Below are 57,277 nucleotides of genomic sequence, written 5' to 3'. Positions count from 1 at the left end.
CTCACCGACCCCAAGGGACGCCACTACACGTTCACGCTCGAAGCCGGAAAGCAGTTCCACACCCACAAGGGCGCTTTCCCGCACGACGAGCTGATCGGTGCCCCTGAGGGCAGTGTGGTGCGGACCACGGGAAACGTCGCCTATCTCGCGCTGCGCCCCCTGCTCCCCGACTACGTCCTGTCCATGCCCCGCGGCGCCGCCGTGGTCTACCCCAAGGACGCGGGGCAGATCCTGGCCATGGCCGACATCTTCCCCGGGGCGCGGGTGGTCGAGGCGGGCGTTGGCTCCGGCTCGCTGAGCAGCTTCCTGCTGCGCGCGATCGGCGACCACGGGATGCTGCACAGCTACGAGCGCCGCGCGGACTTCGCCGAGATCGCCACCCAGAACGTGGAGCGCTACTTCGGCGGCCCGCACCCGGCCTGGCAGCTCACCGTCGGTGACCTCCAGGACCACCTCTCCGACACCGACGTCGACCGGGTCATCCTGGACATGCTCGCTCCCTGGGAGTGCCTGGAGCCGGTCGCCAAGGCACTGGTGCCCGGCGGCATCCTGTGCGCCTACGTCGCCACCACCACCCAGCTCGCCCGCACCGTGGAGGCGATCCGCGAGCACGGCACCTTCAACGAGCCGGCCGCCTGGGAGACGATGGTGCGCACCTGGCACGTCGAGGGACTCGCGGTCCGGCCCGATCACCGGATGATCGGCCACACCGGCTTCCTGCTCACCGCGCGCCGCCTCGCCGACGGCGTGGAGCCGCCGCTGCGCCGCCGTCGCCCCGCCAAGGGCGCCTACGGCGAGGACTACACCGGGCCGGGCAGCGGAAGCGGCGGAGCCGAATCCGACGGGTAGCGTCAGGTAGCGACACGTAGCGACATACAGGGCCCTTTTCGGCCAACTTCACCGCGCCGCCGCTGGTTTGTCCGTCCGGACGCCGGCGGCGGCGCGCTGTGCGGCGGGGCCCCGCCGTTCCGCGCCGGTGTGACGTGTGGCACCATGCTGGCCACCCCCGCAGACCAGAACCCCCAGGAGTCAGGCGAGTGCAGCCCTCCGCAGGTCCGGCCCTCCCGCACGCACGCAGCGGCGCGATGCACTGGATCACCACCGCCGCGGCCGTGGGCGCCCTGGTCGGCGCCGTGGCGCTCGTGCAGCCCGCCGACGCCAGCCCGAAGGCCGGCGGCAGGCCCGCCACGCCGTCCGGGCCGCCGGTCGCCGCCCCGGACCCCCACGCGGTCACCTATCCGCTCACCTGCGCCCCCGGCGCCACCGTCGACGTGATCTCGCACGTCTCCGCCGACCTGGACGGCGACGGGCGGCCCGAGACGATCGCGGTGGTGCGCTGCCACTCCGACACCGGGACCCCGCCCAGCGGCGTCTACGTGCTGTCCGCGCCCGCTCACGCCGGCGGCCTGCCGAAGATCGCGGTGACCCTGGTGAACCCCAAGGACGACCGGCAGATCTCGGATTTCCGGCTCGCCGGCCGCAGCGTCAAGGCGACCGTGCTGGGATTCTCCAGCGACGACACCCCGCGCTGCTGCCCGGACCTGCGGCGGACCTACACCTGGGAGTGGCGCGACGGTCGCTACGTGGCCCTCCCCGGTCCGGCGAACACCATCTGAGCAGGCCCTGGGGCCCGCTCCGGGCCCCTCGGCGCCCTCAGGAGGCCCTCAGTCGGCGGCCGGGCCGTACACCTCGACCCGGTCCGCGGCCCGGCGTACGTGGATGCACTCGCCCGGGCACTCCTTCACCGAGTCCACGATGTCCGTGAGCAGCGGCAGCGGTACCGGTACGGTGGCGCCAGGGGACTGGCGCAGCTCGTCGTCCGAGCCCTTCACGTAGGCCAGGCCGTCGATGTCCAACTCGAACACCTCCGGCGCGTACTGGGCGCAGATGCCGTCGCCGGTACACAGGTCCTGGTCGATCCAGACCTCAAGCGCCTCGCCGGCACCCTGGCTCTCGCTCACGGAACCCATCCCTGCCGTTCGTCGTTCGGGAAGTACATCGGGAAGTCCCCGGGAAGCAACAGCCCTCGGCGGCTGTTGACCGAAACGACGATACAACCGGCGGCTTCCGGATGGAGATCGGCGGGTATCCCAGTGGCGAGGGGACGTGCGCAAGGGTGAAGATCAGACACACCGCGATCGTCTTTGTGATCTAGGGGTTTCAACCCCTACCGGCCCAGGTAGGGTCTGGGAACGTCCAGCTCCCTTTGGAGGAGGTGAGGACCGTGGCGGCCCACGACGACGAATTCAACCGTGGCGGCCGACCCGCTCGTGGTTCGGAAGACCCCATGAGCCAGGTCGCCTTTCTTGAGCAGGAGATCGCCGTCCTGCGACGCAAGCTCGCCGACTCTCCGCGGCACACGAGGATTCTCGAGGAGAGGATCGTCGAGTTGCAGACCAACCTGGCGGGTGTCTCCGCACAGAACGAACGGCTTGCGAACACGCTCCGCGAGGCCCGCGACCAGATCGTGGCCCTCAAGGAGGAGGTCGACCGGCTCGCGCAGCCGCCGGCCGGCTTCGGAGTGTTCCTCCAGGCCAACGAGGACGGCACCGCCGACATCTTCACCGGCGGCCGCAAACTGCGGGTCAACGTCAGCCCGTCCGTCGAACTCGACGACGTCAAGCGCGGCCAGGAGCTGATGCTCAACGAGGCGCTCAACGTGGTCGAGGCGATGGAGTTCGAGCTGGTCGGCGACATCGTCACCCTCAAGGAGATCCTGGAGGACGGCGAGCGCGCCCTGGTGATCGGGCACACCGACGAGGAGCGGGTGGTCCGGCTCGCCGAGCCGCTGCTCGACGGCACCCTGCGCACCGGCGACGCCCTGCTGCTCGAACCCCGCTCCGGATACGTCTACGAACGCGTGCCCAAGAGCGAGGTCGAGGAGCTGGTCCTCGAAGAGGTCCCCGACATCGACTACCGGCAGATCGGCGGCCTCGGCAACCAGATCGAGCAGATCCGCGACGCGGTCGAACTGCCCTACCTGCACGCCGACCTCTTCAAGGAGTACGAACTGCGCCCGCCCAAGGGCGTGCTGCTCTACGGCCCGCCCGGCTGCGGCAAGACGCTCATCGCCAAGGCCGTCGCCAACTCGCTGGCCAAGAAGGTCGCCGAGGTCACCGGCCAGCCCCAGGGCAAGAGCTACTTCCTGAACATCAAGGGCCCCGAACTGCTCAACAAGTACGTGGGCGAGACCGAGCGGCAGATCCGGCTGGTCTTCCAGCGGGCCCGGGAGAAGGCGTCCGAGGGCACCCCCGTCATCGTCTTCTTCGACGAGATGGAGTCCCTCTTCCGCACCCGCGGCTCCGGCGTCAGCTCCGACGTGGAGAACACCATCGTCCCCCAGCTCCTCGCCGAGATCGACGGCGTCGAGGGCCTGGAGAACGTCATCGTGATCGGTGCCTCCAACCGCGAGGACATGATCGACCCGGCCATCCTGCGGCCGGGCCGGCTGGACGTGAAGATCAAGATCGAGCGTCCGGACGCCGAGGCGGCCAAGGACATCTTCTCCAAGTACCTGGTGGACACGCTTCCGCTGCACTCCGACGACCTGGTCGAGCACGGCCAGTCCCCGGCGGGCACCGTGGACGCCATGATCCAGTCGGTCGTCGAGCGGATGTACTCCGAGAGCGAGGAGAACCGCTTCCTGGAGGTCACCTACGCCAACGGTGACAAGGAGGTCCTGTACTTCAAGGACTTCAACTCCGGAGCGATGATCCAGAACATCGTGGACCGGGCCAAGAAGATGGCGATCAAGGACTTCCTGGACCACGACCAGCGCGGGCTCCGCGTCTCCCATCTGCTCGCCGCCTGCGTCGACGAGTTCAAGGAGAACGAGGACCTGCCGAACACCACCAACCCCGACGACTGGGCGCGGATCTCCGGGAAGAAGGGCGAGCGGATCGTGTTCATCCGCACCCTGGTGACCGGAAAGCAGGGGGCGGACACCGGACGCTCCATCGACACCGTGGCGAACACCGGACAGTATCTGTAGGCACAACCCTCCGGCTGCGGGTCCCGACCAGCGGGTCCCGCAGCCGGTGTGTTTTCGGCTCGGACGAGCCGGAGCAGGGCAAGGAGGGCCGCATGACCGTACGGCGAGTAATGGGCATCGAGACGGAGTACGGCATCTCCGTCCCCGGGCACCCCAACGCCAATGCCATGCTCACCTCGTCCCAGATCGTCAACGCCTACGCGGCGGCGATGCACCGGGCGCGCCGCGCCCGCTGGGACTTCGAGGAGGAGAACCCGCTGCGGGACGCCCGCGGCTTCGACCTCGCCCGGGAGGCGGCTGACTCCACCCAGCTCACGGACGAGGACATCGGCCTCGCCAACGTGATCCTCACCAACGGGGCCCGGCTGTACGTCGACCACGCCCATCCGGAGTACTCCTCGCCGGAGATCACCAACCCGCGCGACGCGGTGCTGTGGGACAAGGCCGGCGAGCGGATCATGGCCGAGGCCGCGGTGCGCGCCGCCCAGCTGCCCGGTGCCCAGCCGATCCACCTGTACAAGAACAACACCGACAACAAGGGCGCCTCGTACGGCACCCACGAGAACTACCTGATGCGCCGGGAGACCGCGTTCTCGGACATCGTGCGGCACCTGACGCCCTTCTTCGTCTCGCGGCAGGTCGTCACCGGCGCGGGCCGGGTCGGCATCGGCCAGGACGGCCACGACGACGGCTTCCAGCTGAGCCAGCGGGCCGACTACTTCGAGGTCGAGGTCGGCCTGGAGACCACCCTCAAGCGCCCCATCATCAACACCCGCGACGAGCCGCACTCCGACGCGGAGAAGTACCGCCGGCTGCACGTCATCATCGGCGACGCCAACCTCTCGGAGATCTCCACCTACCTCAAGCTGGGCACCACCTCCCTGGTGCTGTCCATGATCGAGGAGGGCTTCATCAAGGTCGACCTCGCCGTCGACCAGCCGGTGCGGACCCTGCACGAGGTCTCCCACGACCCCGGTCTGAAGCAGCTCGTCACGCTCCGCAACGGCAGGAAGTTGACCGCTGTACAACTTCAGATGGAGTACTTCGACCTCGCCCGCAAATACGTCGAGGAGCGGTACGGCGGCGACGCCGACGAGCAGACCAGGGACGTGCTGGCTCGCTGGGAGGACGTCCTGGGCCGCCTGGAGAGCGACCCGATGAGCCTGGCCGGCGAGCTGGACTGGGTGGCGAAACTGGAGCTGCTGGAGGGCTACCGGCGCCGCGACAACCTGGACTGGGACGCCGCCCGCCTGCACCTGGTCGACCTGCAGTACGCCGACGTACGGCCCGACAAGGGCCTCTACAACCGTCTGGCGGCCCGGGGGCGGATCAAGCGCCTGCTGACCGAGGAGGACGTCCTGCGGGCCGTACAGCAGCCTCCGGAGGACACCAGGGCCTACTTCCGCGGCCGCTGCCTGGAGCAGTACGCCGACGACGTGGCCGCCGCCTCCTGGGACTCGGTGATCTTCGACCTGCCCGGCCGGGACTCCCTCCAGCGCGTGCCCACCCTGGAGCCGCTGCGCGGTACCCGCAACCACGTGAAAGAGCTGCTGGACCGGTGCCGTACGGCCGAGGAACTGGTCCGGATCCTGTCCGGCGGCTGATCCACGGCTGAAACGGGCCAGAACCGGGAATCAAGTCGGTAGCACTCGGACGTTGTCGTATTCGAGGGCCGGAGACGGACCCTCCTTGTAGGGTCTGATCTTGTAGGCACGCAACCGAGCGGGGTGAGGGACATGGCCACCAAGGACACCGACGGCGGACAGCAGCGGGCTACGCGTTCCACGGACGAGGTCGAGGAGGTCCAGGAGGACGCCAAGACCGCCGACGAGCTCAAGGAGCGCCACGAGAAGCTTTCGGACGACGTGGACTCGGTTCTGGACGAGATCGACGACGTCCTGGAGGAGAACGCCGAGGACTTCGTGCGCTCCTTCGTCCAGAAGGGCGGCGAGTGATCGCTCGCCCCTCCATCCGCCCCGCGCCCACCGGACCGCGGGGCGGATGGATGTCGGGCCCATGGGTAGGGTCCGTACCAAACACCATGATCGTGTGGAAGGAATCGCGTGGAAGCCAACACTCGTAAGCCCGGGCATCTGCCGGCTGCCTTCCTGACGCCCGGCTCGTCGTCCTTCCTGGACTTCCTCGGTGAGCACTCGCCCGAGCTGCTGCCGGGCAACCGGACCCTGCCCGCGGTCAAGGGTGCGATCGAGCTGCCGCACGGCACCACCATCGTCGCCGCCGTCTTCGACTCCGGTGTCGTACTGGCCGGCGACCGCCGCGCCACGATGGGCAACGTGATCGCCCAGCGCGACATCGAGAAGGTCTTCCCGGCCGACGAGTTCTCCGCGGTCGGCATCGCCGGCACCGCGGGCCTGGCGGTCGAGATGGTCAAGCTCTTCCAGCTGGAGCTGGAGCACTACGAGAAGATCGAGGGCGCCACCCTCTCGCTGGAGGGCAAGGCCAACCGGCTGTCCACGATGATCCGCGGCAACCTCGGGATGGCCCTGCAGGGCCTCGCCGTCGTCCCGCTGTTCGCGGGGTACGACACGGATCGCGCCAGGGGCCGGATCTTCTCCTACGACGTCACCGGCGGCCGCAGCGAGGAGCTCGGCTTCGCCTCCACCGGCTCCGGCTCGGTCTTCGCCCGCGGCGCGCTGAAGAAGCTCTACCGCAAGGACCTGACCGAGCAGCAGACCGTCACCGCCGTCGTCCAGGCGCTGTACGACGCGGCGGACGACGACTCCGCCACCGGCGGCCCCGACATGACCCGGCGGATCTTCCCGGTGGTGACCGTCATCACCGAGGACGGCTACCGCAGGTACGCCGACTCCGACGTCGCCTCCATCGCCCGCTCGGTGCTCGACGGCCGGCTCGAGTTCCCCGACGGACCGCGGGCCGAGGTGCTGTGACCGGCGTCCGACCGGTCGGCCGGGCCCCCTCGGCCCGGCCCGGCCACCCGCTGACCCCTGGTCACCCACCGCGTTCCTCGGGCCCTTTGACCCACCCAGCGCCGACGACAGCAGAAAGGCACGGTTGAGCCGGTGTCCACGCCGTTTTACGTTTCGCCCCAGCAGGCCATGGCGGACCGCGCGGAGTACGCCCGCAAGGGCATCGCACGCGGTCGCAGCGTCGTCGTCCTCCAGTACACCGACGGCATCGTCTTCGTCGCCGAGAACCCCTCCCGCGCGCTGCACAAGGTCAGCGAGATCTACGACCGGATCGCCTTCGCCGCCGTCGGCAAGTACAACGAGTTCGAGAACCTGCGGATCGGCGGCGTCCGTTACGCCGACCTGCGCGGGTACACGTACGACCGCGACGACGTCACCGCCCGCGGGCTGGCCAACGTGTACGCGCAGACCCTCGGCACCATCTTCTCCAGCGTCGGCGAGAAGCCGTACGAAGTGGAGCTGATCGTCGCCGAGGTCGGCGCCGCTCCCGAGGACGACCAGATCTACCGGCTTCCGCACGACGGCTCGATCGTGGACGAGCACGGGGCGGTCGCCGTCGGCGGCAACTCCGACCAGATCGGCAGCTACCTCGACCAGCGGCACCGGGACGGGATGACCCTCGCGGAGGCGCTGGCGCTGGCCGTCGAGTCGCTCGCGCGGGACAGCAACGGGAACAGCGAGCGGCAGCTCACCGCCGAGCAGCTCGAGGTCGCGGTGCTGGACCGCACCCGGCCGCAGCAGCGGAAGTTCAAGCGGATCCTGGGTCGCCAGCTGTCGCGGTTGCTGGAGACGGAGAGTGCGGCGACCACGAAGACGGATGAGCCTTCGGACGACGACGAGGAGTAGGGGCCCCTGACCCCCCGGGGTGGGTGGTGCTGTCGGTTGAGGGACCACCTGTCGGTGGGGGTTGCTCGCGCGGTTCTCCCCCAGAGCTTCGCCTGGGAGGTGCCGCCACGCGCCACTGAAGTGAACCCCTGCGGGTCAGTCCGTGGGTGGGGGGGAGGTGGAGGCGCGGGGGATGAGGTGGACGGGGAGTTCGGTCGGGGGGGTCGGGGCGCCGTCGAGGAGGGCGAGGAGGGCTGACATGCCCCGGGCACCCACGTCCTCGGCGGGGAGCCGGACCGTGGTCAGTTCGGGGTCGAGCGCGGTCGCCAGCGAGAGATCGTCGAAGCCGGAGACCGACACGTCGTCAGGCACCCTGAGACCGAGGCCGCGTGCGGCCTTGCAGGCACCCGCGGCCAGGACGTCGCCGTCGCACAGCAGGGCGGTGGGGCGGCGGCCGGGGGCGGTGAGGGCGCGCACGGCCGCCGCCCGGGCCGGCCCGACGTCCAGTTCGCACCGCTCGGTGGCGAGTTCCGCCCCCGCCACCCCGGCCAGTTCCTCGCGGACCGTCTGCGCGCGGACCCGGAAGGTCCAGGTGTCCACGTCCGCGGCGAGGTGGGTGATCCGGCGGTGGCCGAGTCCCACCAGGTGCCGGACGACCTGGCGGATGCCGTCCGCGACGGCGAGATCCACGGTCGGGGGGCCGCCGGCCGCGCCGGGGCCGCTGTCCAGCATCACCAACGGCAGCCCGCCGTCGGCGATCCCGCTGAGCGCGTCCGCCGCCATCGACGAGGCGATCACCCCGTCGATCGCCGCCCGCGCGGAGCCGAACGGGTCGCGGGCCGGACCGGTCCCCTCGGGCGAGGGGTAGAGCACCACCCCGAAGTCGTGCTCGTCGGCCACCCGGGCCGCCCCGGTGTACACCCGGGCGAAGTACTCGTGGGTGAGCGCGGGCACCACCAGCAGCGCGGTCCTGGTCCGGCCCAGCCGCAGGCTGCGCGCGGCCAGGTTCGGCCGGTACTCCAACTCGCCCGCCGCCCGGCGCACCGCGTCCGCGGTCCGCTCGGAGACCCGCCCGCGCCACTTCCCGCCGAGCACCAGCGACACCGTCGCCTGCGACACGCCGGCCGCCCGCGCCACATCCCGCGAGGTGGGTCGATCGCTCCCGGCCAACGCAGCCCGCCGCCTTCCGAAACCTGTCCCACGGCTGGACCCGTGAGTTGCCGACATGGTACGTATGACCCGGACGTTATACGTAACACGTGAGGGGGGAGCGGCCATGGCGAGCAGCTACGGCGACCTGCTGCGCACCCGGCACGCCGTGCGACTGCTCGGCGGCACCCTGCTGGGGCGGCTGCCCAACGGGATGTCCGCGCTGGCGATCGTGCTGTTCCTGCGGGCGCACGGGGCCGGGTACGGGCTGGCCGGCGGCCTGTCGGCGCTGTACGGGCTGGCGATGGCGCTCGGGCAGCCGCTGCTGGGCCGCGCGGTGGACCGGCGCGGGCAGCCGCGGGTGATGACGGCGGCGGCGCTGCTGGCCGCGGCGGGCTTCTGCCTGCTCGCCGCGACCGGCCCGCGGCCGCTGCCCGTGGCGATCGCCGCGGTGCTGCTCGCCGGGGTCGCCACGCCGCCGCTGGAGGGCGGCCTGCGGGCGCTGTGGCCGGTGGTGCTGGAGCGCGAGGAGCAGGTGCAGCGGGCGTACGCGCTGGACGCGGCGGCCCAGGAGGTGCTCTTCACGCTCGGGCCGCTGCTGGTCACCGCCGCGGTCGCGGTCGCCTCCGAGGCCGCGGCGCTGGTGCTGGCCGGGCTGCTCGGCGTGGCGGGCACCCTGGTGGTGGTCAGCTCCGGGCCGTCGCGGAACTGGCGCGCCCAGGCCCGCGAGCCGCACTGGCTGGGCGCCCTGCGCTCGCCCGGGCTGCTGGTGCTGCTGGGCGCCTGCTTCTTCGTCGGCAACGCGCTGGGCGCCTTCTCGCTGGCCGCCGTCGCCTACGCGGACGCGCACGGTGGCGGCTCGGCCGCGGCCTACGTGCTGGCCGCCAACGGCGCCGGCGCGCTGATCGGCGGGATCGTCTACGGCGGCCGCTCCTTCGCCGGCCCCCCGGAGCGACGGCTGCGGCTGCTCGCGGTGGGCCTGGCCGCCTGCTACCCGCTGCTGATGCTCGCCCCGGCGCTGGGCTGGATGCTGCTGCTCTCCGCCCTGGCCGGGCTCTTCCTGGCGCCGACCCTGGCGTGCGGCTTCCTGGTGGTGGACCGGCACGCCCCGCGGGGCACCGTGACGGAGGCGTTCTCCTGGGTGGTCACCGCGATGGGAGTCGGCGCGGCGCTGGGAACGGCGGTCGCCGGAGTGGCCGCGCAACATGGTGGAACCGCCGCAGGATTCGGTGTTTGCGCGGTGTCCGGTGCCGTGGCGCTGGGCGTACTGCTGTCCACCGGGCGAATCCTGACGGTGCGGGACGTCGAAACCGATCGGGTCGTCGCAGAAAAAGATCCAAACCGTGCCCCCGATCCCCGTTTCAGCACGTCGCATCAGGCGTAATGTTCAGACATGGACCGCCGCATTTTCGGGCTGGAGAACGAGTACGGCGTCACATGCACGTTCAGGGGACAGCGGCGTCTGTCCCCTGACGAGGTGGCGCGGTACCTCTTCCGCCGTGTCGTGTCATGGGGCCGCAGCAGCAATGTTTTCCTCCGCAATGGGGCCCGCCTCTATCTCGACGTCGGCTCGCACCCGGAGTACGCCACTCCCGAGTGCGACAACGTCACCGAACTCGTCACGCACGACAAAGCCGGTGAGCGCATCCTCGAGGGCCTTCTGGTGGACGCCGAACGGCGGCTGCACGAGGAGGGCATCGCGGGTGATGTCTACCTGTTCAAGAACAACACCGACTCGGCCGGCAACTCCTACGGTTGCCATGAGAATTACCTGGTCGCCAGGCACGGCGAATTCTCCCGGCTGGCGGACATCCTCATTCCGTTCCTCGTCACCCGGCAGTTGCTGTGCGGCGCGGGCAAGGTGCTGCAGACCCCGCGCGGTGCCGTCTTCTGCGTGAGCCAGCGCGCGGAGCACATCTGGGAGGGCGTCAGCTCGGCGACCACCCGGTCCCGGCCGATCATCAACACCCGCGACGAGCCGCATGCCGACGCCGAGCGCTACCGCAGGCTGCACGTCATCGTCGGCGACTCCAACATGTCGGAGACGACGATGCTGCTCAAGGTCGGCGCCACCGACCTGGTGCTGCGGATGATCGAGGCCGGCACCGTGATGCGCGACCTGACCCTGGAGAACCCGATCCGGGCCATCCGCGAGGTCAGCCACGACATCACCGGCCGCCGCAAGGTCCGGCTCGCCTCCGGCCGGGAGGCGTCCGCGCTCGACATCCAGCAGGAGTACTACTCCAAGGCCGTGGAGTTCTGCGAGCGCCGCGGCATCCGCAGCGGGGTCATCGACCAGGTGCTCGAACTGTGGGGCCGCGCTCTGGAGTCGATCGGCAGCGGTGACCTGTCGAAGATCGGCTCCGAGATCGACTGGGTGATGAAGTACCAGCTCATCGAGCGCTACCGGAACCGCGACAACCTCACCATGTCCCACCCGCGGGTCGCGCAGATAGACCTCGCGTACCACGACATCCACCGTCGCCGCGGGTTGTACTACCTGCTGGAGCGCAAGGGCCAGGCCAAGCGGATCTGCAGTGACCTGAAGATCTTCGAGGCCAAGTCGGTGCCCCCGCAGACCACCCGGGCCCGGCTGCGTGGCGACTTCATCCGCCGCGCCCAGGAGCAGCGGCGCGACTTCACCGTCGACTGGGTCCACCTGAAGCTGAACGACCAGGCGCAGCGCACCGTGCTGTGCAAGGACCCGTTCCGTTCGGTGGACGACCGGGTGGAGAAACTGATCGCCGGAATGTGACCGCGGGGCGTGACCCCGAGGAATTCCGGCGGAACACCCGCCCCAGTGTGAACACAGGCCCCGTGCGGATCTCGTACGGGGCCTGTCGCACGCCGTAGGGTGTGGGGCTGTACTTGTGTTCCCCCCACGTGACACACCGAACGCACCCCCCCACCCCGACGACACTAACGAGGAACTCCGTGCGCCGACGCTCCGTACTGCTCGCCGTCCCCGCGCTCATGCTCACCGCCGCCGGCTGCGGCGACGACAGCAAGAGCGGCTCGGCGACGCCCAGTTCGACGCCACCCTCGACGACTCCGTCGAGCGCTTCACCGTCCGCCTCGGCGACCCCGAAGACCGAGATCGTGTCCGGCCCGGTGCCGACGATCACCGCGGGCAAGGGCTTCAACCAGAAGCCGACCATCGCCAAGGGCAGCGGCACCCCCTCCTCCAAGCTCGCCGTCAAGACGGTGATCAAGGGCGACGGGCCGAAGATCGCCGGCGGCGACTACGTCCAGGTGAACTACCTGGGCCAGATCTGGGACACGGCCAAGGTCTTCGACACCTCCTTCGGCCGCGGCCCGTACACGAACGTGATCGGGCAGGGGAAGGTCATCCCCGGCTGGGACGAGGGACTGCTCGGCCAGCAGGTGAACAGCCGGGTCGAGATGGCGATCCCGCCGTCGCTCGGCTACGGCAGCAGCGGCGAGCCGCAGGCCGGGATCAAGGGCACGGACACGCTGGTGTTCGTCATCGACGTGCTGAACCGCTTCAACGGCAAGAGTTCGTCGACCGGGAAGGTGGTCCCGCAGACCAACGCCGACCTGCCGAAGTCCGGTACCAACACCGACGGCAAGATCCCGTCGCTGACCATCCCGAAGGGCGCCAAGGCGCCCACCAAGCTGGTCTCGGAGTACATCCTGGAAGGCGACGGGCCGGTGATCAAGTCCACCGACTCCGTGCTGGCGCAGTACCAGGGCAAGGTGTGGACCACCGGCAAGGAGTTCGACTCCAGCTACAGCCGGGGCGAGCTGGCCGGGTTCGAGCTGAGCCAGCTCATCAAGGGCTGGCAGGAGGGCCTGGTCGGCAAGAAGGCCGGCAGCCGGATCCTGCTGGTGACGCCCGGATCGCTCGCCTACGGGGCCAACCCGCCGTCGGGCAGCGGCATCCCGAAGAACGCGACGCTGGTCTTCACCCTGGACGTGCTGGCCATCCTGTGAGGTCTGCAAGACTGTCCGGGTTGCCCGCAACAGCACAAGGAGCATCGCAGTGAGCATCGACAAGCCCGAGATCGACTTCCCGGGCGGCGAGCCGCCGGCCGACCTGGAGATCAAGGACATCTGGGAGGGCGACGGCCCGGCCGCGAAGGCCGGCGACACCGTCTCCGTCCACTACGTCGGCGTCGCCTTCTCCACCGGCGAGGAGTTCGACGCGAGCTGGAACCGCGGCACGCCGCTCCAGTTCCAGCTCGGCGTCGGCCAGGTCATCGCCGGCTGGGACCAGGGCGTGCAGGGCATGAAGGTCGGCGGCCGCCGGCAGCTGACCATCCCCGCGCACCTCGCCTACGGCGACCGCGGCGCCGGCAGCGCGATCGCCCCCGGCGAGACGCTGATCTTCGTCTGCGACCTGATGGGCGTCTGACGAGGCAGGTCCGCGCGAGACACCCGACGGCCCCCCGCCCTCCGGCGGGGGGCCGCGGTTTCGGCTCCACGCGCAGGAGCGGTACGGTTCAGCGTGGCCGTGCTCGACGGTTCGCCAGGTGAGCGGCCCGGCAGGCGGGTCCGCGCGCCCGGAGCCCGAGAGCGCGAAAGAGGGGGCGTGGGATGGCGATTGCCAAGGCCGAGCGATTGATGAACCTCGCGCTGTGCCTGATGAACACCCGGCGCCCGGTCAGCAAGCGTGAGCTGCGCGCGTCGATCGAGGCGTACCACGAGGTCACCTCGGACGAGGCGTTCAACCGCATGTTCGAGCGGGACAAGGACGACCTGCGCGAGCTCGGGCTGGTCATCGACACCGTCGAGAGCATCGACGGCGAGTTCGGCTACCTCGCCCGCAGCGACCGCAACCGGCTGCCGGACATCGCGCTGGACCCCGAGGAGGCCGCCGCGCTGGCCCTGGCCGCGAAGGTCTGGCAGCAGGCGCGGCTCGCCGAGGCGGCCAGCGGCGCGCTGCAGAAGCTGCGCGCGGCCGGCGTGCCGTACGAGGACGCCACCAGCGCGCTGGAGCCGCGTATCCCCGCCCCCGAGCCCGCCTTCGAGGCGCTGATGCTCGCCACGCGGGAGCGCAAGGCGGTCGCCTTCGACTACCGCAAGGGGAACGCGGTGCGTCCCGAGCCGCGGCTGGTCGAGCCCTGGGCGCTGGAGTGCTGGCGCGGCCACTGGTACCTGGCCGGCCACGACCGCGACCGCGGCGAGGTGCGGGTGTTCCGGCTGTCGCGGATCTCCGGCCGGGTCAAGGTGCGCGGCGCCTTCACCGCGGAGGTACCCGACCACATCGACGTCCGCGAGACGGTGGCCCGCTGGGCCGGCGAGGGCGTCACCGCCGCGACCGCCCGGATCAGGCTGCGCCACCGCAGCGGCTACCCGCTGCGCGCGCGTGCGGTCACCACCACGCCGATCGACCCGGAGTGGGACGAGCTGGAGATCCCGTACGGGCACGGCCTGGACGCCTGGCTCGCCGAGTTCGGCCCGGACGTGGTCGTGATGGCGCCCGACGAACTGCGCGCGGAACTGCTGGACCGGCTGCGCGCCGTGGCGAAGGGCTGAACGACCTGTGAGCCGGTACAGCCAGTGCAGTGCGTGCGAGCCGTGGGGGCGCGACCGATGAGCAACGCGATCGACCAGACCCGCAGGATGCTGTCCCTGGTGACGTATCTGCGCGAGCGGCCCGGTGCGCGGGTCAGCGAGGTGGCGCGGGCGTTCGGGGTGAGCGAGGCCGAGCTGATCGGCGACCTGAACGTGCTGCCGCTGTGCGGCACCAGCTTCCGCGGCGGCGACCTGCTGGACATCGACACCGACGGCGAGCGGATCTGGTGGCACAACCCGGGCACCGCCGACGACGTGGCGCAGCCCCTGCGGCTGGCCGCCGACGAGGCGACGGCGCTGCTGGTGGCCGCCCGGGCGGTGGCGAACCTGCCCGGGCTGCGCGAGGGCGACCGGCAGGCGTTGCAGCGCGCCGCGGCGAAGCTGGAGACGGCGGCCGGTGAGGCGGCCGGGGCCAGCGGGCGGCTGTCGGTGACATTCGAGTCCGAGGGCAGCGTGTTCGCGACCGTGGACCGGGCGCTGACCGAGCGCCGCCGGCTGTGGATGCGCTACTACTCGCCCGCCCGCGACACCCTCACCGACCGCGAGGTCGACCCGATCCGGCTGTTCGCGGTCGGCCACACCTACGTGGAGGGGTGGTGCCGGCTGTCGGAGGACCGCCGCACCTTCCGGCTCGACCGGGTCGCCGAGATCCGGCTGCTGGACGAGCCGTCCGAACCGCCCCGGATCGAGCCGCGCGACCTGTCGCAGGGCCTGGTGCAGCCGGCCGGCGACGACCCCGAGGTCGTGGTCGAGGTCGGCCCCGGCGGCCGCTGGGTCGCGGAGTACTACCCGCACGACAGCGCCGACGAACTGCCGGACGGCGGGCTGCGGATCACCCTGCGCACGCCCGACCCGGGCTCGCTGCGGCGGCTCGCGCTGCGGTTGGGCCGCGATGGCCGGATCGTGTCCCCGCCCGACCTCGCCGACGGCGCCCGCGACGCCGCGGTGCGCGCCCTGGCCGCCTACGGTGAGTGACGGCACGGGCGGCGGCACCGCCCCGGCGGAGTGCCCGCCGCAGACCGGCCTGCGGGCGGCGCCGGAGCCGGAGTCGACGGAGGCGCCGGCATCGGAGGAGTCCCCGCAGTCCGCGGTGCTCTTCCGCGCCAACTGCCCGCACTGCCGCAGCAGTTTCGAGCTGGACGCCGCGGCGCTGCGGCTGGCCGTCGGCGGCTCGTCCCGCACCACCTTCTACTCCTTCACCTGCCCCTCCTGCGACGAGGCGGTACGCAAACCCGCGGGGGAGCGGATCGTCGAGCTGCTGACCGGCGGCGGGGTGCCCACGATGCGGCTCACCGGGCGCTGATCCGCCCGGCCGCGGCAGGACCGCCGCGCCTGACGGGCCGGGGTACCGGGCGCCGTCGCGGGGCCGGCCGAGGCGATAGGCTCGCGGGCCATGTGGTGGCTATTTCTCTACGTCGGCCTGTCGACCGCCGGACTGCTGGTGCTGGGCGCGCTCGCGGTACGCGTCTTCGCGGCCGTCCAGGCGCTGGCCCGTCAGGTCGCCGCGAGTACCGAGGCGCTGACGGCGGCGAGCGACCGGCTCCAGCGTGCCGCGCGGCCGCTGGCGGAGCGGGCCGGGGACATCTCCAGGCCCTGAGCCTGCCGTTATTCCGGAAGGTGCGGGTACGCTGGCCCGGGCGGCCCGCGAACGAAGCGCGGCTCGGGTCGCGAGTCAGGTGGACACCGGCGCACTCACCGTTGTTCACCGCCGCACGCTACGATCACAGCGCGGCACGGCTTCGGGCACCCGCCCGGCACCGCACCGCGGACGCACGTACCACGCCGCCAAGGTGAGAAGGTAGACCTCTTATGCTCGGCAACCTCAAGCCCCTGGAAATCCTCCTCATCGTCGCCGTCATCGTCGTCCTCTTCGGCGCGAAGAAGCTTCCGGACCTGGCGCGTTCTGTCGGTAAGTCCGCCCGCATCCTCAAGAGCGAGGCCAAGGCGATGAAGAACGACCACGGCACGACGGCCGAGGAGCCCGCCGCGCAGCAGACCGCCGCCCGCACCATCCAGTCGGCCCCCGGCGACACCGCCGGCGCGCGCCCGGTGAGCGAGCCGGAGCGCACCACCAGCCAGAGCTGATCCGAGACCGACTACCGCGCCCCGTCGCCTCCTGGGAGTTCCCTGGGACGACCGGCGACAGGTGAAGGACCAAGCCGTGGCCCGGCCCGCGCCGGTGGCGGCTGCCGCACGAGACGAGGACGTGGGTGCTCAAGACTGCTGCCCGCAAGCAGACCAAGGATCCCGAGGGGCGCATGCCGCTCGCGGATCACTTGCGTGAGCTGCGTAACAGGCTGTTCAAGTCGGTGCTGGCCATCCTCGTGGTCACCATCGTGGCGGCGTTCTTCTACAAGCACATCATCGAGCTGCTGCAGCACCGGATCCCGGACAACGTGCAGTGCCAGAACGGCCATGTGCACCCCGGCGAGAAGATCAGGACCGGCGCCTGCGCCCAGATGACCGTCAGCGGTCTGCTCGGCGGTTTCTCGATCGCGCTGAAGGTCTCCCTGATGGCCGGTGTGGTGGTCTCCTCGCCGGTCTGGCTCTACCAGCTGTGGGCGTTCCTGGCCCCCGGCCTGCACAAGAGCGAGAAGCGCTACACCCTCGGCTTCGTCGGTGCCGGTGTGCCGCTCTTCCTGGCCGGCGCCGTCCTGGCCTACGAGATCCTGCCGCAGACCGCGCGGATCATGATCGGCTTCGTGCCGAACGACACCACCAACCTGCTGCCCCTGGACGACTTCCTGGACCTGGTGGCCCGGATGATCGTCGTCTTCGGTCTGGCCTTCGAGCTACCGCTCGTGCTGGTGCTGCTGAACTTCACCGGGCTGGTGACCGGCCGCCGCATGCTGGGCTGGTGGCGCGGCATGGTGATAGGCATCACCGTCTTCGCCGCGGTCGCCACGCCCACCGGTGACCCGCTCACGATGTCGCTGCTCGCCGCCCCGATCGTGCTGCTGTACTTCCTCGCGATGGGCGTCTGCTTCTTCAACGACCGGCGCCGTGAGCGCCGCCGCGCGGCCGACCCCGACCACGCCCTGGACCCGGACGAAGCGTCCAGCCTGGACTACGTGCCCGAGCAGGTCGACGCCCAGTCCTTCGACGCCGAGGCCGAGCGCCGCCGCGCCGACGACGACTTCGACGACGCGACCTGAGCAGGGGCCCGGGCCGGCCTGATCCGGCCCGAGCCGGCCGGCGGGGCCGCCGATCTTCCCGTCCCGCCGGTACCGGGATAGCGTCACGCCGGTGACCAGCGAGATCACTCTCCTCGTGAACCCCTCCGCCGGCCGCGGCAGGGGTGCCCGCGCCGCCGAGCCGGCCGTCCGCGTGCTGCGGGCGGCCGGCCTCGACGTCCGGACGGTGGTCGGCGCCGACGCGGACGACGCGCTCGCCCGGGCCCGGGCGGCGGTGGCCACCGGCACCCGTGCCGTGGTGGCGCTGGGCGGTGACGGCATGGTCTCGCTGGCGCTCCAGGCGGTGGCCGGCACCGGCACCCCGCTCGGCGTCGTCGCGGTCGGCACCGGCAACGACTTCGCCCGGGTCAACGGCCTGCCCGTCCGGGACCCCGCCGCGGCGGCCTCGGTCGTGGCCCAGGCGCTCGGCGAGGACCGTACGCGGCTGCTCGACCTCGGCCGGGTGGGGCCGGGACCGGACGGGGACCGCTGGTTCGGCACCGTGCTGGCCTCCGGCTTCGACTCGCGGGTCAACGACCGCGGCAACCGGATGCGGTTCCCCGGCGGCCGGTTCCGCTACGACGTGGCGATGCTCGCCGAACTGGCCGCGCTGCGCCCCATCCCGTACCGGGTGTCCTTCGACGACGCCGCCGAGCGGGAGATGGAGGTGACCCTGATCGCCGTCGGCAACGGGTCCTCCTACGGCGGCGGGATGCGGATCTGCGCGGACGCGGTGATGGACGACGGACTGTTCGACGTGTGCGTGGTCGGCCCGTGCAGCCGCACCACGCTGCTGCGGGTCTTCCCGCTGGTCTACAGCGGCACGCACCCCAGCCACCCGGTGGTGACCGTGCACCGCGCCGCCCGGGTCCGGCTGACCGCCGCCGGGGTGACCGGCTACGCCGACGGCGAGCCGATCGGGCCGCTGCCGCTGACCGCGCGGACCGTGCCGGGCGCGCTGCGGCTGCTGGTCTGAGCCGGGTGTCGCGCGCGTGCCCCAAGGACCTGGCGGCCGGCCCGTGACAGGGGTCGGCGGGCCGCTGAGGGGCAGCCGACCGGTAGCCGACCGGTAAAGGTCACGCACGGTGTCGGCACCCCCGGGTAGGCTCGTGGACGAGATGACCGATGAGATGTCGCCAGCCGAGCGCTACGCCGCCAGCCGTCGCCGCGCCGAAGAGAACGCCACCGCACTCGCGCAGTTCCGCGAGCTGTACGAGTTCGGCCTCGACCCGTTCCAGATAGACGCCTGCCGGGCACTGGAGGCCGGCAGCGGCGTCCTCGTCGCCGCCCCCACCGGCTCGGGCAAGACCGTCGTCGGCGAGTTCGCCGTCCACCTGGCCCTGGCCGAGGGCCGCAAGTGCTTCTACACCACGCCCATCAAGGCCCTGTCCAACCAGAAGTACAACGACCTGGCGAAACGCTACGGCGCCGACCGGGTCGGCCTGCTGACCGGGGACAACAGCGTCAACGGCGACGCTCCCGTGATCGTCATGACCACCGAAGTCCTGCGCAACATGCTCTACGCGGGCTCCCCCGCCCTCGACGGCCTCGGCTACGTGGTGATGGACGAGGTGCACTACCTCTCCGACCGCTTCCGCGGGGCGGTCTGGGAAGAGGTGATCATCCACCTGCCGCAGTCCGTGACCCTGGTCTCGCTGTCCGCGACCGTCTCCAACGCCGAGGAGTTCGGTGACTGGCTGGACACGGTCCGCGGTGACACCCAGGTGATCGTCTCCGAGCACCGGCCGGTGCCGCTGTGGCAGCACGTCCTCGCCGGGCGGCGGATGTACGACCTGTTCGAGGAGAAGTCCGGGCCGGTCGACCCCGGCGGGCGGCGCGAGGTCAACACCGACCTCGAACGCCTGGCCCGGATGGAGAACCAGCGCACCTACCCCCGCGGCCGGCGCGGCCGCGAGGCCGACCGGGAGCGGGAGCGCCGCTCCCGCAGCCGGATCTGGACGCCCAGCCGCGCCGAGGTGATCGACCGGCTGGACACCGAGGGGCTGCTGCCCGCGATCACCTTCATCTTCAGCCGGGCCGGCTGCGAGGCCGCCGTGCAGCAGTGCCTGTACGCGGGCCTGCGGCTGAACGACGACGAGGCCCGGGCCCGGGTCCGGTCCATCGTCGAGGAGCGCACCCGCGCCATCCCCGACGAGGACCTGCACGTGCTGGGCTACTTCGAATGGCTCGAGGGCCTGGAGCGGGGCATCGCCGCCCACCACGCCGGCATGCTGCCCACCTTCAAGGAGGTGGTCGAGGAGCTGTTCGTCAAGGGTCTGGTCAAGGCGGTGTTCGCCACCGAGACGCTGGCGCTCGGCATCAACATGCCGGCCCGCTCGGTGGTGCTGGAGAAGCTGGTGAAGTGGAACGGCGAGACCCACGCCGACATCACCCCCGGCGAGTACACCCAGCTCACCGGCCGCGCCGGACGGCGCGGCATCGACGTCGAGGGCCACGCGGTGGTGCTGTGGCAGCGCGGCTTCGACCCGACGGCCGTCGCCGGCCTGGCCGGCACCCGTACCTACCCGCTGCGTTCGTCCTTCAAGCCGTCGTACAACATGGCGGTCAACCTGGTCGGCCAGTTCGGGCGGCACCGCTCCCGGGAACTGCTGGAGACGTCGTTCGCGCAGTTCCAGGCGGACCGCTCGGTGGTCGGCATCTCCCGCCAGGTGCAGCGCAACGAGGAGGGGCTCGACGGCTACCGGGAGTCGATGACCTGTCACCTCGGCGACTTCGACGCCTACATGCGGCTGCGCCGCGACCTGAAGGACCGCGAGGCCGACCTCTCCCGGCAGGGTGCCGCGCAGCGCCGGGCGGCCGCCTCGGACGCCCTGGAGAAGCTGAAGCCCGGCGACATCATCCACGTGCCGGCCGGCAAGTACGCCGGTCTCGCGCTGGTGCTGGAGCCGGGGGTGCCCGCTGGGCGGGCCGCGGTCCACCGCCGGGGCGAGGAGTACCACGACGGGCCGCGCCCGCTGGTGCTCACCGCCGAGCGGCAGGTCAAGCGGCTGGCGCAGATGGACTTCCCGGTGCCCGTCGAGGCGCTGGACCGGATGCGCATCCCCAAGTCGTTCAACCCGCGCAGCCCGCAGTCCCGGCGCGACCTCGCCTCCGCGATGCGCAGCAAGGCCGGCACCGCCGGCTGGGTCGCGCCCGCCCGGCACCGCAAGGAGCGTTCGGCCGCGGCCGACGACACCGAGATCGCCCGGCTGCGCGCCGAGATCCGCACGCACCCCTGCCACGGGTGCGCCGACCGCGAGGACCACGCCCGCTGGGCCGAGCGGTACCACCGGCTGCACCGCGACACCCAGCAGCTGGAGCGGCGGATCGAGGGCCGCACCAACACCATCGCGCGCACCTTCGACCGGGTGTGCGCGGTGCTCGACGAGTTGGACTACCTCAAGGGCGACACCGTCACCCCGGAGGGGCGCCGGCTGGCCCGGCTCTACGGCGAACTCGACCTGCTGGCCAGCGAATGCCTGCGCGACGGGGTGTGGGACGGGCTCGGCCCGGCCGAACTCGCCGCGTGCGCCTCGGCGCTGGTCTACGAGTCCCGGCAGTCCGACGACGCGACGATGCCGAAGCTGCCGACCGGCAACGCCAAGGCGGCACTCGGCGAGATGGTGCGGATCTGGGGCCGGTTGGACGCGCTGGAGGAGGACCACCGGATCAACCAGACCGAGGGCGTCGGCCAGCGCGAGCCCGATCTGGGCTTCGCCTGGCCCGCGTACCGCTGGGCGTCCGGCCACGGCCTCGACGCGGTGCTCTCCGACGCGGACATGCCGGCCGGGGACTTCGTGCGCTGGTGCAAGCAGCTCATCGACGTACTCGGCCAGATCGGCAACGCGGCGCCGGAGGGCAGCCCGGTGCGACGCAACTCACACAAGGCGGTGGACGGGTTGCTGCGGGGCGTGGTGGCCTACTCCTCCGTCGGGTGAACTCCGCCACGCGGAGTTGACGGTCGCGGCGGCCCGTCCGGCGCGGCCCGGCGGCCGTGACCGGCGGCCCGCCGCCCGCCCGCCGTTCGCCAACTCCCCTGGGCCCCGCCGCGCATGGCGCGCGGCGGGGCTTTTCGACACCTGCTCGTCACCTTCCACTTGGCCCGCACCGACCGCTCTGAGCTGTGCGAATCCTGTGCAGGTTGACCTCCGCTTTATGGTGCGTTTACCCGAGCGCTGCTTGGCTGCGGTGAATGCATTTGCCATCAAACAGCGAGAGCAGGGAAGCGGTACCTGCGTGAGCAGTCGACCCCCCACCAGCACGCGGCACGAAACCAGCGAACGAGAGGCGGTGCGGAAAGTGCCCGAAGTCGAGGGATTCCCCTCGGCGGTCCGGGTACCCGGCAAGCGGGTTGATGGCATCGACGGGCTGCGCACCGTCGCGGTGATGACGGTCATCTTCTACCACTTCCACGAGGACGCGCTGCCGGGCGGCTCCATCGGTGTGGACGTCTTCTACACCATCAGCGGGTTCGTGATCACCCGGCTGCTCGTCGCGGAGTTCGCCAGGACCGGCGACATCGGACTGTGGCAGTTCTACCGGCGCCGCTGGCTGCGGCTGGTGCCCGCCCTCCTCGTGGTCTGCGCGCTGACCGCGCTGCTGAGCCTCGCCCCGGTGCCGACCTTCAAGCACGGCGTGTCCGCGGCACTGCTGGCGGCCTTCTCCCTGGTCAACCTGGTGCGTGCCGCCCAGTCCGGCGGTTACACGGGTGTCACCGCCCCGCTCGGCCATACCTGGTCGCTCGGCGTGGAGGAGCAGTTCTACCTGGTGTGGCCCCCGGTGCTGCTCGCGCTGCTGCGCCGGCTCAAGGCGCGTACGGTGCTGAGCGCGGCCGTCGTGCTGACGCTGCTGCCCGTGCTGTGGCGGTACCACCTGTGGAATTCCACCGCCGCACACCGCATCTACAACGGGCCCGACACCCGGGCCGACCAGCTGCTCGCCGGCGCGGTGCTGGCGATCGTGCTGGCCCGGCTCGCCCCGGACGACCCGTGGCGGGAGACGATGCGCACCTGGGCCGCCCGGCTGTGGCTGCCCGCGCTGACCCTGCTGGCGCTGATGGTCTGGCAGGTCCAGATCACCGGCAGGAGTGCCTGGAACGGGCCGGAGTACACGGTCGGCTTCCTCGTCACCGCGCTGCTCGCGGTCGTCGTGCTGACCTCGCTCGAACTCCTCCCGCGCTCGCCGCTGACCCGGCTGCTCTCCCTCGCGCCGCTGGCGTGGATCGGCCGCAATCTCAGCTACGGGCTCTACCTCTGGCACTACCCGCTGATGCATCTGCTCGGCGACCTCGGGGTCAAGCGGATGCTCTTCCCCTCCACCCTGCTGGCCACCTTCATCATGGCGCTGGCCTCGTACTTCCTGGTGGAGGAGCCGTGCCGGCGGCTGAAGCAGCGGGGACGCGGCAAGCCGGAGGGCCCGGGCGGGCGCGGCTCGCACGCTCCGGCGACCGTGCTTCCCACGGCCGTGGGCGCTCCGGGCCGGGCCCGGTAGCGGGGTCCCGTCCGCCGGGCAGGGGCCCGAGCGGGAGCCCGGCCGGTGACGGTCCCGCGCCCGGCGGACGGGAGCCCGGCCGGCGGCGGCCCCCGCCCGACGGCTCCGGCCTCCCTCCGGTACAACCGATCGGCGAGCCGGAACCACGGCACGGGCTCCGTGGCCCAGGGACGTTGCCACCACCCCGGCACAGGAACACCCATAGGTTGTGTCCCTAGGGTGTCGCCATGGACCTCGACACCGTCCGGACCTTCGTCGCCGCCGCCGACGCGGGACAGTTCCAGGAAGCGGCCGCCGACCTCGCGGTGACCCAGCAGGCCGTCTCCAAGCGCGTCGCCGCGCTGGAACGCAGCCTCGGCGTGCGGCTGTTCGCCCGCACCCCGCGCGGTGTCGAACTCACCATCGACGGGCAGGCGTTCCTGCCGCACGCGCGCGAACTGCTGCGCGTCGCCGAGCGGGCGATCGGGTCCGTGCGGGCCGACCGCCGGCCGTTGCGCGTCGACGTGATCGCCTCGCGCGGAGCGGCGTCGGGTCTGCTGCGCGCGTTCCACCGCGCGCACCCCGACATCGAGTTGGCGGTGGTGATGCTGTTCGACATCGACACCGCCGTCGCCGCCATCCGGTCCGGCACGATCGACGCGTCCTTCCGCGCCGTCGCCGTGCCCGGCCGGCCGCTGCCCGAGGACATCGCGTCGGTCCGGGTGATCGACGAGCCGCTCCAGCTCCTCACCGGCCCGGCCCATGCGCTGGCGGGCGCCCGGTCGGTGACCGTCGACCGGCTGGCCGGGCACCGGATCTGGATGCCCGGCATCGTGGCCGGCACCGAGTGGGCCGCCTACTACGAGGACCTCGTCGCCGCGTTCGGCCTCACCATCGAGGCGACCGGCCCCAACTTCGGCTCCGACGCGCTCCTCGACACCATCGCCGACACCCCGGCCCTGGCCACCTTCATGGGCGGCCGGTCCCGCCTGGTCTGGCCCGACGGCCACGGCCTGCGCCGCATCCCGGTGACCGACCCGATGCCGGTCTACCCGCACTCACTGCTGTGGCACCGGGACAACCCCCACCCGGCGCTGGCCGCCCTGCGGGCCCACCTCGCCGCCACGGCGGAGGGCCACGACGCGGCCGGAACCTGGAGGCCGGCCTGGGTCAGGCCGCACTGAGAGGGGCGCGGGTCCGCCGGGCCCGCATGACCGCGCCGCGGTACGCCCTGCTCGCTCGAAATTCGCGATACATCGCGGTTGTCGCGTCACGTCAAACGCGATATGTTCGTGCACGGATATACGACGGCGAGCGAACGAGGAGGCGTGGACCGATGCCGAAGCGCCGGAAGCTGGGCAACCCGCTGGCCCTGGCGGTGATGGTGACCCTCGGCGAGCGCCCGATGCACCCGTACGAGATCGCGCGGCTGCTGCGGCAGCGCGGCAAGGAAAGCAGCATCAAGATCAACTTCGGCTCGCTCTACACCGTGGTGCAGAACCTCGAGAAGCACGGCTTCGTGGAGGTCGCGGGAGTCCAGCGGGACGGGAACCGCCCCGAGCGGACCGTCTACGGCCTCACCGACGCCGGCCGGACCGAGATGCACGACTGGCTCGCCGACCTGGTCGCCGTGCCCGCGCGGGAGTACCCGCTCTTCGAGACCGCGCTCTCGCTGATCGGCGCCCTGCACCCGGACGAGGCGGCCGAACTCCTCCGGGAACGGCTGCGCGCCCTGGAGGTCCACGCCGCGGGGCTGCGCGGGGTCCTCGACCAGCTCGACGGCGAACTCCCGCGGATGTTCGTCATCGAGAACGAGTACCAGCTGCACATGGTCCGGGCGCAGGCGGAGTGGGTGCGCGCGCTGCACCGGGAGCTGGCCGACGACACGCTCGACGGGATCGACGGCTGGCGCGGGTGGCACGAGACCGGTGACACCCCCGAGGAATGGGCGCATCTGGAGGAGAAGTTCCAGGACTTCGACCCGGCCGAGGCGACCGGGGAGCGGGGGGAGGACGGCTGAGCCCTGACCGGCGGCCCGCCCGCCGGTACCACCCGACCCGTACGACTCCGGCGCCCGCTGCGGCAACAGCGGACGCCGGAACACCAACCACGACCGTCCCCAGAGCCCTCTGGGGGCATACCGCGCATGAGCGGATGCCTGGTGATCGAGGTGCGGCACACCCACGATAGCCCGGCTCCTCCCGCAGGCCGCTCATGCCTCCGCCGGCCGGCGGCGCCTCCGCGCGCCCCGGCCACCCTTCCCACGGAGGAAGCCATCATGAGCACGCACCCGCCCGCAGTGGCGGCCCGTGACCTGGTCAAGACCTATCCCGGCGAGATCAAGGCCCTGGACGGCATGTCCGTCACGGTCGCCCCCGGCACCGTCTTCGGCCTGCTCGGTCCCAACGGCGCCGGCAAGTCCACCACCGTCAAGATCCTCACCACGCTGGCCCGTCCGGACTCCGGCAGCGCCCTGGTCGCCGGGCACGATGCCCTGCGCCACCCCGACCGGGTGCGCCGCGCCATCGGCGTTGTCGCCCAGCGGTCCGGTGCCGACCCGGTCGCCACCGGCCGGGAGAACCTGCTGCTGCAAGGGCACCTGTACGGGATGCGCGGAGCGGCGCTCACCCGCCGGGTCGACGAACTGCTGGACCGCTTCGCCCTGTCCGACGCCGGACGGCGCAAGGTCAGCACCTACTCCGGCGGCATGCAGCGCCGCCTCGACGTCGCGCTCGGCCTGGTGCACCGGCCCGACGTGCTCTTCCTCGACGAGCCCACCACCGGGCTCGATCCGGAGGCGCGCACCGCGATGTGGGCCGAGATCGCCCGGCTGGCCGGCGACGACGGCCTGACCATCCTGCTCACCACGCACTACCTCGACGAGGCGGACCGGCTCGCCGGGCGGATCGCCATCGTCGACCGCGGCCGGGTCGTCGCCGAGGGCACCCCGGAGGCGCTGAAGGGCGAACTGCACGGTGACGCGGTCCACGTGGAGCTGCGCGACGCGCCCGACCCGGTCGACGCCCAACTGCTGCGGGCCGCGGTCGAGACGTTCGCCGGGGTCCGCGAGGTGGAGGTCGACGGCCGCCGGATCAGCGCCCGGGCCGACGACGGGCCGGCCGCGGTCCCGCACGTGCTGGCCGCGCTGGAGCGGGAGGGCGCCGCGGTGGCGGCCGTGACCGTCGCGCGCCCCTCGCTGGACGACGTCTATCTGCGGTACGCCGGGCGCCGGTTCGCGGAGGCCGACGGTGGGGCCGAGGCGGGCCGGGGCGGGGGAGCGGACCCGGAACCACGCCAGGACGCGGACGCCCGCTCAGCCGCCGAGGCGGCCACCGGCTCCGCCGCATCCCGCACGTCCGCCGCCGCGACCCCTGGAGACGCCCGATGAACACCGCGACCCTGCACCCCGGTTCGTCCCCCGCGTCCGCGTCCGCGGCCGCGCCTGGCCGGCGCGGCGAACTGCTCTCCCAGACCTGGTACATGACGCAACGTCAACTCGTCGCGATCGTCCGCCAGCCGGTGGTGGTCGTCATCACCCTCGTCCAACCGGTCATCTGGCTCTTCCTGTTCGGCTCCCTGTTCCGCAAGGTCGTCGAACTGCCCGGCTTCGGGGCCGGCTCCTACCTCGACTACCTCGTGCCCGGCGTCGTGGTGATGAGCGCGGTGTCCAGCAACATGTGGGCGGGCATGGGCGTACTGGAGGAGATCGAGCGCGGCACCCTCAACCGCTTCCTGATCACCCCGGTCAGCCGGGCCGCGTTGATGAACGCGAGCGTGGTCCAGCAAGGCCTCAGCACCGCGCTCCAGTCGGTGGTCATCATCCTGCTCGGCAAGGCGGGCGGGGCGCACTACCCGGGCGGGCCCGGCGGGTTGGTCCTGCTCGTCGTCGGGTCCGTCCTGCTCGGCACGGTCTTCGGTGCCTTCTCCACCGCGCTGGGCATGCTGGTGCGGCAGCGGGAGAGCATCATCGGCATCAACACCTTCCTGCTGCTGCCGCTGACCTTCCTGTCCTCGGCGTTCATGGCCCGCGATCTGATGCCCTCGTGGATGCGGCACGTCGCCGACTTCAACCCCGTCAACTGGGCGCTGGTCGCCGGGCGTTCGGCGATGTCCGCGGACCCCGACGGCTCCCTGGTGCTCACCCGGGGCGGCGCGCTGCTGGCCCTGGCCCTCGCGGCGGTGTGGCTGTCCACCCGCACGCTGGGCTCCTACCAGAAAGCGGTCTGAGGAGTCGGGCGCGCGTCACGCTCCCCCGGGCGGCCCGCCCGGGGGAGCGGTGCGCGGTCGCGCACCCGAAGGGGTCAGGAGGTCGCGGGGGCGCCCTCCTGCTCGCGCTCCACCTCGGCGTTCCACTCGCGCTTGGAGGACTGCCAGCCGTCCTCGTCCTTGCCGCGGCGCCAGTAGCCCGAGATCGACAGGTCCTCGCGCGGGACGCCCCGCTCCAGGCGCAGGTGGCGGCGCAGTTCGCGGACGAACGTGGCCTCGCCGTGCACGAAGGCGTGCAGCCGGCCGGCTGGGAAGTCGAGCGCCTCGACGGCGCCGACCAGGGCCGTGCCGACCGGGCCGGCCCCGCGGTGCAGCCACACCACGTCGGTGCCGGGGGCGGCGGCGAGCTTCTGCTCCTCCTCGGGCCCGGAGACCTCGATCAGGACCGTGGCCCGTGCATCCGCCGGCAGGCGGTCCAGGGCCGCGCCGATCGCGGGCAGCGCGCTCTCGTCGCCGGCCAGCAGGTGCCAGTCCGCGTCGGGATCGGGGGCGTACCCGCCGCCCGGGCCCATGAAGTACAGCGCCTCGCCAGGACGCGCCCGCGCCGCCCACGGCCCGGCGAGCCCCTCGTCGCCGTGCACGACGAAGTCCACCGCCATCTCGCGGGTGCCCGCGTCGTAGGACCGCACCGTGTACGTGCGGGTCCGCGGCCACCGCTCCCGCGGCAGGTCGCGTCGCAGCGCCTCGACGTCCGGCGGCTCGGCGAACGTGCCGCCCTCGGCCGGGAAGAGGATCTTGACGTAGTGGTCGGTGTACTCCCCGACGTCCAGGGCGGCGGCCGGGTCCACGGCCAGCACCACCCGGACCATGTGCGGGGTCAGCCGCTCGGTGCGCACCACGGTGGCGCGCTTCGGGGTGGGGGTCCTGCGTTGGGGTCGGTCCGCCATACGATGCGCCCGCTTCCTCGCGCCGTCTCGCGCGCTGTGCCGTCGTCCTGCCCGATACCCGCGCTCGGCGCGCGGGTTGCCGATTACTTAGGCAAGCCTAACCCACGGTGCCGCCGGGGCTCCTGCCGTTTTTCCGGCGGTCGGTGGTCGGTGGTCGGCGGTCATCGGCGGCCGGTGGTCAGCGGCCGGCGGGGTCGCGGTGGGCGTCGTCGAGGGCGCGGAGGCGTTCGAGGGCGGGAACGGCCGCGGCCAGGGCGGCGGCCTCGTCCGGGGGCAGCAGCTCGATCAGCGCGGAGAAGACCTCGACGCTGGAGCGGCGGCGGGTGTGGATGTAGTCGGCGCCCGCGTCGGTGAGGGCGACCAGGACGACCCGCCGGTCGGCGGGGTCGCTGCGGCGCTCGACGAGCCCGGCCCGTTCGAGGTTGGTGACGAGCGTGGTGACCGAGGGCTGGGTGACCCCCTCCACCGCGGCGAGGTCGGTGATCCGGCGCGGTCCGGTGCGCGAGAGGGTCGACAGCGTCGCGAGCGAGGTGAGGCTGAGGTCGCGCGAGGAGTGTCGGAGGAGCGTCGCCAGCAGGCCGTACACCGCCCCGGCCGAGCGCAGCACCCCCTCCTTCGCGCCGGCCGGCTCCCCTGTGGAGGGCTGCTCGGCGTCGCGCCGGTCGGTACGGGGCTCCCCGGCGTCCGGCTGCTCGTCGGGCGGCACGGGAAGGCTGCTCATGCTCATGGACAGAAGCATAGCCGCGTCTATATGCATGACTCGATGAATGTGCATTGACGATCTATATAAAGCGTCAATATGCTGCTCGGGTGAGACGGCGGAACCGCCGGCCGGGAGGAGACCCGTGACACACCGCACCGTGCAGCCGGCAGGAACTGGACCGGCCGAGCCACCCAGCCCGTTCCGCCAGCCCAAGGCGGTCTGGGCGGTGGCCTTCGCCTGCGTGATCTCGTTCATGGGCATCGGCCTGGTCGACCCGATCCTGCCGTCGCTGGCGAGCAAGCTGAAGGCCAGCCCGAGCCAGGTGGAACTGCTGTTCACCAGCTACCTGGTCGTCACCGCCGTGGCCATGCTGGTGACCGGCTGGGTGTCCAGCCGGATCGGCGCGAAACGCACCCTGATCATCGGCCTCGTGCTGATCGTCGTCTTCTCCGCGACCGCCGGCACCAGCGACACGATCGGCCAGATCGTCGGCTTCCGCGCGGGTTGGGGCCTGGGCAACGCCCTGTTCATCGCCACCTCGCTCGCCGTCATCGTCGGCTCGGCCAGCGGTGGGTTCGGCGGCGCGATCGTGCTCTACGAGACGGCGCTGGGCGTCGGCATCGCCTGCGGGCCGCTGCTGGGCGGGTTGTTGGGCAACATCAGCTGGCGCGGGCCGTTCTTCGGCGTCTCGGTGCTGATGCTGATCGCGCTCGTCGCCACCATCACGCTGGTGCCGCCCACCCCGCGCCCGGCGCAGCCGTCGTCCCTCTCCGAGCCGATCAAGGCGCTGCGCCACCGCAGCCTCGCCACCACCAGCGTCACCGGACTGCTCTACAACTGGGGCTTCTTCACCATCCTCGGGTACGCGCCCTTCCTGATGGACCTCTCCCCGCTCCGGCTCGGCGCGGTGTTCTGCGGGTGGGGCGTCCTCGTCGCGATCTTCGCGGTGTTCGGGGCGCCCTGGCTCAAGGCGCGGTTCGGGACCGCCCCCACGCTCTACGGGAGCCTGGTGCTGATGGCGCTGGACACCCTGGCGATCGGGCTCTACCCCGACCACCGGGTGGTGGTCATCGTCGCCACCATCGTGTCCGGGGTCTTCATCGGCACCAACAACACGCTGGTCACCACGGCCGTCATGAGCATCGCCCCCGTGCCGCGGCCGGTCGCGTCGGCCACGTACGGCTTCGTACGGTTCATCGGCGGCGGGCTGGCCCCGTTCGTGGCCGGGAAGCTGGTCGAGCACTACAACACGCATGTGCCGTTCGTCCTGGGCGCGGTGACCGTCGCCGCGGCGGCGGTGGTGCTCGGCACGGTGCACCGGGCCCTGGAAGACGCCGACCGCCGGCCCGACGCCCATGCCGCCGAGCGGGACGAGGAGGCGGCGCGGGAGGCACCGGGGCTGCCCGAGGAGGCGGTGGCGGCCGAGGAGGCGCTGCGGAAGGGCGGGCCGGGCCGGCCGGGCGAGCTGACGGAGGGGCCCCGGCCGAGCGCCTGACGGCCCGTCCGCTCCGGAGCGGTGGTCCGCCGTCCGTTCCGGTCGGTGGTCCGCCCGGCCTCAGGTCGCCCCGGTCGCGCCGGGCACGCCCGTTGATCCGGCGGGCCCGGAACCGGCCGTGTCCGCCGCGACCCGCGCGCGGACGTGGGCGACGACCGGCGAGCGGGTGAAGGCGTCGGTGACCTGGAGCAGCCAGGCGGCCTCGGCGTCGACGGTGCCCGACACCACGTGCGGCGGCGGGGCGGGTTCGGCGCCCGCGTCGTGGCACCGGCCGCACCGCCGGTTCGCCAGGGCCGCCGCGATGGCCGCGGCCTCGACCACCGCGTCGTGCGGGTCCGGGTCCGCGGCCTCGGCCACCCAGGCCGGCACGGCGGGATGGAAGTACGCGCGCAGCGCGAGGTGGCCGTCGCGGATCTCGATGATCCGTCGGTAGAGGGCGAACTCCGCGTGCCGCAGGGCCGGTCGCTGGCGCGGGGGCGCGCCGGCGGTGAGCGCGATCTCCGGCAGTTCGCTGTGCAGGGCCGACCACAGCGGGTCGAGCGCGAGCCAGCGGCGGCGGGCACGTAACCAGCGCAGCCGCGCGGACAGCGGGCCGCCCCACAAGGTGACGGTCGCGCCGCCGGTGGCGAAGGCCGCCGTGACGGCACCGAGGGAGTTGGCCGTCAGGTCCTCCTCCATCGCCTGCCGGCCGTGCGCGAGGTTGTCCGCGACGTCGTCGAAGGTCCACAGCGTCCACAGCACGCCGACCACGGTGGCCAGCATCATCAGCCGCAGTCCGGTGCGCAGCAGGCCGGGGTCCGTGCGGGTCGCGTGGCGGGCCAGCTCGCGCCCCAGGACGAGCAGGCACCAGGCGCCGTAGACCGCGAACAGGGTGTTGTACCCGGCGAGTTGCCAGCCGTGGCCGTCCGCCGTCACCACGCTGCCGTCGCGCACCCCCACGCCGGCGGCAAGGAAGAGCGCCACCGAGCCGACCTGGACCGCGACCGCGAGCGCGATCTGCCGGCGCAGCGGGGCGCGGGGCACGGCGGGCACCCGTAACGCCAGCGCCACCAGGACGAGGAAGCTCAGCCCGCCCGTCTTGAGCGCGTGGGCCAGCAGGCCGGACTCGACGAGTTGCGGCGCGGGCCGCCCGACCAGGGCCTCCGTGCTGGGGGCGTTGAGCAGCATCCCCGGCGTCATGCACAGCGCGAACGCCGAGACGTAGCGCTGCGCGGGATCGGCCCCCGCGGTACGGGTCACGGCGAGCCGGTGCGCGCCGAAGACGAGGAAGACGGCGGCGGCGACGTAGGCGGTGAGGTCAGTCATGCCGTGGACCCCGGCCCCCGGGCGCGCCGAACACCGACTCCACGGGGGAACGGGGAGCGCCGGGCGGGGGCGGCGGCGCGGTGGTGCCCGCGGCCGTCCGGTACAGGATGAGCGAGGCCACGAGTTCGGCCTCCTGCTCCTGCGGCTCGGTGTAGACGGTCCGGCCCAGCACCCGCCGGATCAGCGACGGGGGCAGATGTAACAGCAGCACCCGGGCGGCGTCCGAGACGGCCGGGGCGGTCTGGTGGTGGCCGCAGATGAGGTGCGCCACCTCGTGCAGGAGGATGTGCTGCTGGTGCAGGGGGGTGGTGTCGGTGGAGTAGGCGATGTAGTCGGCCCGGTCGGTGGTCACCAGCAACCCGCAGGGCGTGTTGGGGCGGGCGGTGAGCGGGATCAGCTCGATCGGCCGGCCGCGCCCGCGGGCGAGCATCCCGATGAAGGTCACGACGTCGAACGGGTCGGGCAGGTCGAGCGTCGCCACGGTGCTCCGACATCGTTCCCACAGCCGGCCGGAGGACTCGGCCCCCTCGGTGCCATCCCTGTTCACGCTGCGAGGCCTCTCCCGTTCCGCCGGGGCCGGTGGTCGCGCCGCACGCGTCAGTCGCCGTCACGCACGTGGCCGGCGCCGCGCTCCCGGCGGGCGATCACGTCGATCATGTCGCTGATGGTGCCGACTCCCTCGGCGGACAGGTTGACCGCCCGCAGGGCCACGCTGCGCACCCCCGCGTCGCGCAGGGCGCCGAGCAGCTCCAGTTCCTGGGCGACGGCGGCACCCTGCTCGCCGTCGAAGAAGTAGGTGACCGGGACCTGGAAGAACCGGGCCAGGGCTTCGAGATGGCGCTTGGTCGGGTTGTCCCGCCGCCCGGTCCGCAACTGCCACAGGTAGGTGGCGGAGAAGCTCTCGCCGGTCGCGGCGCGGCATGCCCGGGCGACCTCGTCGTTGCTGTACTGCTCGCGGTCGGGACGGCGGACGACGCGGAACAGCGCGTCGATCCGGTCGGCCAGTGTCGCCCCCTCGGTCTCCGGCTCAGCCATGGTGCACCCGCCTCGCCCTCCCCGCTGCCGCCCATCTGAGCTGCGTACGTGCTCCGGCGGTTCATCATAGCTGCCGGGGCCGCCGGGGGAAGTGGCCCGCGCGGGGCTTCGAACCACCCGCTGCGGGAGGTGTGTTCAGGCGTAAGGGTCGACCGCGTCGTAGGGCACGTACGGCGACGCGAAGACGAAGTCCGGTTCGTGGCCCGGCTCGTGGCCGGCGTGGCGGGCGACCACGAACTGGAAGCCGAGCGGGGCGGCGCCGGTCCCGGTGGCGTCGCGCACCGTCCTGGCAACGGAGTTGCGCAGCATCCGGTAGGCGGGGGTGCCGGTCAGCTCCGCGCCGTGCAGCTTCATGACGGTGATCAGTTCGCTGCAGAGGTCGAACAGGCCCTTCTCCCGCCGCCGGCCGGGGAACCACAGCATCTGCCGCGGGGCGCGCGGGGTGATGGCCGACGCCTCGCGCCAGCCGGACGGGCCGTCGGCGGCGGTCTCGACGCGGTAGAGCACGTGGTAGTCGTGCTGGGCGGGTTCGGGGGCGAAGAACCGCCAGTTGGGTATGACGACGCCGGTCCTGTCGCGGTCCGCGATCCGGTCGAACTCCCGGCGGGGGTGCTGGCTCAGCAGGGTGACCGTGAACCAGGCGGCGAGGCCGCCCAGGGCCAGCACGGTCGCCGCGTCGCGGCCGGACTCCGCTGCCGGGAGCGGGAGTTCACCGCGGCTGAACGGCATGACGGGCCTCCTGTCCGGTCGCGCGCCGGTCCTCGCCCAGTGATCGGGTGAACTCCGCGAGCAGGTGCGCCACTTCGGTGGCCGTGGCGCGCCGGGTGAGTACGCGGTCGCGGTGCGCGTCGAGTTCGTGGGTCCGCGCGTGGGGCGCGATCTCTGCGTACTCCTGCTGCAACGCCCGCTGCTCGTCGGTCAGTCCGTCTCCGCAGACCACCAGGCACACCGGCGCCCCGAGCGGCGCCAGCGGTCCCTCGTCTGCGCCGAACCGCGCCAGCGTGCCGCGCCACTCGCGCAGCGCGGCCGTCCAGGTCGCCGGGTCCCGGTACTGGGCGAGGGCCAGTGCCCGGACGTGGCGGGGGAGTTCACCGAGCCAGTCCGGCGCCTTCAGCAGCGGCCCGAGGCACAGCCGCAGCGACACCGCGGTGTGGGCGAGGGAGTCGGTCACCCGCCGCCCGTCGGGGTCCTCGGCGGACGGGGTGCGGGCCTCCCCGGGGTGCCCGGGCGCGATCAGCGCGACGCCGGCGACCCGGCCGGGCAGCGCCCGGGCGGCCGTGGCGGCGAGATGGCCGCCGAGCGCGTGGCCGACCAGCACGACCGGGCGCTCGCCGGCCACGTGCCGGACGAGGTCGGCCAGGTCGTCGGCGGCGGTGTCGATGGAGGTGTCGATGGAGGCGGCCACGGGGTGGCCGGGAGCCGAACCGGCCCGGCCGCGGCGGCCGGACGGGCGGGTGGCGACGTACCGGCTGCGGCCGATGCCGGCCCGCTGGTAGGTGACCACGGGATGCTGCCGGGACAACTCGGCGACCAGCCACTCCGCCTGCTCCGGTGTGGAGTTGAGGGCGGTCGCCAGGACGACGAGGGGCACGGTGGCGTCGGGCGCCGAGCCGTCGGGCGCCGAGCCGTCCGCGCCGCCGGGCGGCTCGATCCGGCGGTAGGCCAGGGTGCTGCCCGAGGATGTCGTCATCGTCTGCTCGTCGCCGCGCCCGCGCAGCACCGCGGTCCGGTTGCGGACCCTGGCGGCGGCGCCCGCGGCGAGGGCGGTGGCCAGCACCCCGCCGACGACGGCGGGGAAGGCGTCGTGCCGTCGCTCCACCCGGCCGTCCGCCCAGGTCCTGACCTGCGGCCCGGCGATGTAGAGCACCGCCGGGTGCAGGGAGCCGAAGGAGGTCAGGAAGCGGCCCAGGCCCATCACGCCCGCGTTGGCGAGGTGGAAGCCGTCGACCGCGGCGACCATCGGGCGGGCGGCGCGCCCCTTGCCGACCAGGACCAGCGGGAAGGCGCACTCCAGGGCGAGCACGGCGGTGCTCAGGGCGTGCCCGGCGCGCGGGTGCGCGGCCACCAGCCGCCAGGTGTGCGCCTCGCCGTAGGACCGGGTCCGCATCACCCCGGGCAGGGCCCGGCCGCTGCGCCAGGTCGGGCTGGTGACCTTGGTCCAGCCGGACGTCGCGTAGGACAGGACCGACTGGAGCCCGGCGTACCACAGGCAGGCGTCCACCACGGGCGGCCGGTGCTCGGCCGCCCGCGCCACCGCCGCCGTGGTCTGCACGAGGAACCCGACCTGGTCGGAGCCGTCGGTGCCGTAGCGGTTGCGCGGGTAGAGGGCCATCGACGTGGCGGCCAGCACCGTGTCGGCGGCGAGCCGCCCACGGCGGGGCAGCGGCGCGAGCAGGGCCGCCGCGGCCGCCACCCGCACGCCGTGCAGCGCGCGGGTGCCGCGCCGGCCCGACACGAGGTCCAGCGCCCGGCGCGCGGGCGCCGGCCAGCCGGCGTAGTGCCGGCGGCTCACCTGCCAGTCGTTGAGGCCGCCGCGCTCGCGGTCCCGTCCCGAGACGAGGTACTCCAGGCTCGACACGAGATGGGTCGTCGCGCTGATCCGCTCCATGGCCGTCAGCGCGGACGCGCGGCTGATGACCGGTGGGGACACGGCGGTGCGCAGCAGGCTCGGCAGTCTCGCCATGACAGGTCGTCCCTTCCTCGGCTCCGCTGGTCGAACTGGAGTGGATCGCTCTGCGAGCGCAATTCATCTCAGCTGATCGGTGATCGTGGCCCGTCGCCGACCGGGTGTCAAGGCCGCACATCCTGGGCCTGGTTGGCCGGACAGAGACGACAACTGATGTGAATGGCAGGGAAATTATTCTTCACCTCAGTTGACGCCGGGGCCGGCGCGCTGGAGGATCCCGGCGTGCTCGACGCACCCCGTGAGCGGCCGTCCGGCGCTCCCGGGCCGCCCCACCACCACGGAGGACCCATGTCCGATCTGCTCGAACGGGCGAACGCCAACGGCGCTCTCGCCGCGATCCCCCTGCACGCCCCCGAGGTGCAGCTGATGTCCCATCCCGATCTCGCGCCGATCCTGTGCGTGCACCTGGTGACGAGCAGCGTCTGCATCAGCGTCTGCGTGAACACCGGCCAGTGATCCGGCGCCGGGTGGTTCGGGCCGCCGGTACCCCGCACAGGTGCCCGTTCGAGCTGCGGATATACCGGTCCGCAACCGCCCGGCAGCCCGGCATCCGCAGACTCGGGGCGATCCGCACGCTCGGGGCTCCTGGTCCGGGGAGCCGGACGCGCCGGTGAGCCGGAGGCCGTCGCCCCGGCGCCGGTGCCGGCCCCCTGACCGGGGGCGGCGGCGAGAACCGGCACCGGGCGCCGGCCGCAGAAGGGACCAGCCAGGATGCGCCTTGCCGAGATGATGACGCTGCGTCAGACCATCGGCGCCGGGCTCCTGGTGACCCTCACCGAGCGCTGTCCACTGCACTGCGCGCACTGCTCCTCTGCCTCGACCGCGCGCGGCCGGCGGCTCGACGCGGGCGCGCTGTTGCGCTTCCTGGGCACCTTCCGGCCCGAACTGCGGCCCGACGTGATGATGCTCACCGGCGGCGAGCCGCTGACCCGGCCCGGCCTGGTCGTGGCCGCGGCCGAGGCTGCGGGTGCGCGCGGCACCCGGACCGCAGTGCTCTCCGGGGCCTCCTTCGCCCGCGGCGGCGGCCGGTTGCCCGACTCCGTACGCCAAGTGGCCCGCGCGGTCGATCACTTCTCCCTCAGCCTGGACGCCCACCACGAGCGGGAAGTGGCCCGCGAGGACGTCTTCGCCGCGCTGCGGGCCCTGCTGCGGATCGGCGTGGCCACCAGCCTGCACCTGGTCGGCGAGGGCGAGGACGACCCGTATCTGGCGCAGGTGACCGCCCAGGTCCGCGAACGCTTCGGCACCGAGGTACCCATGCTGGTGAGCGCGGTACGCCCGGTGGGCCGGGCGGCGGCATGGGCGCGGCCGCTGCCGGCTCCCGACGCCTCGGTGGCGGCGGGCTGCGGCATGGCGGCCTGGCCGGTGGTCGCCGTGGACGGCGCGGTCACCGCGTGCTGCAACCAGGACGTGGTCGACGGCCGGGCCCGGCCCGCGCACCTGGTACTGGGAGACCTGTCGTCGACGGCGTGGCCCGAGGTGGTGGAAAGGGCGCGGCGCGGTCCGGTGCTGCGCATGGTCCGCACCGTCGGGCCGGTGCACATCGCGGCCCGCGGCGGGGAGCAGCCGTCCTGCGGCGGGGGCGGCTACTGCGACACGTGCCATCGCCTGGACGACCTGACGGGGGCGCGGCGCTGGGCCGAGCGGGCGGGCGCCGGGGCCGCCGGCGAACTGCTGCAGGAGGCGGCGCTGCGGGCGGGCCGCGGGGGCGGCCCCGCCACGCTGCTGCGCCGGCACGGGGCCGGGCGGTACGGCGAGCTGGTCGGCGCGGTCCGCCCGGAGGGCGGGTCAACTCATGGGGCAGGAAAGCCCGTGCGTACGGGGGGCGAGACAACTCCGCCGGAGGATCGATCTGTTCACCCCGGTGGCGAGTCGACCGGAGCGGGAGCCGGACCGGTTCGTCCGGACGGCCCGCACCGTGGCGGCACGGGGGAGGCCGGGGCGTGAGCGCGGCTCCCGGCCGGGCGACCGGCTCCGTGGACGCGGGTACGGCGGCGCCTGATGCGGACGTGGGTACGGCGGCGCGTGCTGCCGAGGCGGATACGGCCTCGCACCCGGGCATCGCGGCACCGGGACACGGCGGCGCGGGACGCGAACTCCGCGCGACGCTCGACCTGGTGGAACCCGCGCTGCGGCGCGGCGCGGCGCGGTTGTGGCGGCCGGCCGGCCTGCGCGGGCGCTACCTGCGCTACCTCGTCGCCATGCACGCCGTCATCCGTGCCTCGGTCCCGCTGATGGTGCTGGCCGCCGCGCAGTGCGAGCGGGCCGGCCCCGGCGACGCGGCGGCGCGCCGCCTGGCCGACGGACTCGCCCGGCACATCGTGCGGGAGCAGCACCACGACGACTGGCTGCTGGCGGACATGGCGGCGGCCGGACTGCCGTACGACCAGGCCCTGTCGGGGGCGGGTTCGCCGGCGGTGGCCCGTCTGGTGGGGCCGCAGTACTACTGGATCCAGCACAGCCATCCGGCCTGCCTGCTCGGTTACATCGCGGTGCTCGAAGGCAACGCGCCCGATCCCCGGCTGGCCGCCCTGCTGGCATCGCGCACCGGCCTGCCGGGCGCGGCGTTCCGCACCCTGCGGCACCACGCCGACGCGGACCCCGGGCACAGCGCCGAGGTCCACGCGCTGCTGGACGGGCTCGGCCTGGACCCGGCGCGGCGGCGCGCGGTGCGGGTGAGCGCGCTGCACACCGTCCGTGCGCTGCTGGACCTGTACGACGGCCTGGCGGACGATCCGGGTCGACCCGGCGCCGATGACACGGACCTCACGGAGGACACCGCGGGACCGGCGCGCGCCGCCGGCCCCCCGCGGGCCCCGCACGCCACCGAACTCACGGGAGGGGAACCGGCATGACCGCCGAACGCACCACGCACCACGAGGACAACCTGCGCGCCCTGCGCGACGCCGGCTTCCCGGTGGACACCTTCACCGCCGACCAGTGCGCGGTCTTCGCCGCCCTGTCCGCGCACGAACTGGAGCTGGTGCTGGACATCAAGGCCCGCCTGGACGCGGTCGAGCCGGAGGTCCAGGCGCACGCGGCCGTCGCGGGAGCGGCGCTGTTCTGAGCGGGGCCGGCGGTATCCGGGCATCGGCGGGCGAACGGGGTGGGCACGGGATGTACGAGCAACGCAAGGTCGTCACCGCGCTGTTCTGCGACCTGGTCGGCTCCACCGAACTGTCCGGGGTGCTGGAGCCGGAGGCCCTGCGGATGGTGGTGCTGCGCTACTTCGACGCGATGCGGGAGCAGGTCGAGGCGTGCGGCGGCACCGTGGAGAAGTTCGTCGGCGACGCCGTGATGGCGGTGTTCGGGGTGCCGGCGGTCCATGAGGACGACGCCCACCGGGCGGCGAGCGCCGCGCTCGGCATGATGGCCGCGCTGGACCGGCTCAACGCCGAGCTGGCGGACGGCCTCGGCTGCCGGCTGGCGGTGCGGATCGGCCTGAACACCGGGGAGGTGGTGGCCGAAGCGGGGGACACCCGGCGGGACACGATGGTCTCGGGCGAGGTGGTCAACGTCGCCGCGCGGCTGGAGCAGCACGCGGCGCCGGGCGGGATCCTGCTCGGCCCGACCACCCGCGCGCTGCTCGGGGCGGCGGCCCGGGTGGAGCCGGTCGGCCCGCTGGAGCTGAAGGGCAAGCGCGAGCCGGTCACCGCCTACCGGCTGCTCGCGCTGCCCGGCCGGCAGCCGCAGCAGGCCCGGCGGTTCGACTCGCCCTTCGTCGGCCGGGAACGGGAGTCGGCCGCGCTGGCCGGGCTGTGGGCGCACGTGTGCCGGGGGGACGGCAGCCGGTCGATCCTGGTCAGCGGGGAGGCGGGGGTCGGCAAGACCCGGCTGCTGCGGCGCCACCTCGCCGCGCTCCCCGCGGGCGCCCTGATCGGGACCGGCAGCTGCCACCCGTACCGGGACGAGGCCAGCCTCGCGCCGCTCGGCGCGGCCGTCCGCGGGCTGCGCGCGCGGGCGGAGCGGGACGGCCTGGCGCCCGATGACGGCCCGGCCGCCCCCGCGTGGCAGGTGCTGCGGGCCGGGCTGCTGTCCGGCGGCACCCCGTACCCGTCGGTGGAGGGCACCCGGTCGGCCCTGGCCACCGCGCTGGCCGACCTCGCCCGCGCGCGTCCCGTGGTGCTGGTGCTGGACGACCTCCAGTGGGCCCGGCCGCTGCTGCACGAGACCCTGGCCGGGCTCACCGCCGCGCTCGCGAGGGAGCGGATGCTGCTGGTGGGCGCGGCACGCGCGGAGACCGGCGGCGCGGTGCCCGCGGGCGCGCCCGTACCCGTACCCGTGCCTCCGGGCCGCACCGCCGGTCCCTCCCGGTCGGAGGTCAAACACCCGCCCGCCGCACGGGAGACGGAGCCGTCCGAGCCGCCGGGGCCGGGGTGGCGCCCGGCCCCGGCCACCGACGGGGAGCGGGCCGCCGCCTCGCCGTACCACCTCGCCCTGCCGCTGGCGCCGCTCTCCCCGGCGGACGCCGGCCGGCTGGCCGCCGCCCTCACGGCCGACCGGCCCGTGGACCCGGCGCGGCGGGCGGCGGTGGTCGAGCGCGCCGAGGGGAACCCGCTCTACCTGGAGCAGTTGCTCGCCATGATCCGTGAGGGGACCGCCACCGGCGCGGGGCCCGGTACCGCGGCCGACCCCGGGGAACTGCCGGCGACGGTCACCGCGGTGCTGACCGCGCGGATCGACGCGCTCGGTGCCGACGAGCGCACCGTGCTGGACGCCTGCGCCGTGCTGGGCCGGCAGTTCGCGGTGGAGGGCATCCGGTCGCTGCTGGACGGCGGGCCGGACGCCGCGGGCACGGCCGGGCCGGGCGCGGTCGCCGCACTGCTGCGTGACGGGCTGCTGGAACGCGTCGCGGGGCCACCGGCGGGCTACCGGTTCCGCAGCGGGCTGGTGCGCGAGGTGGCGTACCAGGCCATCAGCAAGCGGCGCCGCTCCACGTGGCACGAGCGGGTGGCGCGGGACCCGGGCACCCCGGTGGCGGGCGCCGCCCATCACTTCGAGCAGGCCTACCGGCACCGCGGCGGGCTCGGCTTCCGCGACGAGCACACCGAACGCCTGCGCCGGGACGCGGCCCGCGCGCTGACCGATGCCGGGCGGGCCGCGCTGTCCCGGGCGGACCTGCACTGGTCGCAGGAACTGCACACCCGCGCGCTCGACTGCTCCACGGCGGACGACCCGTGGTGGACCACCACCGCGCAGGGGCTGGGCGAGACGCTGCTCGGCCTCGGCCGGCCCGCTGAGGGCGGCGACCTGCTCCAAGAGGTGCTGGCCGCGGCGGAGTCGGCGGGCGACGTGCGGGCCCGCGCGCACGCGCGGCTCCAACTGGCCCTGCTGGGGGCCGACAGCGGGCTGGGCGCGGTCGCGGTGGCGGCCCGCGAGGGGCTGCCCGTCTTCGAGGCGGCGGGCGACCGCCTGGGGCTGGCCCGCGCCCATGTCCGCCTGGGCCAGTGGCAGCAGGTACGCGGCCGGTACCGCGCGGCCGACGCCCTGCTGGACGCCGCTCTCCGGCACGCGGTGGCCGCCGGGGCGGCACCCGAACTGGCCCAGGCGCTGGGGGCCCTCGCGGTCTCGCTGTGGCAGGGACCGGCGCCGGCCGCGGAGGCGGTGGCACGCTGCCGCACCCTGCTGGAGGCGTACGGCGCGGAGCACGCGGCGGCGATGGTCACCGTGACGTACCCGCTGGCCAACCTGCACGCGCTGCGAGGCGACTTCGAGCGGGCCAGGAGCTGCCTGGCGACCGCCGACCGGTTCGCGGCGGGTCTCGGCTACGCGGAGGCCGACGGCTTCGCGCCGCTGTTCCGCGCGGGCGTGGAGGTACTCGCGGGGCGGCGGCAGGAGGCGCACGCGCTGCTGGAGGAGGCTGTCCTGCGCTGCCGCGAGGTCGGGCATCCGGGGCTGCTGGCCGCCGCGTCCCGCGAACTGGCCCGGGTACGGCTCGACCTGGGCCTGCCGCAGGAGCCGGATCCGGCCGGGATCGACGAGGCGTCCTCGCCCGGGGACGTGGCCGATCTGATGGGGGTGCGCGCCCTGGCGGAGGCGGCGGCGGGACGGCACCTAGCCGCCCTGCGGCTGGCCCACCGGGCGGTCACGGCCGCCGCCGGGACCGACTCGCCGCTCACCCGCGCGACCGCGGAACTGGACCTGGCCCGGGTCTGCCGGTCGGCCGGCCGGCCGGACCTGGCCGCAGCGGCGGCCGGCCGCGCGGGGGAGTGGTTCCGGCGCAAGGGGCACGTGGTCGGGGTGCGGACGGCGCGGGCGCTGGCCGGCGCCGCTCCGGCTCCGGTGCGTCCGCCGCTGGAAGGGAAGTTGGAGCTGCGGGAGGCCGAGCGGGAGCGGGAGCGCGGGCCTCAGGAGCGGGGGGAGCCATGGACAGCACGCTGAGCTGGGGGCTGCGCGATCGGCGGCCGGAGGACATCCAGGTCGCCGCGGCGGGGCTGGACCGGGTCACCCCCCAGTGGGCATGGGGCGGATCGACCGGGGCCGGTGCGCGGGTCTGCGTGGTGGACAGCGGGGTCCAGCCCGACCACCCGATGGTGGCGCCGCTGGCGGCCTCGCACGCGGTGGTGCGCGGACCGGACGGCCCGCGGGTGGAGCCGATCGAGGGCGCGGACCTCTTCGGCCACGGCACGGCGTGCGCGGGGATCATCCGCGAGGTGGCACCCGACTGCGAGCTGCACAGCGTGCGGGTGCTGGGCGACGGCGCCAGCGGCACCGCGGACTTCCTGCTCACGGGGCTGGAATGGGCTGTCGAGCAGGGCTTCGACGTGATCAACATGAGCCTGTCGACCACGAAGGCGCAGTGTGCCCAGCGGCTGCACGAGCTGGCCGACGAGGCGTACTTCCGGCGCACGGCCATCGTCGCCTCGGCGCACAACTCGCCCGTGGTCAGCTTCCCTTGGCGGTTCAGTTCGGTGGTGTCGGTGGGCAGCCACCAGGAGGACGACCCGGACCTGCACCTGTACAACCCGCGCCCGCCGGTGGAGTTCTTCGCGAAGGGCCAGGACGTGCGGGTGGCCTGGCGCGACCACAGCGTCACCCGCACCACCGGGAACAGCTTCGCCACCCCGCGGATCGCCGGGCTGTGCGCGCTGATCCTGGCCAAGCATCCGCGGCTGACGGTCTTCGAGTTGAAGACCGTGCTGTATCTGACCGCCGCCAACGTCCGTTCAGGGGAGTGAGGTTCGCCGTGCCGCTCGATACCCCCTCCGGTGAGGAACCGGCACCCGACGGAGCCGTCCGTCTCCTGCTCCAGTCCGTGGTCGATGTCGCGCGGGCCATCTTCGGTGCCGCCGCCGGCTCGGTCTTCCTGCTCGACGACTCCGACGGCGCGCTGGTGTTCCAGGCGGTGTCGGGGGCGGGCGAGGACTTCCTCGTCGGCACCCGGCTGCCGGCCGACCGCGGCATCGCTGGCTGGGTGGCGGCCTCGGGCGAGGCGATGGTCGTCGACGACCTGGCCACCACCCCCGTCTTCGACCGGGAGTTCGCCGCGGCCACCAGCTACGTGCCGCGGACCCTGATGGCGGCGCCGCTGGTCTCGCGGGGCCGGGTGCTCGGCGTGCTGGAGGTGCTGGACCCCTCGCCGCGGGCGCGGGCGGACCTCGCCGACCTCGACCTGCTCACGCTCTTCGCCCACCAGGCGGCGATCGCCCTGCGGGTGGCCGCGGACCACGCCGAGCAGGCGGCCCGCGTGGCCCGCGAGACCCCGGTGGCGGACGAGGAGACGCTGGTCGAGGAGTTCCGCCGCTTCTTGCGGCAGCGGGCGAAGTGAGCCAGGCCCGGCGGGCGGCGTGGCCACCCGGGCGGCGTGGACGGCCCGGGCGGTCCCGGGGCCGCCCGCGGGCGATCCGTCACGGGGGCGGGCCGGCCGCCGCGGTGGTGCGTTCGCGGCCGAAGCGGTACGCGAACGACGACATCCGGTAGGCGGTGCAGTGCGCGCTGACCTCGCCGTCGGGAACGTCCAGCAGGTTGCACTCGACCAGCGACTCCAGGGCGAGCTGCGCGGTGTGCGGGGAGTCGGCGAGGGCGGCGATCACCTGGCCGTGCTCGAAGGGAGGCGAGAGGGTCACCAGTCGGCGGTATGCCTCGCGCTGACGCGGCGTCAGCCCGCGGTGGAAGGTCTCGTAGCGGTCGCGGAGGGCCAGGTCCCCGACGGCCATCTCGTCCAGCAGGCGCGGCGCCCGGCACATCCGGTCGGCGTAGTCGTGCAGCCGTACGTGCCGCAGCACGTTGAGCTTGGCCCCGGCGATCCGCACCGCCAGCGGCGCGCCCTCGCAGCAGCCGACCAGCCGCCGGGCCGACTCCGGGTCGGCCATCACCCGGCCGACACCGATGATGCGGCCCAGCAGTTCGACGCCCTCGGCCTCGTCGAGCGGGGGCAGGTCCACCCGCAGGACGCCCTCGACGCCCGACAGCCTGCTGCGACTGGTCACGATGACCCCGCTGGCCCCGGTGCCCGGCAGCAGGGCGCGGATGACGTCCTCGCCGGCCGCGTCGTCGAGGATGACCAGCAGCCGGCGGGCCGAGACCCAGGCCCGCCACTGCGCGAGCGCCCGCGCGGTGGAGTACGCGCCGCGGGCGGCGGAGGCGGTCAGCCCCACCACGCCCAGCAGGTCGGCCAGCACCTCGTCGAGCGGGCGGGCGCCCAGCTCGACCACCAGGCCGCCGTCGGGGAAACGGTCGGCGAGCACGTGGGCGGAGTGCACCGCCAGCGCGGACTTGCCGGACCCGACCGGACCGGAGACCACCACCACGCCGTGGTCGGCGCCGCCGACCTGCGCGACCAGCCGGTGCACCTCTGCGGCGCGCCCGACGAAGTCGGGGATGTCCCGGGGCAGTTGGTTGCCCACCGGGCGGAAGGCGGGACCGGGCGGCGGGCCGACCGGTTCGCCGCGCAGCAGGCGGGTGTGCAGCCGGGACAGCGTCGAGCCGGGCGGCACCCCCAACTCCCGTGCGAGCGCCTGCCGGACGAAACCGAAGTGGGCCAGTGCCTCGCTGGGCCGGCCGGCCAGTGCCAGGGCCCGCATCCACGCCGCCGCCAGCCGCTCCCGGAGGACGTAGGCGTGGACGTGGTCCTCCAGCCGGGCCAGCACCGGCGCCGGCCGGCCCGCCTCGATCGCCAGCTCCGCCCAGTCCTCCAGCGCGGACAGGTACAACTCCTGCAGCCGGTCGGCGGTGTCCGAGACGGCCGGCGTCCCGGCGAACTCCGCCAGCGGCGGGCCCTGCCACACCCCCAGCGCCCGGTCGAGCAACTCGACAGCGGTGCCGGTGCCGGTGCCGCTGCCAGTGCTGCCTTCGCGTGCCGACTGCCGCCCCGCGCGGGCGAGTTGCTCGAAGCGCAGCAGGTCCGAGGTGGCGGCGTCCAGCCGCAGCCGGTAGCCGCCGGGACTGTGCTCCAGCCGCTCCCCGAACACCTTCCGCAACCGAGAGACGTACGCCTGGAGGTTCTTGCGGGCGGTGCGCGGCGGGCGGCCGCTCCACAGCGCCTCGATCAACTCGTCCGTACGCACCGGGGAGTTGGCGTGGCACATCAGCACCGCCAGCAGTAACCGCTGCTTGGGGCCGCCGAGCACGACGGGTGCACGGCCGGCCAGCACGGTGAGTTCACCGAAGGCGCGACATTCGAGCAGGGGTGCCGGCGGGGTGGGAGTCATCGACCAACCGCTTCCGATGGGGGAGGACGGGCACGATCGGGCAGGCACCATTAATTCATATCAGCTGATGGAGGGCAAGATTCCTCTCACATGAGTTCACCTCAGTTGGTCACCCCGGCGGCTGACGCCGTGCTCAACGAAACTTCTGCGTGCGGGGGTTCGTCCTGCGATCCGCCCGGCCGCGGGTGGCCCGGCACCCGGCCCGACCGTGTCTGCGGCGGCACGTCCCGCTGCGGTGACGCGCCGGCCAGCAGGCGCAGGGTGCGGCCGCGGTCGGCGCCGGTGAGCTCGTAGGGGACCAGCATGACCTCGTCCGCGCCCAGGTCGGCGGCCAGGGCCGCCAGCCGGGCCGACACCGCGGCGGGCGCTCCGTGCACCACCTGCTCCTCCGCGACGAGCTCGCGGGCGAGCGCGTCCTCGCGGGCCGGGTCGAGCGGCGCGTCCGCGGCGGCAGCCGCCCGGCGGCGGACCGCGTACGCGGCGGCGCGCACCGCCCGCAGCTCGGCCTCCTCATCGGTCGGCGCGCACACCGTGTTGACCGCGACGATCACCCGGGGGGCGGCGCCTGTCGCCCCCGGCGTCCAGGCCGCGCGGTAGTGGTCCACCGCGTCCGGGCGGCACTTGGAGCGCCCGAGGTGGTGACCATGGACGAACGGGAGCGAGCGCTCGGCGGCGAGCCGGGCGCCGTTCCCGCTCGCGCCGAGGATGTGCACCTCGGGCGGGCCGGCCGGGTGCGGTGCCAGGTCGAGGGCATGGAAGCGGTGCGCGGGCGGCCCGGCGTGGTGCAGGAAGCCCAGCAACTCGTCGACCAGCGCGGGGAACTCCGCCGCGGCGTCCGGGCCGCGCCGCAGCGCCGCCATCAGCAGGTCGTGGGTGGCCGCGGTGCCCCCGGAGAAGCGGCCCAGGCCCAGGTCGATCCGGCCCGGATGGAGGGCCTGGAGCGTGGCGAACTGCTCGGCCACGGTCAGGGGCGCGTGGTTGGGCAGCATCACCCCGCCCGAGCCGACCCGGATGTGGCGGGTGCGCGCGGCGATGGTGGCGATCAGCACCGCGGGGGAACTGCTCGCGGTGACGGGCGAGGCGTGGTGCTCGGCGACCCAGAAGCGGTGGTAGCCGCACGCGTCGGCGGTCCGCGCGGTCTCCACGATGTCCAGGACCGCCTGCTCGGCCGGGGCGCCCGGGAGGTGGGCGCCGAGGTCCAGGACGGACAGCGGCACCGGTGGCGGCGCGGGGCGGTCGGCGGGCCCGGACGCGAAAGCGGGCGCGGGCGCGGAGCCGGTCGGGGAGGGGGCGGGGGCGGGGGCCGGTCCCGGCCGTTCGGCGGGCGAGGCTCCTGGGGAAGGCGTCATGGGTCACTCCGGGTCGGTGGCGGGCCCGGGCCGGGTGGCGGCCGGGCCGGTGGTGGCGGCGTCGGCCGGTCGCGGGGCCGCCCGCTGCGCCGGTGCCGGCAGGGTGAGCGCGGCGACGGCCAGCAGCCCGAACGCCGCCGCGAGGACGGCGTCCGCGGTGGTGCCCGAGCAGCGCGCGAGCAGCAGCCCGCACGCCAACGGACCGAGTGGTTGCAGCAGTTGGGCGGTGAAGTTGTTGGCGGTGATCACCCTCCCGTAGACCTCCTCGGGAACCGAGGTCGCCATCACGGTGCCGATGACCGCGCCCACGACGGGGGTGAGCAGGCACAGCGCGGAGAACCCGGCCGCGAGCGCGACGGGACTGCCGGTGAGCGCGGCGCAGAGCAGCAGGGCGGCGGCGAGCGCGGGGCCCGCGGTGAGGATCACCGGCAGCGGCACGCGGCGCCGCACCTGGGGGACGGCCAGCGACCCGAGCAGCCCCGCGACCGCCGCGGTGCTCATCGCCCAGCCCGCGGCGGCGGCCCCGCCCGGCTGCCGGCCCAGCCCGATCAGCAGGAGGTAACCGAGCGTGGCGTAGGCGAGGTTGACACAGCCGAAGTAGACGGACGACCGGCGCAGGAAGCGGTCGCGGGCGAGATACCGCCAGCCCAGGGTGAGTTGGCGCCACAACCGGTCCTCTGGGTCGCGGGGCGCCCCTTTCCGCGCGGCGCCGGCCGGGCCGGACCGGCCCGCAGCGGACGGCGCGCGGCCGACCGCCGCGGCCACGCACAGCGCGGACACCGCGAAGGTGAGCGTGTCCACGGCGAAGGGCAGCGCCCGTCCCACACCCAGCAGCAGCCCGGCCACGGCGGGCGCGACGATCCCGGCGGCGTAGGCCCTGGCCTGGTTCAGCGACAGCGCCGTGGCGATCTGCTCGCGGCCGACGATCCGCCGGACCACCTTCTGCTGGGCGGGCTGGAACACCTCGGAGGCGGCGGCCGACACCGCCACCGCGCCGACGGCCAGCGGCAGCGGCACGGCGCGCGCCAGCACGCACAGCGTCACCGCCCCGATCGCCAGCAGGCGCACCAGGTCGCAGCCGAGCATGAGGCGGCGCTGCCCGTAGCGGTCGCCCGCGTACCCGGCGGGCACCCGGGCCACCATCCCCGCCACCAGCGAGGCGCTGCCGACCACCGACACGGTCGTGGCGGAACGCCCCAGGGACAGCAGCACCAGCGGCAGCGCCACGAAGGACATCTCGGAGCCGAAGCCGGACAGCGCCTGGCCGATCCACAGCAGCCGGAACCCGCGGTTGTGGCCCAGCCGCGGCTGTCCGGCCACGGTGGGCCGCGTCGCGGTGGTCACGTGCCGCCGCCCGGGCGGTCCGCGGGCCCGGCCGCCAAGACGGCCCCCGCAGCGGCCCCCGTGGTGGCCCCCGCATCGGCGTCCGCCGGCCCGCCGCCGGTCCCGCCGGATGACCCGCGGTCGGAGCTGCGGCCGGCCCGCCCGCCGAGCAGGCGGTCGGGGAGGTCCCGGAGCAGGTCGTCCAGCAGGAAGTTGGCGTTGGTGCGTGCGCCCGGCGCGGTCCGCTCCAGCCGCAGCAGGAACAGGGCGATGCCCGCCGACCCGGTGGCCAGGTCGGCACTCTCCCGCAGTGTCTGCTCACCGGGGAAGACCACGCCCTCAGGGCGGCGCACGGCGCTGCACAGCACCGCCTCCGCGGCCCGCTCGGCGTCGCCCAGCAGCTCGGGATCGCCGAGGAACTCGTAGGCGTCCAGCAGGGCGTTGGCGATGCCGCTGATCCCGTGGAAGAGCTGCGGGAACGCGGTGTACTTGCGGCGCACGTCCGGCAGCAGGCGGTCGACCTGCTTGCGCAGCTGCTCGTCACCGGTCACCGCGGCGTAGCGCAGCAGGGTGGTGAGGACCCCCGCGGTGCCCTCGTCCCAGTAGTGGCGCAGGACGGAGGCCGGCCCCTCCTTCCCGGCGGAGGCGGGGAAGCAGAGCAGCCCGTGCGGGGAGTACTCGGCGCACGACAGGTCGAACTCCAGGGCGGCCCGGCCGAGTTCGAGGGGTTCGGGCGCACCGGTGGCCGCGTGCAGGGCGAGCAGGAACATCGCCACCCCCGAGGCCCCGTCGCCGTACCCCACCGGTATCCGCCCGTCCGCGGCACGCCAGTGCGCGTGCACGCCGTCGCGCTCGGCGGTCTCGGCCAGCCGGGCGCCGATGGCGCGGGCCCGGTCCAGGAACTCGGGCAGCCCGCTGTCCCGCCACAGCCGCAGGCAGGCCATGCCGTGCCCGGCCATCCCGCCGGTCACACCCGGTTCGGCCTCCAGCAGCGGGTGGCCGGCCGCGTCCCGCAGCAGCGCCACCGCCTGCTCGCGGTGGCCCAGCGCGGACAGCGCCCACGCCGCGCCCGCCGAGCCGTAGTACAGCCCGGGCGGCAGCGTCTCGTGGCCGGTGTCGCGGCGCAGCGCCCAGCCCAGCAACTCGTCGGGGACCCGGCCCCGCACCAGGTGCAGCGCGTACAGGCAGCCGTAGGCGCCGTAGGCGAGCGAGAGCGGGTTGGTCTCGAAGACCAGCAGGTCGGCCGGGAAGAGGCGGTCCTCGCGGGTGGGGTCGGCGGCGCCGACGAGGAAGTCGGCCACGCCGTCGAGGACGTCACGGACCCGGCGGCGCAGGTCGGCGCCGCGCTCCGGGTCGGACGGCGCGGGGCGGGCCAGCGGCGGCGGCTGCCGCCAGGCGCGGCCGAACGGCAACGCGGCGATCCGGGCGCGCAGTTCGGCCGGGTCGGGGAGCGCCGCCTCCTCGTCGTAGAGGTCGGTGATCAGCTCCACCAGTTCGGCGGGCAGGGCGAGGTCGGCGGCCACCTCCGCGAGCAGCCGCAAGGGGATGGCGTGGTCGACCACGTCGCTCTGCTGGCAGGCCAGCACGCAGCTCAGCAGCAGGCCGCCCAGCGCGTAGTAGTCGGTGCGCCGGTCGCCGCAGCCGGCCGCGCGGGCCCGCAGGGTGACCAGGCCCGGGGTGCTGAGGCCGGCGCCGCGGTCGACGCCCTCGTGGAAGGCCGACTCCAGGTCGATGATGCGGATCCGGTCGTCCTCGGTCACCATGATGTTGGTCGCCGACAGGTCGCCGAGCACGATGCCCCGCTCGTGGCACGCCGCGATGGCGTCCGCGATCTGCAGCCACAGGCCCTGCAGCCGCTGGTAGTACGCCGCCAGCCGCTCCGGGGTCATGTCGAGCCCGTACAGCGGGTTCTGACTGGTGCTCAGCCTGCCGATGTGGTCGCCGTCGACGAACTCCTCGACCAGGAAGGCGTGTTCCCACTGGGTGAAGTACGCCACCGGCCGGACGAAGAACCCGGTGCCGGCCAGCTCGGTGAGCAGGTTGTACTCGTGCCGGAGCAACGGCACCGCGTCGATCCGCTGCGGACCGACCTCCACGCCCGGGCGCGCCTCGCGCAGCACCACCTCGGCGCCGGTCCGGATGTCGGTGCCGCGGTAGATCCCGCCCCGGTTGCTGAACAGCAGCGCCTTGTCCGCGCGGAACCGGCCGTCGAGCAGGGGCGCCGGGTCGGGCTCCCCGGCCGGTGCGGCCTGCTCCGGCTCCGTGGCCGGGTCCGCAGCAGGATCGGCCACCGTACTCGTCGCCGGGGGCACCGCGGGGGACCGTACGGCGTGCGCGAAGGGATCGCCCGCCCAGTGCGGGGCGCTCCAGTACGGGGTGCGCTCGTCCGCGACCAGGCTTCCGTCCGGCGCCTCGATCAGCAGGTCCCGCAGTCCGGTCGGCAGCAGCTCGAAGCGGCTGGTGAACCCGCCGTACCGGTAGTGGACGACCCGTGAGCCCGGGTAGCGGCGGTCGGAGAGGACGTACGGCCCGTCGAGGCCGTCCGTCGCCTCGGTCAACGCCTTCGCGACCGCGTGGAACCGGGGCAGATCCTCGGGGTAGACGGCGATGAACTTGCCGCTGGACGCCCGCGCGTAGGTCTTGCCGTTGGCCTCGTTCACCGCGGCCGGGTCCATCAGGAACTTGAACCGCACCCCGGCCTCGCGCAGCACCGGAAGGCAGCGGCGCAGCGTCTCGGCGCTGGTCCGCGAGGTGGCCGACACGTGCAGCTTCCAGCCCTGGCCGATCTCCGGCATGCCCGGCGGATCCGCGATCAGCCAGTAGCCGTGCCGACGCAGCCGCCAGTCGCCGGGCATCGCGGCGCGGTACTCCCGCAGATGCGCACTGCCCGGCTGGCGCCGGGTGACGTTCTCGAACCAGCGCGGATGGTGCGCCAGGTACGGCAGCACCACTTCCCACGGCATCTGCATGCCGGCTCTCCCCTCTCGTGGTCATGGCCCGGCGGCCGGATCCACGCGTCGGCCGGGCCGGTCGGTGCACGGCCGGCCCGGCCGACGCGGTTCCCCGCGGAAATCAGCAGATGGAGCCGACGCAGGAACTGCAGCTCATGGCGACGAGCCCGGCCCGCGCCTCCTCGTCGATGCTGATCTTCTGCAGGCCCAGCACCTCTTCGGCGGCGTGCGCCTCGACCTCGGGGTTCTCGGGCTCGGGCGCGGTGTTCTGCTCGGTCACAGTGCTCTCCTCTCGTTCCTGGTGTCCGCCGGGGCAACCGCTGCACCCGACACCAGGAACGCTAGGAACCGCCGCCGCACGCCCGGTATGCACGCGGTGAAAGCGCAGGTGGCAGCGGTCTACGCGCGCCAACTCCCGGGCCCCCGCGGCATCCGTCGAGCCCGGAGCAGCCTCCGGGCCTGGGCGTATACCGCACGGCAGCCGTCCGTCGGCGACACGGCCGCGCGGCGGCGGCAGGACAGCAGGGCCGTCTCCGGGGGCGGTTGGCGGGGTCCGGCGTCAACTCCCGTCGGCGTCCGACGGGTTGTCCGGGATCAGGACGGCGGCACCGTTGACCCGGTCCGCGGCCAGGTCGGCCAGCGCCCGGTCGGCCTGGTCGAGGGGGTAGCGGGTGACGGTGGCGCGGATGCCGGCGCGCTGCGCGGTCGCGAGGAAGTCCCGCCCGTCCGCGCGGGTGTTGGAGGTGACGCTGCGCAGGTCGCGCTCCTGGAACAGGGACCGCTCGTAGTTCAGCGCGGGGATGTCGGACAGGTGGATGCCGGCGATGGCGAGGGTGCCGCCGCGGTCCAGGGCGGCCAGGCCCACCGGCACCAGGTCGCCGACCGGCGCGAACAGGATCGCCGAGTCCAGCGGCTGGGGCGGTGCGTCGTAGGCGTCGCGGGCGGACGACGCGCCCAGTTCCAGGGCCAGTTCGCGAGCCCGCGCGGACCGGGTCAGCACGTGCACGGTCGCGCCCTCCGCGAGGGCGACCTGCGCGGCGAGGTGCGCGGAGGCGCCGAAACCGTACAGTCCCAGCCGGCCGCCGGGCGGGAGCGCGCTGCGCCGCAGCGCGCGGAAGCCGATGATGCCCGCGCACAGCAGCGGCGCCAGCTGCGCCGGGTCGGCGTCGCCGGGCAGCGGGTACGCGAACGCCTCGGGCAGCACCGTGGCCTCGGCGAAGCCGCCGTCGGCGTCCCAGCCGGTGTAGACCGACGACGGGCAGAGGTTCTCGTGTCCGGCGCGGCAGTAGCGGCAGACCCCGCAGGTGCCGCGCAGCCAGGCCCCGCCCACCCGGTCGCCGGGGGCGAAACGGCTCGCCCCCGGCCCGGTGGCGGTGACCCGGCCGACGATCTCGTGGCCGGGGACGGTCAGCGGCCGGTGCGGCGGCAGGTCGCCCTCGGCCAGGTGCAGGTCCGTACGGCAGACGCCGCACGCCTCGATCCGCACCCCCACCTCGCCGGGCCCGGGCGCCGGTACCTCCCGGCGGATCCGGCGCAGCGGTTCCGTGGCGATCGGGCCCGGCTCGCTCACCGCCCAACCGCTCGGGTCCCCCGCGCGGGCGGCCTCGAACGCCATGCCTCCAGGATGCGCCCGCCCGAGGGCCCCGGCAATCGGGGATGCGGCCCCCGGAAAACGGGCCGCGCACCCTCCGGCGATCGGGGGCGCGCACCCCGGTGATCGGGCCGTGCGCACCCCCGCACGCGTCCGCTGTGGCCGGCTCAGGCGTTCGGATCGAAGGGGATTCCCGACGGCATGGAGTGGGCGAGCGCGTAGTCGAAGTTGGCGTCGTTGATCTTGATGGTGGCCTCGCCGAAGTCCGCGTTCATCAGCTTGTCGCGGAATCCGGGCGGGTAGCCCTCCCAGCCGACCAGCCGCGGGTAGAACCAGCCGCCGGTGGCGTTCTCCGGGGGCTCGTCGTTGGTGTTGGCGAAGCGGAAGTCGTGCGTCGAGACGCCGTCCTTGTTGTAGACGACCTTCGGGTGGGTCCCGTCGAAGCGCACCGAGGAACTGGCGGCCACCTGGTAACCGCTGTGCTGCGAGACCGACACGTACTGGACCTGGTTGTCGGCGATCCACACCACGACGTGCTCCCAGTCGTGGGTGTGGCCGATGGCGGCCGGGCCGAGCGTGGCCTGGTCCTTCTCGAAGTAGCTGGCGTACACCACCGCGCACCAGCCGTTGTTGCACTTCTCGCGCGAGTAGGTGTTGGCGTTCGTCAGCTGGGCCATGTCGTGGCAGTGGCCGTTGACGTCCCCGCCCAGCGGCAGGCCCGGGTTGAGGGTGCCGTCGGCGCCGATCGCGGCGGTGGCGTAGCAGCCGTCCGTGTCGTAGTCGTAGGCCGGGGAGAAGCTCTGTTCGAGGCCGTCGGCGTTCTGCGGCAGCAGGGTCAGCACGTCGGCGTTCGCGCTGGTGGGCAGGGCCATCACCAGGGCCACCGCGCCGAGGGCGGCGGCGAGCGCGGGCAGCCGCATCCGCCGTGCCCGCCGCGCGGGCCGCCCGTTCGCTGCGTGCTCCACGTGCTCCATGTGCTCCGCGTTCCGCTCGGTGTCCGTCTTCGACGACATCAGGCTGCGCACACCAGTACCTTGACCTTCGCTGTGGGGGAAGCAGGGGACCTGGCCCGGATCTCCCCGCGGCGACCGCGGCGTGCGGAGTCCGGGGGCTGAACATTGCCGCACCGTTGCCCGAACAGCGGACGACGGCCCCACCGGGCGGTTCCGGGCCCGCGAGGCAGCGTGCCCGGCCTCCGCCGGACCCGTGCCTGACCTGTGCCGAAGCCGCGCCGAACGGAGTCCGCCGTTCCGCGAGAGCAGTCAACTCGACTGTCAGTGGGGCGTGTTCCAATCTTCACGCGCTCACCTCAGAGCGCTCATCACTCCTTTTCACGACAGGAGTCCCATGAGTTACAAGCGCATCTCCCAGGCCGCGGCGACGGTGCTGGCAGCCGGGCTCGCCTCGGCCGTACTCCCGGCCGCCACGGCAGGAGCCGCGTCCGGCGCGGTGCCGCTGCCGATGGCGCACTACGCGCACATGCTCGTCGACCCGGCCCACCAGCACGTCTTCTTCAGCGGCGGCGCCGGATCCACCGGAATCCTCGTGACGGACTACTCCGGCAGCACCGTCGCCACCGTCCCGGGCGAGACCGGCGCCGACGGCCTCGCGCTGTCGCCCGACGGCAGCACGGTGTACGCCGCGCTCGGCAGCACCGACGCCGTGTCCGCGATCAGCACCAGCACGCTCACCGAGACCGACCGGTACGCCACCGGTACCGGCACCGACCCGCAGTCGGTGGCATGGAGCGCCGGCAAGGTGTGGTTCGGCTACACCGGTACCGCCCCCTTCGGCGGGATCGGCTCCATCGACCCGGCCGCGACCCCGGCCGCGGTCACCCTCAAGGCGACCGGCGACAACTGGTACGGCGCCCCGATCCTCGCAGCCACCCCCGGCGGCGAGCTGGTGGCGGGCGAACCCGGCCAGAGCCCGGCCGAGTTGGCCAGCTACGACGTGTCCGGCAGCAGCGTCAGCCTGCACGCGCGCCGGCTGCTGATCGACGGCAGCTCGGTCAGCAGCAACCTGGGCGACCTGGCGATCACCCCGGACGGGAAGGACATCCTGACCGCCTGCGGCGCCCCCTACCAGCACCAGTTGTTCACGACCGCCGACCTCACCCCCGACGGGGCGTACGACTCGACCAACTACCCCGACGCCGTCGCGGTCGGTGCCGACGGCACCGTGTTCGCCGGGTCGGACTCCTACTACGGCGACTCCGTGTACGTCTTCGCGCCCGGCAACCCCAGCGCGCTCGCGTCCTACTCCGTCGGCCCCGACACCGACCTCGCCCCGGCCGGCGTCGCCGTCACGCCGGACGACGCCACGCTGTTCGCCGTGAGCACCGACGTCTATGGCGACAACCCGACCCTGCACATCCTCCAGAACCCGGCGCAGACCGCCGCCACCCTGACCGTCACCGGCCCGGCCACCGTGCACCGCCACGGCACGGTCACCCTGACCGGCTCCCTCGGCGGCACCGCCCCCTACGCGGGCGGCCAGACCCTGCACGTGACCCGGACCGGCGGGGGCACCGCCGCCACCGCCCTGCCCGACGTCACCACGGCCCCTGACGGCTCGTTCACCGTCACCGACAGCCCGCGCGGCTCCGGGACGTTCACCTACCAGGTGTCCTACGACGGCAGCGCGCACCTGGCGGCGTCCACCGGGAGCGCGACCGTCCTGATCAAGTAACCACTACCACGTAGTCCACCCGGCGGCACCCTGCGCGCCGGACTCCCGCCGCCCCGCCCGCAGCGCGTCCCGCGGGCGGGGCGGCCTTCACGCGGGGCCGGCGGTGGCCGCGCGGACCGCCGCCGCGAACGCCTCCGGGTACTCCCGCGGCGCGAAGTGGCCCGCGCCGTCGACGAGTTGCAGCGTGGCATCGGCGAAGAAGTCGTCCACGCGGTCCGACCAGGCCCTCGGGAACAGCGGGTCGAACTCGGGCCACAGCACGGTCGTCGGGACGGCGATCCGGTCCCCGGGCGCCGGTGCCGCCTCGCGGACCGAGGTGGCCACCGAACCGGCCCCCGCCCGGTACCAGTTGAGGGACGCGGTGAACGCGCCCGGGGTGCCGTAGACCGACACGAGGTGGGCCAGGGTCTCCTCGTCGGGCGTGAACGAGGGGCCCGACCAGTGCGACCAGAAGTGGAGCAAGTACGCGCGCAGCGCCGCCGGGTTCCCGTCGATCACCGCCTCGGCCAGGTCCAGCCGGTGGAACGCCTGGTACCAGAACTCCTGCTGCGCGTCCGGATCCAGGATGCGGCGGCCGATCCCGGGCAGCGGAGGCGCGACGACCAGCGCGCGCACCAGGTCGGGATGCCGGCCGGCCACCGACTGCGCGACGCGGCTGCCGACGTCGTAGCCGGCCAGCACCGGTCGGTCCAGGCCGAGTTCGGCGACCAGCGCGACCACGCTCCGGGCCTGGGCCGCCGCGTCGTACTGCCCGGCCGGATCGGCCGGGTGCTTGTCGGACCCGCCGAAGCCGCGCAGGTCGGGGACGACCAGGTCGCAGGTGTCCGCGAGCCGTGGCACCATCGCGCGGTAGTCGGTCCGGTCGCCGGGCCAGCCGTGCAGCAGCACGACCGGGTGCCCCGACCCGATGCGGTCGAAGGCGAGCCGGAAACCGTCAACCGGTGCGCTGCGCGGCACGGGCGCCTCCCCACGGGGTCGATCGCGGACCCGTCCATCCTCCCGTCCGTGGCGGCGTCCCGCACCCCCCGACGCGCCGGACGCGCCGCGCGCACGGGACGACCCGGCCACGTCGCGCGCCCGGCAGCGGGACCTGGCAGAATCGGCGCAGCCGTCGGGGGACGAGGAAGGAGTCACGTGCCGTCGAGTGCGCAGCCGCTGGCCAAGCTGGGGTTCCTGACGATCGGGCTGTTCGACGAGCAGGACCCCGCCCGAGGGCACGAGTCGACGCTGGAGGTCATCGAGCTCGGCGAGCGGCTCGGCTTCGACAGCGCCTGGGTGCGCCACCGCCACCTGCAGTACGGGATCTCCTCGCCGGTCGCGGTGCTGGCCGCGGCCTCACAACGCACCAGCCGGATCGAGCTCGGCACCGCGGTGATCCCGCTCGGGTGGGAGAACCCGCTGCGGCTGGCCGAGGACCTCGCGACCGTCGACGTGCTGTCCGGCGGGCGCCTCAACCCGGGTGTCAGCGTGGGCCCGCCGATGCACTACGACCAGGTCAAGGACGTGCTGTACCCCGACACCGCCGACACCGAGGACTTCAGCCACGCCCGGGTGCGGCGGCTGCTGGACCACGTCCGCGGGGAGCGGGCCACCGGGTTCCGCGGCGCGGAGGGCTTCGAGGTCTTCTCCGACCGGGTCCAGCCGCACTCGCCCGGGCTGGGCGGCCGCATGTGGTACGGCGGCGCGAGCCTGCGGTCCGCCCGGTGGGCCGGCGAGAACGGCATGAACTTCCTGACCAGCAGCGTGGTGAAAGCCGAGGGGCCGCCGGCCGGAACGGAGCACGAGGCGGGCGTGGTCCACGACTTCGCCGCGATCCAGCTCTCCCACATCCAGGCCTTCCGCGCCCACCACCCCGACGGCGCCCGCGCCCGTGTCTCCCAGGGGCTCGTCGTGGTGCCGACCGACAGCGCCTCGCCCGGACAGCGCGCGAAGTACGAGGAGTTCGCGCGTGCCAGGCTGCCGCGCACCGCGACCCCGCAGGGGCCCGCGGGCCTGCTGTTCGCGCCCGACCTCGTCGGCACGTCCGCGCAGATCGCCGAGCAACTGCACGCCCACGCCGCCTTCCAGGAGATCGACGAGGTCGCGTTCGCGCTGCCGTTCACCTTCGAGCACGACGACTACGTGCAGATCCTCACCGACATCGCGACCCGGCTGGGCCCCGCCCTCGGCTGGCGGCCGAAGAGCTGAGCCGCCGCGGCGCGCGACGGCCACGGGCCGGCTCGCCGCCGGCCCGTGGCCGCTCCGCCCCAGCG

51 protein-coding genes (1 of these 51 running past the window's edge) are annotated in these 57,277 nt (G+C 73.7%); 34 read left to right on the top strand and 17 right to left on the bottom strand.

The window, feature by feature from the left end; all coding sequences use genetic code 11:
• Both C4U44_RS15790 and C4U44_RS15785 read left to right on the top strand, forming a co-directional pair.
• Window positions 1–849 carry the 3' portion of a tRNA (adenine-N1)-methyltransferase gene (locus tag C4U44_RS15790; RefSeq protein WP_103886428.1) on the top strand. 63 nt of this gene lie to the left of the window's left edge, so 849 of the gene's 912 nt are visible here — the last part of the coding sequence; the start codon falls outside the window, past its left edge; the stop codon is at window positions 847–849.
• Window positions 850–1,037: 188 nt separating this feature from the next.
• Entirely contained in the window at window positions 1,038–1,616 is a 579-nt protein-coding gene (locus C4U44_RS15785) for a hypothetical protein (protein ID WP_103886427.1), read from the top strand.
• 48 nt (window positions 1,617–1,664) lie between these two features.
• On the opposite strand, the gene C4U44_RS15780 is transcribed toward C4U44_RS15785, so the two are convergent.
• A complete protein-coding gene (locus tag C4U44_RS15780) occupies window positions 1,665–1,961 on the bottom strand; it encodes a ferredoxin (protein WP_235032117.1) in 297 nt (98 codons plus the stop codon).
• Between the two features lie 263 nt (window positions 1,962–2,224).
• Between C4U44_RS15780 and arc the strand changes: the two genes are divergently transcribed.
• The 5 genes from arc (at window position 2,225) to prcA (ending at window position 7,785) form a co-directional block, all read left to right on the top strand.
• On the top strand, window positions 2,225–3,991 hold the full coding sequence (arc, locus tag C4U44_RS15775; RefSeq protein ID WP_103886425.1) for a proteasome ATPase: 1,767 nt from the start codon (window positions 2,225–2,227) through the stop codon (window positions 3,989–3,991).
• Between the two features lie 92 nt (window positions 3,992–4,083).
• Window positions 4,084–5,595 carry a depupylase/deamidase Dop gene (gene dop / locus C4U44_RS15770; RefSeq protein ID WP_103886424.1) on the top strand — a complete coding sequence of 504 codons (1,512 nt, stop codon included), beginning with the start codon at window positions 4,084–4,086 and terminating at the stop codon, window positions 5,593–5,595.
• Window positions 5,596–5,727: 132 nt separating this feature from the next.
• A complete protein-coding gene (locus tag C4U44_RS15765) occupies window positions 5,728–5,946 on the top strand; it encodes a ubiquitin-like protein Pup (RefSeq protein ID WP_103886423.1) in 219 nt (72 codons plus the stop codon).
• A 108-nt stretch (window positions 5,947–6,054) separates the two neighbouring features.
• A complete protein-coding gene (gene prcB / locus C4U44_RS15760; protein ID WP_103886422.1) occupies window positions 6,055–6,900 on the top strand; it encodes a proteasome subunit beta in 846 nt (281 codons plus the stop codon).
• Between the two features lie 132 nt (window positions 6,901–7,032).
• Window positions 7,033–7,785 carry a proteasome subunit alpha gene (gene prcA / locus C4U44_RS15755; RefSeq protein ID WP_103886421.1) on the top strand — a complete coding sequence of 251 codons (753 nt, stop codon included), beginning with the start codon at window positions 7,033–7,035 and terminating at the stop codon, window positions 7,783–7,785.
• A gap of 135 nt (window positions 7,786–7,920) precedes the next feature.
• Here the strand turns inward: prcA and C4U44_RS15750 are convergent, their stop codons facing one another.
• Window positions 7,921–8,991, bottom strand: coding sequence for a LacI family DNA-binding transcriptional regulator (locus C4U44_RS15750; RefSeq protein WP_103886420.1), 1,071 nt, complete (start codon window positions 8,989–8,991; stop codon window positions 7,921–7,923).
• A gap of 49 nt (window positions 8,992–9,040) precedes the next feature.
• Between C4U44_RS15750 and C4U44_RS15745 the strand changes: the two genes are divergently transcribed.
• From C4U44_RS15745 to C4U44_RS15665, 17 genes are all read left to right on the top strand, one after another.
• Window positions 9,041–10,297: an MFS transporter gene (locus tag C4U44_RS15745; RefSeq protein WP_103886419.1), complete on the top strand. Its 1,257-nt coding sequence runs from the start codon at window positions 9,041–9,043 to the stop codon at window positions 10,295–10,297.
• A 9-nt stretch (window positions 10,298–10,306) separates the two neighbouring features.
• Complete coding sequence (gene pafA / locus C4U44_RS15740) at window positions 10,307–11,668, top strand: Pup--protein ligase (RefSeq protein ID WP_103886418.1); 1,362 nt, start codon at window positions 10,307–10,309, stop codon at window positions 11,666–11,668.
• A 179-nt stretch (window positions 11,669–11,847) separates the two neighbouring features.
• A complete protein-coding gene (locus C4U44_RS15735) occupies window positions 11,848–12,867 on the top strand; it encodes an FKBP-type peptidyl-prolyl cis-trans isomerase (RefSeq protein WP_103886417.1) in 1,020 nt (339 codons plus the stop codon).
• A 49-nt stretch (window positions 12,868–12,916) separates the two neighbouring features.
• Complete coding sequence (locus C4U44_RS15730) at window positions 12,917–13,288, top strand: FKBP-type peptidyl-prolyl cis-trans isomerase (protein WP_103886416.1); 372 nt, start codon at window positions 12,917–12,919, stop codon at window positions 13,286–13,288.
• Window positions 13,289–13,470: 182 nt separating this feature from the next.
• Window positions 13,471–14,412: a helix-turn-helix transcriptional regulator gene (locus C4U44_RS15725; protein ID WP_103886415.1), complete on the top strand. Its 942-nt coding sequence runs from the start codon at window positions 13,471–13,473 to the stop codon at window positions 14,410–14,412.
• A 57-nt stretch (window positions 14,413–14,469) separates the two neighbouring features.
• Window positions 14,470–15,426, top strand: a complete 957-nt coding sequence (locus C4U44_RS15720; RefSeq protein ID WP_103886414.1) for a helix-turn-helix transcriptional regulator — start codon at window positions 14,470–14,472, stop codon at window positions 15,424–15,426.
• Window positions 15,419–15,754 (top strand): hypothetical protein, encoded by a 336-nt coding sequence (locus tag C4U44_RS15715; protein ID WP_407642838.1) that lies wholly within the window; start codon window positions 15,419–15,421, stop codon window positions 15,752–15,754. The genes C4U44_RS15720 and C4U44_RS15715 overlap by 8 nt, the downstream gene beginning before the upstream one ends.
• Before the next feature lie 90 nt (window positions 15,755–15,844).
• The gene (locus C4U44_RS15710; RefSeq protein ID WP_103886413.1) at window positions 15,845–16,048 is read left to right on the top strand and encodes a hypothetical protein; all 204 of its coding nucleotides are present in this window, start codon (window positions 15,845–15,847) and stop codon (window positions 16,046–16,048) included.
• A 212-nt stretch (window positions 16,049–16,260) separates the two neighbouring features.
• Window positions 16,261–16,536: a Sec-independent protein translocase subunit TatA gene (gene tatA, locus C4U44_RS15705; RefSeq protein WP_103886412.1), complete on the top strand. Its 276-nt coding sequence runs from the start codon at window positions 16,261–16,263 to the stop codon at window positions 16,534–16,536.
• A 173-nt stretch (window positions 16,537–16,709) separates the two neighbouring features.
• A complete protein-coding gene (gene tatC / locus C4U44_RS15700; protein WP_103886411.1) occupies window positions 16,710–17,606 on the top strand; it encodes a twin-arginine translocase subunit TatC in 897 nt (298 codons plus the stop codon).
• Between the two features lie 91 nt (window positions 17,607–17,697).
• Window positions 17,698–18,600, top strand: a complete 903-nt coding sequence (locus tag C4U44_RS15695; protein ID WP_103886410.1) for a diacylglycerol kinase — start codon at window positions 17,698–17,700, stop codon at window positions 18,598–18,600.
• A 142-nt stretch (window positions 18,601–18,742) separates the two neighbouring features.
• Window positions 18,743–21,562, top strand: coding sequence for a DEAD/DEAH box helicase (locus tag C4U44_RS15690; protein ID WP_103886725.1), 2,820 nt, complete (start codon window positions 18,743–18,745; stop codon window positions 21,560–21,562).
• A 361-nt stretch (window positions 21,563–21,923) separates the two neighbouring features.
• The gene (locus C4U44_RS15685; RefSeq protein ID WP_235032114.1) at window positions 21,924–23,114 is read left to right on the top strand and encodes an acyltransferase family protein; all 1,191 of its coding nucleotides are present in this window, start codon (window positions 21,924–21,926) and stop codon (window positions 23,112–23,114) included.
• A 227-nt stretch (window positions 23,115–23,341) separates the two neighbouring features.
• Window positions 23,342–24,277: a LysR family transcriptional regulator gene (locus C4U44_RS15680; RefSeq protein ID WP_103886408.1), complete on the top strand. Its 936-nt coding sequence runs from the start codon at window positions 23,342–23,344 to the stop codon at window positions 24,275–24,277.
• Between the two features lie 152 nt (window positions 24,278–24,429).
• A complete protein-coding gene (locus C4U44_RS15675; protein ID WP_103886407.1) occupies window positions 24,430–25,113 on the top strand; it encodes a PadR family transcriptional regulator in 684 nt (227 codons plus the stop codon).
• A 258-nt stretch (window positions 25,114–25,371) separates the two neighbouring features.
• Entirely contained in the window at window positions 25,372–26,481 is a 1,110-nt protein-coding gene (locus C4U44_RS15670; RefSeq protein WP_103886406.1) for an ATP-binding cassette domain-containing protein, read from the top strand.
• 92 nt (window positions 26,482–26,573) lie between these two features.
• Window positions 26,574–27,320 (top strand): ABC transporter permease, encoded by a 747-nt coding sequence (locus C4U44_RS15665; RefSeq protein WP_235032148.1) that lies wholly within the window; start codon window positions 26,574–26,576, stop codon window positions 27,318–27,320.
• Window positions 27,321–27,394: 74 nt separating this feature from the next.
• Here C4U44_RS15665 and C4U44_RS15660 read toward each other — a convergent pair whose 3' ends face one another.
• Both C4U44_RS15660 and C4U44_RS15655 read right to left on the bottom strand, forming a co-directional pair.
• Window positions 27,395–28,246 (bottom strand): siderophore-interacting protein, encoded by an 852-nt coding sequence (locus tag C4U44_RS15660; protein WP_103886404.1) that lies wholly within the window; start codon window positions 28,244–28,246, stop codon window positions 27,395–27,397.
• Between the two features lie 178 nt (window positions 28,247–28,424).
• Window positions 28,425–28,973, bottom strand: coding sequence for a MarR family winged helix-turn-helix transcriptional regulator (locus tag C4U44_RS15655; protein WP_235032113.1), 549 nt, complete (start codon window positions 28,971–28,973; stop codon window positions 28,425–28,427).
• Between the two features lie 118 nt (window positions 28,974–29,091).
• Here C4U44_RS15655 and C4U44_RS15650 point away from each other — a divergent pair, with 118 nt between their 5' ends.
• Window positions 29,092–30,444, top strand: a complete 1,353-nt coding sequence (locus C4U44_RS15650) for an MFS transporter (protein ID WP_235032112.1) — start codon at window positions 29,092–29,094, stop codon at window positions 30,442–30,444.
• Between the two features lie 60 nt (window positions 30,445–30,504).
• Here C4U44_RS15650 and C4U44_RS15645 read toward each other — a convergent pair whose 3' ends face one another.
• The 5 genes from C4U44_RS15645 to C4U44_RS15625 form a co-directional block, all read right to left on the bottom strand.
• Window positions 30,505–31,749, bottom strand: coding sequence for an MAB_1171c family putative transporter (locus C4U44_RS15645; RefSeq protein ID WP_103886402.1), 1,245 nt, complete (start codon window positions 31,747–31,749; stop codon window positions 30,505–30,507).
• A complete protein-coding gene (locus C4U44_RS15640; RefSeq protein WP_235032111.1) occupies window positions 31,742–32,230 on the bottom strand; it encodes a ParH-like protein in 489 nt (162 codons plus the stop codon). Before C4U44_RS15640 ends, C4U44_RS15645 begins: the two co-directional genes overlap by 8 nt.
• A gap of 116 nt (window positions 32,231–32,346) precedes the next feature.
• A complete protein-coding gene (locus tag C4U44_RS15635; protein WP_103886401.1) occupies window positions 32,347–32,784 on the bottom strand; it encodes a helix-turn-helix domain-containing protein in 438 nt (145 codons plus the stop codon).
• A gap of 135 nt (window positions 32,785–32,919) precedes the next feature.
• The gene (locus C4U44_RS15630; RefSeq protein WP_103886400.1) at window positions 32,920–33,513 is read right to left on the bottom strand and encodes a DUF5819 family protein; all 594 of its coding nucleotides are present in this window, start codon (window positions 33,511–33,513) and stop codon (window positions 32,920–32,922) included.
• Entirely contained in the window at window positions 33,494–35,467 is a 1,974-nt protein-coding gene (locus C4U44_RS15625) for an alpha/beta fold hydrolase (RefSeq protein WP_103886399.1), read from the bottom strand. Before C4U44_RS15625 ends, C4U44_RS15630 begins: the two co-directional genes overlap by 20 nt.
• A 291-nt stretch (window positions 35,468–35,758) precedes the next feature.
• On the opposite strand from C4U44_RS15625, the gene C4U44_RS41535 reads away from it, so the two are divergent.
• The 7 genes from C4U44_RS41535 to C4U44_RS15595 all read left to right on the top strand — a co-directional run bounded on the left by C4U44_RS41535 (window position 35,759) and on the right by C4U44_RS15595 (window position 43,238).
• The gene (locus C4U44_RS41535; RefSeq protein ID WP_160145041.1) at window positions 35,759–35,926 is read left to right on the top strand and encodes a hypothetical protein; all 168 of its coding nucleotides are present in this window, start codon (window positions 35,759–35,761) and stop codon (window positions 35,924–35,926) included.
• Between the two features lie 255 nt (window positions 35,927–36,181).
• On the top strand, window positions 36,182–37,417 hold the full coding sequence (locus tag C4U44_RS15620; RefSeq protein ID WP_103886398.1) for a radical SAM protein: 1,236 nt from the start codon (window positions 36,182–36,184) through the stop codon (window positions 37,415–37,417).
• Entirely contained in the window at window positions 37,414–38,325 is a 912-nt protein-coding gene (locus tag C4U44_RS15615; protein WP_200823272.1) for an iron-containing redox enzyme family protein, read from the top strand. Before C4U44_RS15620 ends, C4U44_RS15615 begins: the two co-directional genes overlap by 4 nt.
• Window positions 38,322–38,537 (top strand): aroma-sacti cluster domain-containing protein, encoded by a 216-nt coding sequence (locus C4U44_RS15610; protein WP_103886397.1) that lies wholly within the window; start codon window positions 38,322–38,324, stop codon window positions 38,535–38,537. Before C4U44_RS15615 ends, C4U44_RS15610 begins: the two co-directional genes overlap by 4 nt.
• Window positions 38,538–38,587: 50 nt before the next feature.
• Window positions 38,588–41,851 carry an adenylate/guanylate cyclase domain-containing protein gene (locus tag C4U44_RS43245; protein ID WP_103886396.1) on the top strand — a complete coding sequence of 1,088 codons (3,264 nt, stop codon included), beginning with the start codon at window positions 38,588–38,590 and terminating at the stop codon, window positions 41,849–41,851.
• A complete protein-coding gene (locus tag C4U44_RS15600; protein WP_103886395.1) occupies window positions 41,836–42,648 on the top strand; it encodes a S8 family peptidase in 813 nt (270 codons plus the stop codon). The genes C4U44_RS43245 and C4U44_RS15600 overlap by 16 nt, the downstream gene beginning before the upstream one ends.
• Before the next feature lie 8 nt (window positions 42,649–42,656).
• Entirely contained in the window at window positions 42,657–43,238 is a 582-nt protein-coding gene (locus tag C4U44_RS15595) for a GAF domain-containing protein (RefSeq protein WP_103886722.1), read from the top strand.
• Between the two features lie 79 nt (window positions 43,239–43,317).
• On the opposite strand, the gene C4U44_RS15590 is transcribed toward C4U44_RS15595, so the two are convergent.
• The 7 genes from C4U44_RS15590 to C4U44_RS15565 form a co-directional block, all read right to left on the bottom strand.
• On the bottom strand, window positions 43,318–45,120 hold the full coding sequence (locus C4U44_RS15590) for an AfsR/SARP family transcriptional regulator (RefSeq protein WP_160145040.1): 1,803 nt from the start codon (window positions 45,118–45,120) through the stop codon (window positions 43,318–43,320).
• Between the two features lie 101 nt (window positions 45,121–45,221).
• On the bottom strand, window positions 45,222–46,469 hold the full coding sequence (locus C4U44_RS15585) for an MsnO8 family LLM class oxidoreductase (RefSeq protein ID WP_103886393.1): 1,248 nt from the start codon (window positions 46,467–46,469) through the stop codon (window positions 45,222–45,224).
• A 3-nt stretch (window positions 46,470–46,472) separates the two neighbouring features.
• The gene (locus C4U44_RS15580; protein WP_160145039.1) at window positions 46,473–47,813 is read right to left on the bottom strand and encodes an MFS transporter; all 1,341 of its coding nucleotides are present in this window, start codon (window positions 47,811–47,813) and stop codon (window positions 46,473–46,475) included.
• Complete coding sequence (lanKC, locus tag C4U44_RS15575; RefSeq protein WP_103886391.1) at window positions 47,810–50,761, bottom strand: class III lanthionine synthetase LanKC; 2,952 nt, start codon at window positions 50,759–50,761, stop codon at window positions 47,810–47,812. Before lanKC ends, C4U44_RS15580 begins: the two co-directional genes overlap by 4 nt.
• A gap of 103 nt (window positions 50,762–50,864) precedes the next feature.
• A complete protein-coding gene (locus C4U44_RS41530) occupies window positions 50,865–51,023 on the bottom strand; it encodes a hypothetical protein (protein WP_160145038.1) in 159 nt (52 codons plus the stop codon).
• A 279-nt stretch (window positions 51,024–51,302) separates the two neighbouring features.
• Window positions 51,303–52,358 carry a zinc-dependent alcohol dehydrogenase family protein gene (locus C4U44_RS15570; RefSeq protein WP_103886390.1) on the bottom strand — a complete coding sequence of 352 codons (1,056 nt, stop codon included), beginning with the start codon at window positions 52,356–52,358 and terminating at the stop codon, window positions 51,303–51,305.
• A gap of 143 nt (window positions 52,359–52,501) precedes the next feature.
• Window positions 52,502–53,254, bottom strand: a complete 753-nt coding sequence (locus C4U44_RS15565; RefSeq protein WP_103886721.1) for an NPP1 family protein — start codon at window positions 53,252–53,254, stop codon at window positions 52,502–52,504.
• A gap of 427 nt (window positions 53,255–53,681) precedes the next feature.
• On the opposite strand from C4U44_RS15565, the gene C4U44_RS15560 reads away from it, so the two are divergent.
• Entirely contained in the window at window positions 53,682–55,025 is a 1,344-nt protein-coding gene (locus C4U44_RS15560; RefSeq protein WP_103886389.1) for a YncE family protein, read from the top strand.
• Window positions 55,026–55,112: 87 nt separating this feature from the next.
• On the opposite strand, the gene C4U44_RS15555 is transcribed toward C4U44_RS15560, so the two are convergent.
• Entirely contained in the window at window positions 55,113–55,982 is an 870-nt protein-coding gene (locus tag C4U44_RS15555; protein WP_103886388.1) for an alpha/beta fold hydrolase, read from the bottom strand.
• 177 nt (window positions 55,983–56,159) lie between these two features.
• On the opposite strand from C4U44_RS15555, the gene C4U44_RS15550 reads away from it, so the two are divergent.
• Entirely contained in the window at window positions 56,160–57,212 is a 1,053-nt protein-coding gene (locus C4U44_RS15550; protein WP_103886387.1) for an LLM class flavin-dependent oxidoreductase, read from the top strand.
• Window positions 57,213–57,277 lie beyond the last annotated feature (65 nt).

It is taken from the genome of Actinacidiphila yanglinensis (assembly GCF_900107965.1).
Classification (GTDB): domain Bacteria; phylum Actinomycetota; class Actinomycetes; order Streptomycetales; family Streptomycetaceae; genus Actinacidiphila; species Actinacidiphila yanglinensis.
This window is presented reverse-complemented; position numbering and strand designations above follow the sequence as displayed.

What these genes read in the sequence shown, in the direction of transcription:
- dop (WP_103886424.1), top strand. Translation starts at nt 4,084, where the DNA reads ATGACCGTACGGCGAGTAATGGGCATCGAGACGGAGTACGGCATCTCC.
- C4U44_RS15765 (WP_103886423.1), top strand. Translation starts at nt 5,728, where the DNA reads ATGGCCACCAAGGACACCGACGGCGGACAGCAGCGGGCTACGCGTTCC.
- C4U44_RS15750 (WP_103886420.1), bottom strand. Translation starts at nt 8,991, where the DNA reads ATGTCGGCAACTCACGGGTCCAGCCGTGGGACAGGTTTCGGAAGGCGG.
- C4U44_RS15745 (WP_103886419.1), top strand. Translation starts at nt 9,041, where the DNA reads ATGGCGAGCAGCTACGGCGACCTGCTGCGCACCCGGCACGCCGTGCGA.
- pafA (WP_103886418.1), top strand. Translation starts at nt 10,307, where the DNA reads ATGGACCGCCGCATTTTCGGGCTGGAGAACGAGTACGGCGTCACATGC.
- C4U44_RS15725 (WP_103886415.1), top strand. Translation starts at nt 13,471, where the DNA reads ATGGCGATTGCCAAGGCCGAGCGATTGATGAACCTCGCGCTGTGCCTG.
- C4U44_RS15720 (WP_103886414.1), top strand. Translation starts at nt 14,470, where the DNA reads ATGAGCAACGCGATCGACCAGACCCGCAGGATGCTGTCCCTGGTGACG.
- C4U44_RS15710 (WP_103886413.1), top strand. Translation starts at nt 15,845, where the DNA reads ATGTGGTGGCTATTTCTCTACGTCGGCCTGTCGACCGCCGGACTGCTG.
- tatA (WP_103886412.1), top strand. Translation starts at nt 16,261, where the DNA reads ATGCTCGGCAACCTCAAGCCCCTGGAAATCCTCCTCATCGTCGCCGTC.
- tatC (WP_103886411.1), top strand. Translation starts at nt 16,710, where the DNA reads ATGCCGCTCGCGGATCACTTGCGTGAGCTGCGTAACAGGCTGTTCAAG.
- C4U44_RS15690 (WP_103886725.1), top strand. Translation starts at nt 18,743, where the DNA reads ATGACCGATGAGATGTCGCCAGCCGAGCGCTACGCCGCCAGCCGTCGC.
- C4U44_RS15680 (WP_103886408.1), top strand. Translation starts at nt 23,342, where the DNA reads ATGGACCTCGACACCGTCCGGACCTTCGTCGCCGCCGCCGACGCGGGA.
- C4U44_RS15675 (WP_103886407.1), top strand. Translation starts at nt 24,430, where the DNA reads ATGCCGAAGCGCCGGAAGCTGGGCAACCCGCTGGCCCTGGCGGTGATG.
- C4U44_RS15670 (WP_103886406.1), top strand. Translation starts at nt 25,372, where the DNA reads ATGAGCACGCACCCGCCCGCAGTGGCGGCCCGTGACCTGGTCAAGACC.
- C4U44_RS15665 (WP_235032148.1), top strand. Translation starts at nt 26,574, where the DNA reads ATGACGCAACGTCAACTCGTCGCGATCGTCCGCCAGCCGGTGGTGGTC.
- C4U44_RS15660 (WP_103886404.1), bottom strand. Translation starts at nt 28,246, where the DNA reads ATGGCGGACCGACCCCAACGCAGGACCCCCACCCCGAAGCGCGCCACC.
- C4U44_RS15655 (WP_235032113.1), bottom strand. Translation starts at nt 28,973, where the DNA reads ATGAGCATGAGCAGCCTTCCCGTGCCGCCCGACGAGCAGCCGGACGCC.
- C4U44_RS15645 (WP_103886402.1), bottom strand. Translation starts at nt 31,749, where the DNA reads ATGACTGACCTCACCGCCTACGTCGCCGCCGCCGTCTTCCTCGTCTTC.
- C4U44_RS15635 (WP_103886401.1), bottom strand. Translation starts at nt 32,784, where the DNA reads ATGGCTGAGCCGGAGACCGAGGGGGCGACACTGGCCGACCGGATCGAC.
- C4U44_RS15630 (WP_103886400.1), bottom strand. Translation starts at nt 33,513, where the DNA reads ATGCCGTTCAGCCGCGGTGAACTCCCGCTCCCGGCAGCGGAGTCCGGC.
- C4U44_RS15625 (WP_103886399.1), bottom strand. Translation starts at nt 35,467, where the DNA reads ATGGCGAGACTGCCGAGCCTGCTGCGCACCGCCGTGTCCCCACCGGTC.
- C4U44_RS41535 (WP_160145041.1), top strand. Translation starts at nt 35,759, where the DNA reads ATGTCCGATCTGCTCGAACGGGCGAACGCCAACGGCGCTCTCGCCGCG.
- C4U44_RS15620 (WP_103886398.1), top strand. Translation starts at nt 36,182, where the DNA reads ATGCGCCTTGCCGAGATGATGACGCTGCGTCAGACCATCGGCGCCGGG.
- C4U44_RS15610 (WP_103886397.1), top strand. Translation starts at nt 38,322, where the DNA reads ATGACCGCCGAACGCACCACGCACCACGAGGACAACCTGCGCGCCCTG.
- C4U44_RS43245 (WP_103886396.1), top strand. Translation starts at nt 38,588, where the DNA reads ATGTACGAGCAACGCAAGGTCGTCACCGCGCTGTTCTGCGACCTGGTC.
- C4U44_RS15600 (WP_103886395.1), top strand. Translation starts at nt 41,836, where the DNA reads ATGGACAGCACGCTGAGCTGGGGGCTGCGCGATCGGCGGCCGGAGGAC.
- C4U44_RS15590 (WP_160145040.1), bottom strand. Translation starts at nt 45,120, where the DNA reads ATGACTCCCACCCCGCCGGCACCCCTGCTCGAATGTCGCGCCTTCGGT.
- C4U44_RS15585 (WP_103886393.1), bottom strand. Translation starts at nt 46,469, where the DNA reads ATGACGCCTTCCCCAGGAGCCTCGCCCGCCGAACGGCCGGGACCGGCC.
- lanKC (WP_103886391.1), bottom strand. Translation starts at nt 50,761, where the DNA reads ATGCAGATGCCGTGGGAAGTGGTGCTGCCGTACCTGGCGCACCATCCG.
- C4U44_RS15570 (WP_103886390.1), bottom strand. Translation starts at nt 52,358, where the DNA reads ATGGCGTTCGAGGCCGCCCGCGCGGGGGACCCGAGCGGTTGGGCGGTG.
- C4U44_RS15565 (WP_103886721.1), bottom strand. Translation starts at nt 53,254, where the DNA reads ATGCGGCTGCCCGCGCTCGCCGCCGCCCTCGGCGCGGTGGCCCTGGTG.
- C4U44_RS15560 (WP_103886389.1), top strand. Translation starts at nt 53,682, where the DNA reads ATGAGTTACAAGCGCATCTCCCAGGCCGCGGCGACGGTGCTGGCAGCC.